The organism is Bacillus sp. FSL K6-0923 (genome assembly GCF_038630825.1).
In the GTDB taxonomy this organism is placed as follows: domain Bacteria; phylum Bacillota; class Bacilli; order Bacillales; family Bacillaceae; genus Bacillus; species Bacillus pumilus.
Genome location: NZ_CP152044.1, coordinates 57672 through 115342, shown reverse-complemented (window position 1 = coordinate 115342; position 57671 = coordinate 57672). Strand labels below are relative to the sequence as shown.

The following is a 57671-nucleotide window of genomic DNA, read 5'->3' as shown; positions in this document are numbered from 1 at the left end:
AACTCAACAATTTCTGCTCCATAGCTCAATTGTTCGTGATACAGAGCAATCAGCTTGCGCACCCACGTGTTTTCTTCATCTGACAGCTGCTCACTTACTTTGCCCGCCTTTTGAAGATGTGGAAGTGTTAACGCAACAACCTGATCAAGATCAAGTGCTTTCACGTATTGGTTATTTACCCATTTTAGTTTATGCATATCGAATAGAGCTGGTGACTTAGAAAGTCGTTTTACATCGAAAATGTCGATGAATTGCTCTTTTGTAAACAGTTCTTCTTCGCCCACTGGAGACCATCCAAGTAGTGCAATGAAGTTGAACAGGGCTTCTGGTAAATAGCCTAAGTTTTTATATTGCTCGATGAATTGAATAATAGATTCATCACGCTTGCTTAATTTCTTGCGGTTCTCGTTCACAATCAGCGTCATATGTCCGAATAGCGGAACATCCCAGCCGAATGCGTTGAAGATCATGATTTGTTTAGGCGTATTCGAAATGTGATCCTCTCCGCGGAGAATGTGAGTCATTTTCATCAAATGATCATCTACTGCTACAGCGAAGTTATAAGTCGGCGTACCATCTTTCTTCACAATGACAAAGTCACCGATGCCGTCTGTCTCAAATGAAATATCGCCTTTGACCATGTCGTCAAATTTGATGATTTCTCCTTTTGGCACTCGGAAGCGGATGCTTGGCTCTCTTCCTTCAGCAATTAGCTTGTCCTCTTCTTCTTTTGATAAATGACTGCATTTACCAGAATATCGAGGCATTTCACTGCGGGCGATTTGTGCTTCACGCTCTTCCTCTAGCTCTTCAGCCGTACAATAGCACTTATACGCTAAGTCCTTCTCTAGCAGCTCATCATAATACTTTTTATAAATATCATTTCGCTCTGATTGTCTGTAAGGACCGTAGCCGCCATCTTTATCAATGCTCTCATCCCAATCAATACCGAGCCATTGCAGGTGGCGCAGCTGGCTTTCTTCTCCGCCCTCTACATTACGCTTTTGATCCGTATCTTCGATTCGAATAATAAATTTGCCGCCTTGACTGCGTGCGAACAAATAGTTGAAAAGAGCCGTTCTAGCATTCCCAATATGTAAATGACCAGTTGGACTCGGTGCATAACGAACACGCACTTCATTTCCCATGAGTTTAACTTCCTTTCATCTGCATCATGTTGTCTGACACCAATTTTTTATAAACGTATTTTATCATCAAATCACATTCTCATCAAAATGAGTTTTACTTTTTCTGAAGAAGCACCGTTGCTTGAGAGGCAATTCCTTCGCCTCTTCCTGTAAATCCGAGTTTCTCCGTCGTTGTTGCTTTCACATTCACCTGTGTGACCTCTGCCTCAAGCGCTTCTGCAATCTTCTCACACATTGGTTGAATGTAAGGTGCCATTTTGGGCTTTTGCGCCATAATGGTGCAATCAATATTCACAAGTGTGTAGCCTTTTTCCTTTACTAGTGCCCACACATGCTGCAGTAATTTAAAAGAATCCGCATCCTTAAACTCAGGATCTGTGTCTGGGAAATGTCTGCCGATATCTCCTTCAGCAATCGCACCTAGGCAAGCATCTGCCACTGTGTGAAGCAGTACATCAGCGTCTGAATGCCCAAGCAGCCCCTTTTCATAAGGGATGGTAACCCCGCCGATAATCAAAGGTCTTCCCTCAGTTAATTGATGTACATCAAAGCCTTGTCCTATTCTCAACATGATCTAGTACCCTCTTTCCGCATCCATAATTGCCTTGGCAACCAATAAATCATCCGGTGTCGTCAGCTTAATATTGGTGTAATCTCCTTGGATAATATACACGTTTTCACCATGTAATTGTTCCACAAGACTGGCGTCGTCTGTTCCAAGGAAACCGGTCCGCTCTGCATATTCATGCGCCTCTTTTAAAATAGAATGACGAAAAGCTTGTGGGGTCTGGACTGCCCACAAGCTCTGACGTTCAATGGTTTGTTCCACTTTGCCTTCTTGAACGCGTTTGATTGTGTCTTTCACTGGTACCGCTACAACTGCGGAGCCTTTTTCAATCGCTGCTTTAACGAGCAAGTCAATCTGTGTATGCTTAATAAAAGGCCTTGCCCCATCATGAACAAGCACGATGTCTGCATCTTTCACAGCCTTTAATCCTTCGTATACACTTTGCTGACGTTCTTCGCCGCCGGTAACAAGTGAAACAGGCGTTTGAAAAGCGTGTACCTTGAGTAGCCTTTCAAAGTCTTGACGCTCCTCTTCATTGATCGCTAGGATCATGCGTTTGCATTGAGCATGAGCGTCAAACACCTTTAGTGTATGAATAATGACCGGCATTCTTTTCAGCTCAATAAAAAGCTTATTGCGGCCGGCCTTCATTCGTTTCCCCTGCCCCGCAGCCGGAATAACTACTTCATAATACATGTTCGTTCTCCCTTTAGAGCGCCTTCTCCAGAAGTTTTGGCTTCGCAAAAATCATTCTTCCAGCAGCAGTCTGCAGCACACTTGTGACGAGCACATCGATGTCTTTTCCAATGTAATTGCGTCCTTCTTCGACCACAATCATCGTACCGTCATCTAAGTAAGCAACACCTTGGTTATGCTCTTTCCCATCTTTAATGACCTGTACCTTCATTTCTTCCCCAGGCAGCACAACCGGTTTCACCGCATTGGCTAGATCATTGATGTTTAACACTGCTACTTTTTGAAGTTCGCATACTTTATTTAAATTAAAATCATTTGTCACAACAACACCTGAAGTTAATTTAGCGAGCTTCACAAGCTTGCTATCAACCTCTTGAATGTCTTCAAAGTCACCTTCGTAAATTTCAACTTTGATATCTAATTCTTTTTGGATACGATTTAAAATATCAAGACCTCTTCGGCCTCTATTTCTCTTTAATACATCAGAAGAGTCTGCAATATGCTGTAATTCCTCGAGCACAAATTGAGGAATGACCATGATGCCTTCTAAGAATCCAGTTTGACAAATATCTGCGATTCTTCCATCAATGATAACACTTGTGTCTAAAATTTTCAGCTTTTTATCTTCTATTTCAGGTTCATCATCAGCTGCTCCTTTTTTCTTGGTGACCTTTGCAGATCGGGAGAACAGCCCCATCATTTCATCCTTCTTCTTAAAGCCTACCTGAAATCCAAGGTATCCTAAAAAGAAAGCCAGGAAAATCGGAATAATGGTACCAAAAATATGATATGGGATATTGTTTAGCGGGATCACGTTTACAATAAGATATGCTAGAATAAGTCCAAATACTAATCCGAAACTTCCAGAAATAAGATCAGGAAGAGGCGCCTTTAAGAGAGAATCCTCGATCCATTTCACCCAATTCACCACATAACCTGTGCACCATTTGCCGATGATAAAGAACACAGCGGCTCCTATTAGTGCTGAAGAGTAAGCATTTGTTATGAAAGGTATGTCCTTTACATTTAACAGCAGAAATAACTCTGGAATGATAAAAATCCCTACAACTGCACCAAAAATGATAAAAAACGCCTGAACGATTCTTTTTAACATACCTTCACCTCCTTTATTTTTCATCTGTCAATCCACCCTCACCTGACATTGATATATGTTTAAGTTTCCTATCATGATCAATAGAAAACAAAAGCATCATTAATATACCCATATTCATCCATTTTTAACCGTGTTGAGAGAAAATTTCTCTTCTTAAAGCTGTCGGTCGATATAATGTTTTTCTTGCAGCCTTTTTAATCCTTTTTTTATCTTTTTCGCTCTTACTTCTCCAATTCCTTCTACTTCATCCAAATCTTGTACATCCGCTTCCATAATTCGATCTAACACACCGAACGCTTCAACCACGTTTTCGACGATTGGCATAGGCAGTCTAGGGATTTTGTGAAGCAGTCTGTAACCTCTTGTGTACACATATTCGTCAATATTTGTAGAAGCTGGATAGCCAAGTAACTTGTACAGAATGGAATCATCTAAAAGCTCAAAGCTAGACATATCTTGGAGCTGTTTAAGCAGAACATATGGATCTTTAATCTTTTCTTTCACGTAATCTTTAATAAATAAAGCCGCTTCCTGCTCCATATCTGTAATCAGTTCATTGACTTGCAGACGAATCAAATGTCCTTCTGTTCCAAGCTCTTTGATATACATATTGATTTCATTTTTGATTCTAAGCACCATTTCGTAACGATGCAGGACGGATAATACATCACCAAAGGTCACAAGCTCTTCAAATTCCAGGGCGCTTAACGCAGAAATGGCATGATCTAAAATGGTTTTATATTTCTCAAGTGTTTGTATGGCTTGATTGGCCTTCGTTAAAATAAAGCCAATATCTTTCAGCGTATAACGACGATTCCCTTGGTATAAGGTAATGACGTTCCTCCGTTCAGAAATCGCAATGATTAAACAGCCTGTCTGCTTCGCTACACGTTCAGCAGTTCGGTGCCTCATGCCCGTTTCCGATGAATGAATGGTTGCATCTGGCATGAGCTGTGTATTCGCATACAAGATCTTTTGACCAGAATCGCTTAAAATAATGGCTCCATCCATCTTCGCCAATTCATATAAGTGTGCTGGGGAGAAGGCAGAATTAATATGAAATCCTCCATCGACAACACTTTTTACCTTGTCGTTATAACCAACAACAATAAGCCCGCCAGTATTGGCCCTCAGGACGTTTTCGATCCCAGCCCGAAGAGGTGTCCCTGGTGCCACAAACTGTACGATATCTAAGAGATCGAGTTCTCTCGCTCCTTTTTTCTCTTTTTCCATTTCTATGATCCCCCTAGTGAAATTCGAAGTGCCTCCGCTACATTTTCTACACCGACTAACTCAATCCCTCTCGGCTTTTTCCATCCATCTATATTCGCCTGAGGAATAAACATTCGCTTAAATCCTAGTTTCGCAGCTTCCTGCACACGCTGTTCAATTCTTGATACTCTTCTGACTTCTCCCGTCAGACCGACCTCTCCTATAAAGCAATCCGCTTGATGCGGCGCTGCGTCTTTAAAGCTGGAGGCAATACTGACCGCAATGGCCAAGTCAATTGCTGGTTCGTCAAGCTTCACACCGCCTGCGACCTTTAAATACGCATCCTGGTTTTGCAGCAGCAGTCCAACACGTTTTTCTAAAACCGCCATGAGCAGTGACACTCGATTATGATCAAGACCAGTGGCCATTCTACGCGGATTTCCGAAGCTTGTTGGTGAAATTAGCGCTTGTATCTCGACAAGAACAGGTCTTGTTCCTTCCATTGAGGCAACAACACACGAACCAGATACACCTGCCGAACGTTCTTCTAAGAAAATTTCGGATGGGTTTAATACTTCCGTGAGCCCTTCCTCTCTCATTTCAAAAATCCCTAGTTCATTCGTTGAACCAAATCGGTTTTTCACTGCACGTAAGATACGAAACGTATGATGACGCTCACCTTCAAAATAAAGAACCGTGTCCACCATATGCTCTAAAAGACGTGGACCTGCGATCGAGCCTTCTTTGGTCACGTGACCAACAATAAAAATTGGAATCCCATTTGTCTTGGCAATCTTCATCAGCTGCGCTGTACATTCTCTCACTTGAGATACAGACCCAGGAGCTGACGTAATATCGCTTTGATAAACAGTTTGAATCGAATCCACCACGACAAAAGCGGGTTTCATCTCTTGTATAGCAGACGTTATATACTCCATATCGGTTTCAGCCAAAACATGTAAAGAGGTGCTTTTTATGCCGAGGCGGTCCGCTCTTAACTTCGTTTGTTTAATGGACTCCTCACCGGATATGTATAATACATTCTGATTTTTGTCTGAGAGCTGTGCTGATACTTGTAATAATAATGTGGACTTCCCAATTCCAGGATCTCCGCCAATGAGAACAAGAGAGCCTTTGACAATTCCACTTCCTAATACTCGGTTAAATTCTTCTAAATTCGTTTTGATTCGGGGTTCATCTGATGTTTCAATTGCAGAAATAGGTGAAGGTTTTTGAATGGTTTGGACAGAATGATTAAAAGCGCTTCGACGGTTTACCGGCTCTTTACGAACGACCTCTTCTGTCATACTGTTCCACGTGCCGCAGCCTGGACATTTCCCCATCCATTTGGCTGATTCATAACCGCACGATTGGCATATAAATTTTGATTTTGTCTTAGCCATAGATTGAAGAATACAACTCCTTATACTGGTCAGAAAATAAGTAAAGGGAGGCATACACCTTACTGGTATGCCTCACACTTTTTTCTTACTATATTAGTTAGTAGCAGCCGTCGTTTTTACGACAATTTCTCCATCTTCCACATCTAATACGATTTGTTGACCTTTTTCAATATTACCCTTTAGAAGCTCCTCAGAAAGTCGATCCTCCACATGCTTTTGAATCGCTCTTCTTAACGGACGCGCACCGTACTCAAGGTCTACACCTTCGTCGGCAATCTTCGCTTTTGCTGCTTCTGTCAATTCAATTGAAAGGTCTTGTTCTTTTAATCGTTTCGTCAATTGATCAGACATGAGAGACACGATCTCTTTTAAATGTTTCTTTTCAAGTGAATGGAAGACAATGATTTCATCAATACGGTTGATGAATTCTGGTCTAAACGCACGTTTCAACTCGCCCATCACTTTGCCCTTCATATCTTTGTAATTTTGACCTTCATCCTGCACGTTAAAGCCAACATATTTATTTCGCTTCAGTTCACTAGCTCCAACGTTGGATGTCATGATCAAAATCGTATTTCTAAAGTCAACGGTACGCCCTTTAGAATCCGTCAGACGACCATCTTCTAATACTTGCAGTAAGATGTTGAATACATCTGGATGCGCCTTTTCAATCTCGTCTAAAAGCACAACAGAATAAGGTTTTCTTCTCACTTTTTCAGTCAGTTGTCCGCCTTCTTCATAGCCAACATAGCCTGGAGGTGACCCAACAAGTCTAGATGTAGAATGTTTCTCCATGTATTCAGACATATCGATACGGATCATCGCTTCTTCATCACCAAAAATAGACTCTGCAAGTGCTCTTGCAAGCTCCGTTTTACCAACCCCTGTTGGGCCTAAGAAGATAAAGGAGCCAATTGGACGTTTTGGATCTTTTAGACCAGCACGCGCACGTCTCACAGCTTTTGCTACAGCGACAACCGCTTCATCCTGCCCGATTACACGAGAATGGAGTAATTGTTCCATATTCAGAAGCTTATCTGTTTCTGTTTGGGCAATTTTTGAAACAGGCACTCCCGTCCAGCTAGAGACAACCATTGCGATATCATCCACTGATACCTCTGAATTCTCCTGACCTTGCTTTTCTTTCCAAGATTTCTTTGTGACTTCTACTTTTTCACGTAAACGCTGCTCTGTATCGCGAAGAGAAGCTGCTTTTTCAAATTCCTGACTTTGAACAGCCGCATCCTTTTCCTTGCGTACTTCATCCAATTTTTGCTCTAGTTCTTTTAGGTTAGGCGGTGTTGTGAAAGAACGTAAGCGGACTTTCGAACCTGCCTCATCAATTAAATCAATCGCCTTATCTGGAAGGAAACGATCAGAAATATAACGGTCAGACAGCTTCACCGCCGCCTCAATCGCTTCATCTGTGATGGACACACGGTGATGTGCCTCATAACGATCTCTAAGACCTCTTAAGATTTGAATACTTTCATCAACGGATGGCTGATCTACTTGAATTGGCTGGAAACGTCGTTCAAGCGCAGCATCCTTTTCAATATATTTACGGTACTCATCTAACGTTGTTGCCCCGATACATTGAAGCTCTCCACGTGCTAAGGATGGTTTGAGAATATTAGATGCGTCAATCGCACCTTCTGCTCCGCCAGCACCAATCAGTGTATGAAGCTCATCAATGAAGAGAATGATATTTCCTGCCTGACGAATTTCGTCCATGACTTTTTTCAAACGATCCTCAAATTCACCACGATATTTCGTTCCTGCTACAACGGTTCCCATATCAAGCGTCATCACTCGTTTATCCCGCAGGATTTCAGGCACTTCATTATGAATAATTTGCTGTGCAAGACCTTCAGCGATGGCTGTTTTACCAACACCGGGCTCACCAATCAGCACAGGGTTGTTTTTTGTTCTTCTGCTTAGGACCTCAATGACACGCTGAATTTCTTTGCTTCGTCCAATGACAGGGTCCAAGCTGTCTTCTTTCGCAATCGCTGTTAAATCTCTTGCCAAGCTATCTAATGTTGGTGTATTTGCATTGCTGTTAGAGCCAGCGGCAGATGCACCTGTTTCATTGCTGCCAAGCAGCTGCAGGACTTGCTGACGTGCTTTATTTAAGCTCACTCCGAGGTTATTTAAAACGCGGGCAGCTACACCCTCTCCCTCGCGAATAAGACCTAATAGAATATGTTCTGTCCCTACATAGGAATGACCTAGCTTTCTTGCTTCATCCATTGAAAGCTCAGTGACCTTCTTCGCTCTAGGCGTATAATGAGGAATAGCTTGAGACACCTCTTGCCCTCTTCCAATCAAGCTTTCGACTTCTTTTTGGATTTTATCTGAAACAAGGCCCAGTGCTTCTAACGCTTTTGCGGCAATACCCTCACCCTCGCGTACAAGACCAAGTAAAATGTGTTCAGTACCAATATTCTTATGGCCTAGGCGAATGGCTTCTTCTTGTGCAAGTGCTAATACCTTTTGAGCTCTTTCAGTGAATCTTCCAAACATCATATCGTTTCATCCTCCTGTCCATTCCTCTGCATTTCTAAACGCAGCCTTTCTCTAATAATCGCTGCTCGTTTTATATCTCGTTCATTTGGCTCCAAAGCTCCTCCAGAATATTGTTGAAGAAAGCCAGGCTGTGTCAAAATCATGAGTTCATTCAGTATATTACTTGAAAGCCCCTTAATGATACCTAAATCAATTCCAAGGCGCACATCTGACAAACACTTAGCTGTTTCCTTTGATTCAATCATCCGACAATTGGACAAAATCCCCAAGGAACGGTACACTCTGTCCTCAAGTTCAATTTTAGATGTTTGATATAACGCTTTTCGTGCAGATCGCTCTTGTTCAATGAGCTGAGCGGTCACACTATTTAAATCATCTACAATATCCTCTTCTGATTGACCAAGTGTCATTTGATTTGAAATTTGAAAGATGTTCCCTATTGCTTCGCTGCCTTCACCATAAATTCCTCTGACTACAAGACCTAATTGATTAATCGCCGGAATAATCCGATTCATTTGTCTTGTGAGGGCTAAAGCTGGTAAATGCATCATGACCGAAGCCCTAATACCTGTACCTACATTCGTTGGACAGCTTGTTAAGTATCCTCGCTTTTCAGAAAACGCATAATCCACTTGCTCTTCAATCCAGTCATCTATCTGGTTAGCCGCTTTTAATGCATTGGCTAGTTGGAAGCCTGGGAATAAGCATTGGATTCGAATATGGTCTTCTTCATTCAGCATCACACTGATTTCCTCATTTTCAGAAAGCAAACAACCGCCAAATCTTGATTCTGCTAAGTTTGGGCTGATCAAATGCTTTTCAACAAGTACTCTCTTTGCTAAAGGCTGCGTTTCATTCATTCGAATTAGAACAAAGTTTCCAATGTCCTTCACTTCCTGGCTAGCAAACTTTTGCTCGAATTGCTGGAGAACAGCTTCAGCCTCTTCCTGAGAAAACTGAGTTGGGAAACGAACATGCTCTAGGTTTCGTGCTAGCCTGATTCGACTGCTTAGAACAATGTCACTTTCTGGTCCTTTTTGTTTCATCCATTGACTTAAAGCGTCTTGAATAAAATGCTGGAGCGACATGTTGTTAATCTCCCTCCCTCTGCTGAGATTGCTCATGCTCTAATGCACGAATTTGATCTCGAACTTCCGCTGCTTTTTCGAACTCTTCTTGTTCAATTAACTGCTTCAGCTCTTGCTGCATCAATTCAAGTTTCCGGCGTACATGAAGACTGCCGGCAATCCGTTTAGGCACTTTTCCATTATGGACTGTATTTCCACTATGGACTTTCCGTAAAACAGGGTTCAAATACTGATCAAATGAACGATAGCATTCTGCACAGCCAAAACGGCCTGTTTTTCTGAATTGTTGAAAGGTTAAGCCACACTTAGGACATTGATCCACTTCTCTCGCTTCTTGAAAAATAGATGATCCCTTATTCGCACTTGTGGTAAAGCTAGGATCAATATTCAATAAACCCGATAATAAGTTGTGAATCGAGAAACCTTGGTTTCCACTCATAGCATATGAATCACTGTTTTCTTTTGCACATTGTTCACATATGTGCATTTCTTGTTTTTCTCCATTTATAACTTTCGTAAAGTGAAAAGTGGCTGGTCTCTCATTGCATTCTTGACAAATCAATCTTTTCACCCGCTTTACTTTAATTTCAAAGCATTTAACATCGCTTTCATCATCCGAGCCCGCAATTCATCACGTTCTGGTAAATCAATGTGCAAAACAGAACGGTCCATGACACTGATCATCATCTTTGCTTCTCTTTCAGATAAAATGTTATTTTCGACAAGACGCATGATGATATGATCAGAGGCAGCCTGTGATAAACGATGATATATTTGGGAAATAATATTGTTCAATAAGTCGACTTCATCATTCATTTTGACTTTAATGATGCGGATATAGCCACCGCCGCCACGCTTACTTTCAACGATGTAGCCTCTCTCGCTCGTAAAGCGTGTATTGATAACATAGTTAATTTGTGAAGGTACGCATTGAAACTTATCTGCAATTTCATTGCGCTTAATTTCTAATATTTCTCGACCATTCTGATCCAAGACTTCTTTCAAGTACTGCTCGATGATATCAGAAATATTTTGTGCCACTCCGCCTCCTCCTCCATTGACTTTGACTATATTTGACTTTAATCTTACTATAAATTTTTTCGGTCGATTTTTCAAGATAATCGCTCAACTAAGAATATTATTTCCACATTTATATGGTGTCAAACCTCTCAAAAACACAAAAAAGACCAGTTCCAAATGGAACTGATCCTTAGACAAGCTTGGCGGCGTCCTACTCTCACAGGGGGAGACCCCCAACTACCATCGGCGCTGAAGAGCTTAACTTCCGTGTTCGGTATGGGAACGGGTGTGACCTCTTCGCTATCGCCACCAAACCTGATGGAGAGAATGTTCTCTCAAAACTAGATAACAATGTTCAAACTTCACATTAGAATATAGGTTAAGTCCTCGATCTATTAGTATCTGTCAGCTCCACGTGTCACCACGCTTCCACCTCAGACCTATCAACCTGATCATCTTTCAGGGATCTTACTTCCTTGCGGAATGGGAAATCTCATCTTGAGGGGGGCTTCATGCTTAGATGCTTTCAGCACTTATCCCGTCCGCACATAGCTACCCAGCGATGCCCTTGGCAGAACAACTGGTACACCAGCGGTGCGTCCATCCCGGTCCTCTCGTACTAAGGACAGCTCCTCTCAAATTTCCTGCGCCCGCGACGGATAGGGACCGAACTGTCTCACGACGTTCTGAACCCAGCTCGCGTACCGCTTTAATGGGCGAACAGCCCAACCCTTGGGACCGACTACAGCCCCAGGATGCGATGAGCCGACATCGAGGTGCCAAACCTCCCCGTCGATGTGGACTCTTGGGGGAGATAAGCCTGTTATCCCCGGGGTAGCTTTTATCCGTTGAGCGATGGCCCTTCCATGCGGAACCACCGGATCACTAAGCCCGACTTTCGTCCCTGCTCGACTTGTAGGTCTCGCAGTCAAGCTCCCTTGTGCCTTTACACTCTGCGAATGATTTCCAACCATTCTGAGGGAACCTTTGGGCGCCTCCGTTACATTTTAGGAGGCGACCGCCCCAGTCAAACTGCCCACCTGACACTGTCTCCCTGCCCGATAAGGGCAGCGGGTTAGAAGGTCAATACAGCCAGGGTAGTATCCCACCGATGCCTCCACCGAAGCTAGCGCTCCGGTTTCCAAGGCTCCTACCTATCCTGTACAAGCTGTACCAACATTCAATATCAGGCTGCAGTAAAGCTCCACGGGGTCTTTCCGTCCTGTCGCGGGTAACCTGCATCTTCACAGGTACTATAATTTCACCGAGTCTCTCGTTGAGACAGTGCCCAGATCGTTGCGCCTTTCGTGCGGGTCGGAACTTACCCGACAAGGAATTTCGCTACCTTAGGACCGTTATAGTTACGGCCGCCGTTTACTGGGGCTTCAATTCGCACCTTCGCTTACGCTAAGCGCTCCTCTTAACCTTCCAGCACCGGGCAGGCGTCAGCCCCTATACTTCGCCTTACGGCTTCGCAGAGACCTGTGTTTTTGCTAAACAGTCGCCTGGGCCTATTCACTGCGGCTTCTCGGGGCTTTAACACCCTAAGAAGCACCCCTTCTCCCGAAGTTACGGGGTCATTTTGCCGAGTTCCTTAACGAGAGTTCTCTCGATCACCTTAGGATTCTCTCCTCGCCTACCTGTGTCGGTTTGCGGTACGGGCACCTCTCACCTCGCTAGAGGCTTTTCTTGGCAGTGTGGAATCAGGAACTTCGCTACTAAATTTCGCTCGCCATCACAGCTCAGCCTTCACGGGAAACGGATTTGCCTATTTCCCAGCCTAACTGCTTGGACGCGGATATCCAATACCGCGCTTACCCTATCCTCCTGCGTCCCCCCATTGCTCAAATGGTGAGGAGGTGGTACAGGAATATCAACCTGTTGTCCATCGCCTACGCCTTTCGGCCTCGGCTTAGGTCCCGACTAACCCTGAGCGGACGAGCCTTCCTCAGGAAACCTTAGGCATTCGGTGGACGGGATTCTCACCCGTCTTTCGCTACTCATACCGGCATTCTCACTTCTAAGCGCTCCACCAGTCCTTCCGGTCTGACTTCACAGCACTTAGAACGCTCTCCTACCACTGTTCGTAAGAACAGTCCGCAGCTTCGGTGATACGTTTAGCCCCGGTACATTTTCGGCGCAGAGTCACTCGACCAGTGAGCTATTACGCACTCTTTAAATGGTGGCTGCTTCTAAGCCAACATCCTGGTTGTCTAAGCAACTCCACATCCTTTTCCACTTAACGTATACTTTGGGACCTTAGCTGGCGGTCTGGGCTGTTTCCCTTTCGACTACGGATCTTATCACTCGCAGTCTGACTCCCAAGGATAAGTCATCGGCATTCGGAGTTTGACTGAATTCGGTAACCCGGTAGGGGCCCCTAGTCCAATCAGTGCTCTACCTCCGAGACTCTTACCTTGAGGCTAGCCCTAAAGCTATTTCGGAGAGAACCAGCTATCTCCAGGTTCGATTGGCATTTCACCCCTACCCACACCTCATCCCCGCACTTTTCAACGTGCGTGGGTTCGGGCCTCCATTCAGTGTTACCTGAACTTCACCCTGGACATGGGTAGATCACCTGGTTTCGGGTCTACGACCACGTACTCATGCGCCCTATTCAGACTCGCTTTCGCTGCGGCTCCGCATCTTCTGCTTAACCTTGCACGGGATCGTAACTCGCCGGTTCATTCTACAAAAGGCACGCCATCACCCTTTAACGGGCTCTGACTACTTGTAGGCACACGGTTTCAGGATCTATTTCACTCCCCTTCCGGGGTGCTTTTCACCTTTCCCTCACGGTACTGGTTCACTATCGGTCACTAGGGAGTATTTAGCCTTGGGAGATGGTCCTCCCGGATTCCGACGGAATTTCACGTGTTCCGCCGTACTCAGGATCCACTCTGGAGAGAACAACATTTCAGTTACAGGGCTGTTACCTTCTTTGGCGGGCCTTTCCAGACCTCTTCGCTTATATCGTTCCTTTGTAACTCCGTATAGAGTGTCCTACAACCCCAAGAGGCAAGCCTCTTGGTTTGGGCTGTTCCCGTTTCGCTCGCCGCTACTCAGGGAATCGCATTTGCTTTCTCTTCCTCCGGGTACTTAGATGTTTCAGTTCCCCGGGTATGCCTTCTCATACTCTATGTATTCAAGTATGGATACTACTCCATTACGAGCAGTGGGTTTCCCCATTCGGAAATCTCCGGATCAAAGCTTGCTTACAGCTCCCCGAAGCATATCGGTGTTCGTCCCGTCCTTCATCGGCTCCTAGTGCCAAGGCATCCACCGTGCGCCCTTTCTAACTTAACCATTTCTTACTTTAGAAAGAATCACTATGTGTGATGAACTTTGCATTGCATTCAATGTGAATGTATTACTTATTGTTATCTAGTTTTCAAAGAACAATCCTGTCTCGCTAGAGACATGTCTTGAAGGAATGATCCTTCAAAACTAAACAAGACGAAAACGCACACTGCTCCATATATCCTTAGAAAGGAGGTGATCCAGCCGCACCTTCCGATACGGCTACCTTGTTACGACTTCACCCCAATCATCTGCCCCACCTTCGGCGGCTGGCTCCATAAAGGTTACCTCACCGACTTCGGGTGTTGCAAACTCTCGTGGTGTGACGGGCGGTGTGTACAAGGCCCGGGAACGTATTCACCGCGGCATGCTGATCCGCGATTACTAGCGATTCCAGCTTCACGCAGTCGAGTTGCAGACTGCGATCCGAACTGAGAACAGATTTATGGGATTGGCTAAACCTTGCGGTCTCGCAGCCCTTTGTTCTGTCCATTGTAGCACGTGTGTAGCCCAGGTCATAAGGGGCATGATGATTTGACGTCATCCCCACCTTCCTCCGGTTTGTCACCGGCAGTCACCTTAGAGTGCCCAACTAAATGCTGGCAACTAAGATCAAGGGTTGCGCTCGTTGCGGGACTTAACCCAACATCTCACGACACGAGCTGACGACAACCATGCACCACCTGTCACTCTGTCCCCGAAGGGAAAGCCCTATCTCTAGGGTTGTCAGAGGATGTCAAGACCTGGTAAGGTTCTTCGCGTTGCTTCGAATTAAACCACATGCTCCACCGCTTGTGCGGGCCCCCGTCAATTCCTTTGAGTTTCAGTCTTGCGACCGTACTCCCCAGGCGGAGTGCTTAATGCGTTAGCTGCAGCACTAAGGGGCGGAAACCCCCTAACACTTAGCACTCATCGTTTACGGCGTGGACTACCAGGGTATCTAATCCTGTTCGCTCCCCACGCTTTCGCTCCTCAGCGTCAGTTACAGACCAGAGAGTCGCCTTCGCCACTGGTGTTCCTCCACATCTCTACGCATTTCACCGCTACACGTGGAATTCCACTCTCCTCTTCTGCACTCAAGTTTCCCAGTTTCCAATGACCCTCCCCGGTTGAGCCGGGGGCTTTCACATCAGACTTAAGAAACCGCCTGCGAGCCCTTTACGCCCAATAATTCCGGACAACGCTTGCCACCTACGTATTACCGCGGCTGCTGGCACGTAGTTAGCCGTGGCTTTCTGGTTAGGTACCGTCAAGGTGCGAGCAGTTACTCTCGCACTTGTTCTTCCCTAACAACAGAGCTTTACGATCCGAAAACCTTCATCACTCACGCGGCGTTGCTCCGTCAGACTTTCGTCCATTGCGGAAGATTCCCTACTGCTGCCTCCCGTAGGAGTCTGGGCCGTGTCTCAGTCCCAGTGTGGCCGATCACCCTCTCAGGTCGGCTACGCATCGTCGCCTTGGTGAGCCATTACCCCACCAACTAGCTAATGCGCCGCGGGTCCATCTGTAAGTGACAGCCGAAACCGTCTTTCATCCTTGAACCATGCGGTTCAAGGAACTATCCGGTATTAGCTCCGGTTTCCCGGAGTTATCCCAGTCTTACAGGCAGGTTACCCACGTGTTACTCACCCGTCCGCCGCTAACATCCGGGAGCAAGCTCCCTTCTGTTCGCTCGACTTGCATGTATTAGGCACGCCGCCAGCGTTCGTCCTGAGCCAGGATCAAACTCTCCGAAAAAGTACAAAACCGAAGTTTTGTTTTTCGTCAGCGTTTGACTGACTACCTATGATATTTCATAGGATTTTTTATAAAAACTCGAATTAACAGGTACGTTTTGTCTTGTTTAGTTTTCAAAGATCATATTGGTGGAGCCTAGCGGGATCGAACCGCTGACCTCCTGCGTGCAAGGCAGGCGCTCTCCCAGCTGAGCTAAGGCCCCATAAAGATGGTCGGGAAGACAGGATTCGAACCTGCGACCCCTTGGTCCCAAACCAAGTGCTCTACCAAGCTGAGCTACTTCCCGATCTTAATGGCGCGCCCGAGAGGAGTCGAACCCCTAACCTTTTGATCCGTAGTCAAACGCTCTATCCAATTGAGCTACGGGCGCTTATTTTATAATGCCGAGGGCCGGACTTGAACCGGCACGGTAGTCACCTACCGCAGGATTTTAAGTCCTGTGTGTCTGCCAATTCCACCACCCCGGCGTGGATGGTATAAGCGGAAGACGGGATTCGAACCCGCGACCCCCACCTTGGCAAGGTGGTGTTCTACCACTGAACTACTTCCGCATTACAGGATTTCTTTATTTTATTTGGCAATGCGGGTGAAGGGACTTGAACCCCCACGTCATAAAGACACTAGATCCTAAGTCTAGCGCGTCTGCCAATTCCGCCACACCCGCATGAAACATGGTGAGCCATGAAGGACTCGAACCTTCGACCCTCTGATTAAAAGTCAGATGCTCTACCAACTGAGCTAATGGCTCGCTTTAAAAGCGACTTGTCTATCTTACCATATGAAAGTGGTGCCGGCAAGAGGACTTGAACCCCCAACCTACTGATTACAAGTCAGTTGCTCTACCAGTTGAGCTACACCGGCTTTATCTATCCTAACATTATGTAAGAATAAATATGGTGGAGGATGACGGGCTCGAACCGCCGACCCTCTGCTTGTAAGGCAGATGCTCTCCCAGCTGAGCTAATCCTCCATATTTTGTTGTCATTTCGAATGTCTCTCGATCCGACAAGTAGTATTATATAACGATAAGATATTGTTTGTAAAGACTTTTTTAAAATAATTTTTGAATTAATTTTAACGCTGTTTTTTTCATCTTTTCGTTAAGGCACCTAAAAAAGTTTACCACTTGTCTCATCATTTTAAAAGTCTTTTTTTCATTTTTTTATGTTTTTTTGTTAAAAAGCGCTCTAATAACGCTTCATTGATGTAAAATGACCCTTTTCATGTTTTTTATATGCTTGTTTTATTCAATATATCTTCTCATACAAATCATCTAGAGAAGGGATTCTTTTATTATTTTATTTTTCTGAGAAATCATTTTCATATAAAAATATCAGTAAATGATGCTGTTCTTTACTATCTTCAATATTAAAGTGTTACTGGAGGTAACAAGTTAGTTGTTGATTCTTTCTTGTTCTTACTTAGAACGGGCGTAAAAATTAACTGAAGGTGCTCTATGCTCTTTGGCAATACTCAGTTATCTATAGTGTATCTCTAACAGTCCTCTTTATCTGTTGGCTGCCAAAGAAAATCTTATTGGCTGCTGTCTATGCTTTTGGTCTTCATCCTAAACGAATTGAACAACCTACCCACACAACAGCTGCGTTGTTCAATGAAAATACCTAAAAGTGAACGGAAGAAAAAATTAGCTGGTCGATGAGGCTTGCTACATCATCACTTCTCACTTTACAAAGCAATTTAATAGAAGTAATTTTTTCAAAAACACAAAAAAGACCAGTTCCAAATGGAACTGATCCTTAGACAAGCTTGGCGGCGTCCTACTCTCACAGGGGGAGACCCCCAACTACCATCGGCGCTGAAGAGCTTAACTTCCGTGTTCGGTATGGGAACGGGTGTGACCTCTTCGCTATCGCCACCAAACCTGATGGAGAGAATGTTCTCTCAAAACTAGATAACAATGTTCAAACTTCACATTAGAATATAGGTTAAGTCCTCGATCTATTAGTATCTGTCAGCTCCACGTGTCACCACGCTTCCACCTCAGACCTATCAACCTGATCATCTTTCAGGGATCTTACTTCCTTGCGGAATGGGAAATCTCATCTTGAGGGGGGCTTCATGCTTAGATGCTTTCAGCACTTATCCCGTCCGCACATAGCTACCCAGCGATGCCCTTGGCAGAACAACTGGTACACCAGCGGTGCGTCCATCCCGGTCCTCTCGTACTAAGGACAGCTCCTCTCAAATTTCCTGCGCCCGCGACGGATAGGGACCGAACTGTCTCACGACGTTCTGAACCCAGCTCGCGTACCGCTTTAATGGGCGAACAGCCCAACCCTTGGGACCGACTACAGCCCCAGGATGCGATGAGCCGACATCGAGGTGCCAAACCTCCCCGTCGATGTGGACTCTTGGGGGAGATAAGCCTGTTATCCCCGGGGTAGCTTTTATCCGTTGAGCGATGGCCCTTCCATGCGGAACCACCGGATCACTAAGCCCGACTTTCGTCCCTGCTCGACTTGTAGGTCTCGCAGTCAAGCTCCCTTGTGCCTTTACACTCTGCGAATGATTTCCAACCATTCTGAGGGAACCTTTGGGCGCCTCCGTTACATTTTAGGAGGCGACCGCCCCAGTCAAACTGCCCACCTGACACTGTCTCCCTGCCCGATAAGGGCAGCGGGTTAGAAGGTCAATACAGCCAGGGTAGTATCCCACCGATGCCTCCACCGAAGCTAGCGCTCCGGTTTCCAAGGCTCCTACCTATCCTGTACAAGCTGTACCAACATTCAATATCAGGCTGCAGTAAAGCTCCACGGGGTCTTTCCGTCCTGTCGCGGGTAACCTGCATCTTCACAGGTACTATAATTTCACCGAGTCTCTCGTTGAGACAGTGCCCAGATCGTTGCGCCTTTCGTGCGGGTCGGAACTTACCCGACAAGGAATTTCGCTACCTTAGGACCGTTATAGTTACGGCCGCCGTTTACTGGGGCTTCAATTCGCACCTTCGCTTACGCTAAGCGCTCCTCTTAACCTTCCAGCACCGGGCAGGCGTCAGCCCCTATACTTCGCCTTACGGCTTCGCAGAGACCTGTGTTTTTGCTAAACAGTCGCCTGGGCCTATTCACTGCGGCTTCTCGGGGCTTTAACACCCTAAGAAGCACCCCTTCTCCCGAAGTTACGGGGTCATTTTGCCGAGTTCCTTAACGAGAGTTCTCTCGATCACCTTAGGATTCTCTCCTCGCCTACCTGTGTCGGTTTGCGGTACGGGCACCTCTCACCTCGCTAGAGGCTTTTCTTGGCAGTGTGGAATCAGGAACTTCGCTACTAAATTTCGCTCGCCATCACAGCTCAGCCTTCACGGGAAACGGATTTGCCTATTTCCCAGCCTAACTGCTTGGACGCGGATATCCAATACCGCGCTTACCCTATCCTCCTGCGTCCCCCCATTGCTCAAATGGTGAGGAGGTGGTACAGGAATATCAACCTGTTGTCCATCGCCTACGCCTTTCGGCCTCGGCTTAGGTCCCGACTAACCCTGAGCGGACGAGCCTTCCTCAGGAAACCTTAGGCATTCGGTGGACGGGATTCTCACCCGTCTTTCGCTACTCATACCGGCATTCTCACTTCTAAGCGCTCCACCAGTCCTTCCGGTCTGACTTCACAGCACTTAGAACGCTCTCCTACCACTGTTCGTAAGAACAGTCCGCAGCTTCGGTGATACGTTTAGCCCCGGTACATTTTCGGCGCAGAGTCACTCGACCAGTGAGCTATTACGCACTCTTTAAATGGTGGCTGCTTCTAAGCCAACATCCTGGTTGTCTAAGCAACTCCACATCCTTTTCCACTTAACGTATACTTTGGGACCTTAGCTGGCGGTCTGGGCTGTTTCCCTTTCGACTACGGATCTTATCACTCGCAGTCTGACTCCCAAGGATAAGTCATCGGCATTCGGAGTTTGACTGAATTCGGTAACCCGGTAGGGGCCCCTAGTCCAATCAGTGCTCTACCTCCGAGACTCTTACCTTGAGGCTAGCCCTAAAGCTATTTCGGAGAGAACCAGCTATCTCCAGGTTCGATTGGCATTTCACCCCTACCCACACCTCATCCCCGCACTTTTCAACGTGCGTGGGTTCGGGCCTCCATTCAGTGTTACCTGAACTTCACCCTGGACATGGGTAGATCACCTGGTTTCGGGTCTACGACCACGTACTCATGCGCCCTATTCAGACTCGCTTTCGCTGCGGCTCCGCATCTTCTGCTTAACCTTGCACGGGATCGTAACTCGCCGGTTCATTCTACAAAAGGCACGCCATCACCCTTTAACGGGCTCTGACTACTTGTAGGCACACGGTTTCAGGATCTATTTCACTCCCCTTCCGGGGTGCTTTTCACCTTTCCCTCACGGTACTGGTTCACTATCGGTCACTAGGGAGTATTTAGCCTTGGGAGATGGTCCTCCCGGATTCCGACGGAATTTCACGTGTTCCGCCGTACTCAGGATCCACTCTGGAGAGAACAACATTTCAGTTACAGGGCTGTTACCTTCTTTGGCGGGCCTTTCCAGACCTCTTCGCTTATATCGTTCCTTTGTAACTCCGTATAGAGTGTCCTACAACCCCAAGAGGCAAGCCTCTTGGTTTGGGCTGTTCCCGTTTCGCTCGCCGCTACTCAGGGAATCGCATTTGCTTTCTCTTCCTCCGGGTACTTAGATGTTTCAGTTCCCCGGGTATGCCTTCTCATACTCTATGTATTCAAGTATGGATACTACTCCATTACGAGCAGTGGGTTTCCCCATTCGGAAATCTCCGGATCAAAGCTTGCTTACAGCTCCCCGAAGCATATCGGTGTTCGTCCCGTCCTTCATCGGCTCCTAGTGCCAAGGCATCCACCGTGCGCCCTTTCTAACTTAACCATTTCTTACTTTAGAAAGAATCACTATGTGTGATGAACTTTGCATTGCATTCAATGTGAATGTATTACTTATTGTTATCTAGTTTTCAAAGAACAATCCTGTCTCGCTAGAGACATGTCTTGAAGGAATGATCCTTCAAAACTAAACAAGACGAAAACGCACGCTGCTCCATATATCCTTAGAAAGGAGGTGATCCAGCCGCACCTTCCGATACGGCTACCTTGTTACGACTTCACCCCAATCATCTGCCCCACCTTCGGCGGCTGGCTCCATAAAGGTTACCTCACCGACTTCGGGTGTTGCAAACTCTCGTGGTGTGACGGGCGGTGTGTACAAGGCCCGGGAACGTATTCACCGCGGCATGCTGATCCGCGATTACTAGCGATTCCAGCTTCACGCAGTCGAGTTGCAGACTGCGATCCGAACTGAGAACAGATTTATGGGATTGGCTAAACCTTGCGGTCTCGCAGCCCTTTGTTCTGTCCATTGTAGCACGTGTGTAGCCCAGGTCATAAGGGGCATGATGATTTGACGTCATCCCCACCTTCCTCCGGTTTGTCACCGGCAGTCACCTTAGAGTGCCCAACTAAATGCTGGCAACTAAGATCAAGGGTTGCGCTCGTTGCGGGACTTAACCCAACATCTCACGACACGAGCTGACGACAACCATGCACCACCTGTCACTCTGTCCCCGAAGGGAAAGCCCTATCTCTAGGGTTGTCAGAGGATGTCAAGACCTGGTAAGGTTCTTCGCGTTGCTTCGAATTAAACCACATGCTCCACCGCTTGTGCGGGCCCCCGTCAATTCCTTTGAGTTTCAGTCTTGCGACCGTACTCCCCAGGCGGAGTGCTTAATGCGTTAGCTGCAGCACTAAGGGGCGGAAACCCCCTAACACTTAGCACTCATCGTTTACGGCGTGGACTACCAGGGTATCTAATCCTGTTCGCTCCCCACGCTTTCGCTCCTCAGCGTCAGTTACAGACCAGAGAGTCGCCTTCGCCACTGGTGTTCCTCCACATCTCTACGCATTTCACCGCTACACGTGGAATTCCACTCTCCTCTTCTGCACTCAAGTTTCCCAGTTTCCAATGACCCTCCCCGGTTGAGCCGGGGGCTTTCACATCAGACTTAAGAAACCGCCTGCGAGCCCTTTACGCCCAATAATTCCGGACAACGCTTGCCACCTACGTATTACCGCGGCTGCTGGCACGTAGTTAGCCGTGGCTTTCTGGTTAGGTACCGTCAAGGTGCGAGCAGTTACTCTCGCACTTGTTCTTCCCTAACAACAGAGCTTTACGATCCGAAAACCTTCATCACTCACGCGGCGTTGCTCCGTCAGACTTTCGTCCATTGCGGAAGATTCCCTACTGCTGCCTCCCGTAGGAGTCTGGGCCGTGTCTCAGTCCCAGTGTGGCCGATCACCCTCTCAGGTCGGCTACGCATCGTCGCCTTGGTGAGCCATTACCCCACCAACTAGCTAATGCGCCGCGGGTCCATCTGTAAGTGACAGCCGAAACCGTCTTTCATCCTTGAACCATGCGGTTCAAGGAACTATCCGGTATTAGCTCCGGTTTCCCGGAGTTATCCCAGTCTTACAGGCAGGTTACCCACGTGTTACTCACCCGTCCGCCGCTAACATCCGGGAGCAAGCTCCCTTCTGTTCGCTCGACTTGCATGTATTAGGCACGCCGCCAGCGTTCGTCCTGAGCCAGGATCAAACTCTCCGAAAAAGTACAAAACCGAAGTTTTGTTTTTCGTCAGCGTTTGACTGACTACCTATGATATTTCATAGGATTTTTTTATAAAAACTCGAATTAACAGGTACGTTTTGTCTTGTTTAGTTTTCAAAGATCATTTTCGTTATCGCTCTTAAGCGACTTTAATATCTTAACATTTTGTATCGGTTAAAGTCAAGAAGTTTTTCAATTTCTTTTTTTAACCTCGCTGCTGTTTTGCGGCAACGAATAATAATATACCACCTTGATTCTTTCCTTGCAATAGTTTTTTTAAAAAAAGTTTCATTTTATGAAAAATAAAAAGCGCCATAGTTATAATGGCGCTTTAATTGATGTATTAGCGGTTTCTCATTTGTGGGAAAAGCAGTACATCTCTGATTGATGGAGAATTTGTTAATAGCATGATTAACCGGTCGATACCGATTCCTAGTCCGCCTGTTGGAGGCATACCATATTCTAATGCTTCAACAAAATCATCATCCATTAGATGCGCTTCATCATTTCCTTCTTCACGTTCTTTTAATTGAGCTTCGAAACGTTCTCTTTGATCGATTGGATCATTTAGCTCTGTGAATGCATTAGCATGTTCACGGCGTACGATAAATAGCTCAAAGCGATCTGTGAAGCGAGGGTCTTCAGGATTTTTCTTAGCTAATGGAGAAATCTCCACTGGGTGTCCGTAAATAAATGTAGGCTGTACCAAAGTTTCCTCAACTTTTTGCTCGAAGAACTCATTGATGATATGACCTACTGTCATGTTTTTCGTAATTTCAATTCCGTGATCAGCTGCATGCTGTTGCGCTTCTTCTACGGACATCTCCTGCCAGAAGTCTACACCAGTTGCTTCTTTGACCGCTTCAACCATATGGAGTCTCTTCCATTCAGGCTTGAGGTCAATTTCATCTTCTCCATATTGAATCGTGGTTGTTCCTAGTACCTCTTCGGCAATATGAGCAATCAGGTTTTCGGTTAGGTTCATGATGTCTTTATAATCTGCGTAAGCTTCGTAAAGCTCGATCATAGTGAATTCTGGGTTATGGCGAGTTGATACACCTTCGTTACGGAATACACGGCCAATCTCGTATACTTTCTCTAGGCCACCGACAATGAGGCGTTTTAAGTGCAGTTCAATCGCAATACGCATATAAAGCGGCATATCCAGTGCATTATGATGAGTAATGAAAGGACGTGCTGATGCACCACCAGGGATGCTGTGCATTGTTGGTGTTTCAACTTCTAGGTATCCTTTAGAATCTAAGTATCTTCTCATAGATTGGATGATCTTGCTTCGCATGATGAACGTCTGCTTACTTTCTGGATTTACAATCAGATCAAGGTAACGCTGACGATAACGTTGTTCAACATCTTTAAGTCCATGATATTTATCAGGAAGCGGGCGAAGTGCTTTTGTGAGAACCTCAAAGCTAGTCGCTTTAATAGAAAGTTCTCCTACATTCGTTTTAAATACTGTTCCTGTTACACCGATAATATCGCCTAGGTCTGAGCTTTTGAATAATTCGTAAGCTTCTTCTCCTACACTATCTTTACGAACGTAGATTTGAATTTGTCCTTCTAAATCTTGTATATGCGCAAAGCCAGCTTTCCCTTTTCCGCGCTTAGTCATCATACGTCCAGCGATTGTCACTTGGGCAGACTTTTCTTCTAAGTCTTCTTTAGAAAACTCATCGTATTCAGCAATAATTTGGGCAGATTGATGAGAACGGTCATATCGTTCACCAAATGGATCAATACCCTCTTCTCTCATTTTATTCATTTTGTCACGTCTGACCTGGAATTGGTCATTTAATTCTTCGTTATTAAGCCCTTCATTACTCATTTATATCACTCCATTAATGTATTTTGCAGAGAAAAGCAGAAAAACTGCCAGTACATGCACTAGCAGTGAGCTACAAAAAGAAAGATAGTCTTATCCTACTTTTATACTTTGAAGCTCTTTTGCCTCGGCTTCGATCGTAAAGTTATCAAGAACTTGTACAAGTTCCGCTCTCGTTTCACTCTGATTGATTTGATTTCTCACGTCCGCATTGCCTCGGACACCTTTTAAGTACCATGCTGCGTGCTTTCTCATTTCTCTGACAGCCACATGCTCGCCTTTTAGATCAATGAGTCTGTCTAAGTGAAGCTTGCACACTGACATCTTCTCACGTACGTTTGGCTCTTCTTTCAGTTCACCCGTTTCTAAATAATGAACCGTTCGATAGATCATCCATGGGTTTCCTAGTGCGGCTCTTCCGATCATGACAGCATCTGCACCCGTTTCATCAAGCATACGTTTTGCATCCTGAGGGGTTTTGACATCTCCATTGCCGATGACTGGAATGGAAACAGATTGTTTGACCTCTTTTATAATATCCCAATTCGCTGTTCCTTCGTACATCTGCACACGTGTCCGTCCGTGAAGCGCAACCGCTTGTCCACCTGCTCGTTCAACAGCACGGGCATTGTCGATAGCGAAGATATGATCTTCGTCCCAGCCCATTCTCATTTTCACTGTAACAGGTTTATCTACAGCATCTACAACAGCAGAGACCATTTCATAAATCTTGTTTGGATCAAGCAGCCATTTCGCTCCTGCATCACATTTCGTAATCTTCGGCACAGGACAGCCCATGTTGATATCAATAATGTCCGCTGTGGTATTCTGGTCTACAAACTTTGCCGCTTCAACGAGAGTGTCTTTTTCTCCTCCAAATATCTGAAGGCTCAAAGGCTTTTCCCGTTCATCAATGTATAGCATACCCATTGTTCTTGCATTGTTGATCAGGATCGCCTTATCACTGACCATTTCAGCGCAGACTAAACCTGCTCCAAACTCTTTCACTGTCAGTCTGAAGGCAGAGTTGCACACACCAGCCATAGGCGCGAGCACCACTTTGTTTTTAATGTCGATATCTCCGATTTTAAACATCATTTCCCCTCCTTCCTTCTTCAAGAATTGGCGAAAGTTCTTCCACCGTTATATTTAAAGCATCTGCTATTTGACCAACCAATTGGTTTGTTGGTAATCGATTGCCACGCTCAATTTCTCCTAAGACAGAGACAGAGATGCCCAGTCTTTTCGCGAACCCTTCCTGAGTATACCCTTTTAGCTTTCGGTATGCACGAATTCTTCTACCCCACATGTCTTTTTCCATATGCTTACACCTTCTTGGTCTGTTACGGCATTTATTTGTACTTCGCCGATTTCTGGGCAAATCTCACTCATCGGAACGAGAACGAATAAACGTTCGTACATTCTAGGATGCGGCACTACAAGCTGTTCTGTTTCAATATTTTCACGATTATAAAGTAAAATGTCAAGGTCAGCCGTTCGCGGTCCCCATCTCACTTCTCTTGTTCTGCCTAACTCTTGCTCGATTTTCTGAGTAAGTGCCAGTAATTCATTTGGACGAAGCGAGGTGGAAATTTTCACAGCCATATTTAAAAAGTCATCTTGGTTTTCGTAACCTACAGGTGTTGTTTCATATATAGATGAGATCGATTCTACTTGAACATCTGGATGTTCGTGCAGTTTTTTCACAGCTTCTTTTAAATAGGTTTCCTTTTTCCCTATGTTCGAACCTAAAGCAATGTATGCGGTATTGTTCATGCGCGCGATCTCGTCATTTCAATGGCAACGGACTGATAGTGTCCTGGAATTGGTGGATCTGGTTTGATTACCTTCACTGTACATTCCTGAACTGTCGGAAAATCCTTTAGCACTTGGCTCGCAATTCTTTCTGTCAGTGTTTCAACGAGGTTGACTGGTTCACCCTCTACTATGCTTTTGCAGATTTGGTAGAGCTCCGCATAATTGATGGTCTGATTGAGGTCATCAGTTTGTCCGGCTTTACTTAAATCAAGTGAAGCTGTTAAATCCACACGGAACCGCTGTCCTAATTTATTTTCTTCTGCAAATACGCCATGGTAGCCGTAAAATTCCATTCCATTTACATATACTTTATCGATGATAAGCGCCTCCCTTATTCAGCATGGCATCCATCATTTTTGCCATTCTTGCGATTTCTTTTACATCATGTACGCGAACCATCGCACTGCCTTTTTGAATCCCAAGACAGACCGTGGCCCCCGTTCCTTCAGTACGTTCTTCCGGTGGCAGGTCTAAGACAGCTCCGATGAATCGTTTTCGAGATGTAGCTAAGAGCAGTGGATACCCAAGGTGACAAAAATGTTCGAGCTCATTCATGACCATCAGGTTGTCCTCTTTATTTTTCGCAAACCCTACACCAGGGTCTAATATGATCATGTCATCACGGACACCGGCTTGTTTCGCAATCTGAACACTTTCTTTCAAATCTGCGATCATATCTGAAATCAAATGTGTGTAATTTCGCTCTGGCCGATTGTGCATTAAAATAATCGGCACATTGTGCTTCGCTGCCACATGCGCCATTTGAGGATCTGCCTTCGCTCCCCATACATCATTAATGATGGAAGCTCCGGCTTTCACTGCTTCATCTGCCACATGGGCTTTATACGTATCAATGGAAATCGGTACATCCAATTCTTTCGTGATCTTTTCAATGACGGGAATGACTCTTGAAAGCTCTTCTTGTTCTGAGACAAATGCCGCTCCTGGGCGAGTCGATTCTCCGCCAATATCAATGATATGTGCCCCGTCCTCTATCAGCTGTGCTGCATGAGCCAGCGCTTTATCCACTTGATTAAACTTTCCTCCATCTGAAAAAGAGTCAGGTGTGACATTTAAAATGCCCATGACCAATGTCTTTTCTTCATAACTAAGGGTGTGGTGCTTGGCTTGTATGACTTTAGGCTGCTTTATCACTTGTTGTGTCATTGTGTCCACCTACTCTTTATAATCTAGACGTTCTTTTGTATATTGTGCTCTCAATTTCGTTGAGAAGATCCGGCTGTTTTGGGGAAAGGAGATTTCCCCTATACTTCTGAAAGGCACAACCCCTTGAACAGAATTGGTCATCCATGCCTCATCAGCTGATAGCAAATGGGAGACTGGGTATCGCCCTACTTTTAGTGAAGCCTCCATCGCTTGGAGTGTTTCGATACAATATCGACGAGTGACCCCATTTAAAATGCCTGTATCAAGTGACGGTGTATAAATCACATCGCCTTTTCGCCAAAATACATTGGAGGTAATGCCTTCTGCCACATCATTTTCTTTTGTTAAAAAGATACCTTCTAACTTCGGGTCATTTCCCACTTCTCTTTTTGCAAGCAGGTTGTTCATATAATGGTGAGACTTGAGGCGCCTCGGACCTTCCGGCGTATTTCTCCTCGTTTGAAGAATGACTCCCTGTTTCTCATCTAAAACAGATTCGGGCCGGAATGGAGAGATCATGACAAACACGACAGACTCTTCATAAGGATCTGCAGAAAATCCATTGCCCCTGCCCGCAGAAACATTGAATCGAATTCTCGCATGGCCACCGGCTATTTCGTTTTTATTTAGTAAGGTATGAATGATGTCGAGTACAAATGGTTTCTCTATTGTGGATTCGATGCAAAGGTCATGCAATGATTGATTGAGCCTTTCAAGGTGCCAATCTAACAGAAAGACTTGTCCTGCCAGGCTGGTAAATGTTTCGAATACACCGATGCCATATAGAAAACCATGATCAAAAGGAGAAAGAGTCGCGTCTTTCTCCTCTATATACTGACCGTTCAGATAAATGATCATGCGTTTACTTCATGCCCCTTTTTACGATAGGTTTCAATGAAATTTTTAAGCATTTCTTTTCCGAAGGACGTCATAATCGATTCAGGATGAAACTGTACACTTTCAATTGGTAGCTCTTTATGGCGAATGGCCATGAGCTCGCCTTCCTTTGTGCTGGCTGTTGCGTCAAAGCACTCCGGCAGCGTTTCATTTTTGACAATTAATGAATGATATCTCGTTGCGACAAGCGGATTTTGGAGTCCAGTGAAGACACCTTTTCCGTCATGTTCAATCTCTGACGTTTTACCATGCATTAAGCGCTCAGCACGAACGACATCCCCTCCAAAGACTTGCGCAATGGATTGATGCCCTAGGCATACACCGAAGATCGGAATACTTCCCGCAAAGTGCTTGATTGCCTCCATACTAATTCCCGCTTCATCAGGACTGCATGGCCCTGGAGAAATCATGAGAAAATCTGGCTTGAGTTCTTCGATTTCTTGAATGGTTACTTGATCATTCCGTTTCACGATCAATTCTTCTCCAAGCTCACCTAAATACTGGACCAGGTTGTACGTAAATGAATCATAATTATCAATCATTACTATCATGCTCTGCTCACCTCTAACTCAAAATAGTCTCTTCTTCGCTCAACTGTAATGCTTTTTTTACTGCATAGGCTTTTTTAATCGATTCTTTATATTCGTGCTTTGGTACAGAATCGATGACGATCCCAGCACCCGACTGCATAAAGGCTTTGCCTTCAGTGCAGTACGCCGTACGAATGACGATGTTAAAGTGCATATCTTGATTAAATCCAAACCAGCCTATAGATCCAGTATAAAGCCCACGCCTTGTTGGCTCAAGCTCTTCTATGATTTCCATTGTTCTTACCTTTGGAGCACCTGTAATTGTGCCGCCTGGGAATACGGCTCTCATGACATCTACTGCATCACAATCATCACGCAGTTCCCCTTGTACGTTGGATACAATGTGCATCACATGTGAATATTTCTCAATCGCCATAAATTCGTTCACTCTTACTGAGCCATAAGTGGACACGCGTCCAAGATCATTTCGCTCAAGATCGACGAGCATCACATGCTCCGCGCGTTCTTTTTCATTTTCAATGAGCTCTTTTGCCAGCGCTTGATCCTCAGCATCGTCCTTGCCTCTTGATCTTGTACCCGCAATCGGTCTTGTTTCTAATTGAGTCCCCTTTTTCTTAATCAGCAGCTCTGGAGATCCACAAACAATTTGGAAATCAGGCGTGTGCAAATAAGACATATAAGGAGATGGATTGACTTGACGTAACGTTTTGTATAAATCATAAGGGTGGGTGTGGAGCTGTTCATCTTGTCTGATGGATAAATTCACTTGGAACACATCACCGCTTGTGATATATTGCTTAATCTTCTCTACTGCTTCTCCAAAGGTCTCTTCAGTAAAAGGTGCTGCTGGTACAAATTCTGCAGAAGATTCATAAACAGGTGATTGTGCTGATTCGATTACAGAGCTTGTCCACTTTTGCTTCAAATCTTCAAGTCTTTGATGAGTGACACTCACAGGTTCCGCTCCCTCTGTGTGAGTAATCAGCCACAACATATTTTCCTTATGATCAAAGACTGCAACATCATTAAACACGAGAAAATAAAGATCAGGTGTTTTCAGGTCATCAATGGACAGCATCTTAAAATGCTCGATATATCTAGCATAATCATAGCTTAAAAATCCAATCGCCCCGCCTTGAAAATCAGGGTATTCCTCATTCGTTTCGGTTTGAAGGGTTTGGAACCAATCCGTAAACGCTCTGAATGGATCGCCTTCTTTAAACAGCACCTCATCTTGATAATGGATGGTTGTCATCCCATCTTTCCCCTTCGCTTTAGCGATTGGGTGAATACCAGCAATGCTGTAGGAACCGCCGCGAGCACTTTCAAGCAGAACATGGTGTGTTTCGCCAGCAGTTAGTTGTTCATATCTTTCCAAGAATGCATCTTTCGTAAAAGGAATTTTGATGCCCATCGGCCTGCGTTGTGTCATGTTATCATCCTTTTTCATTTTCATTAATCTTATTGTAATGCAATCCAATTTATTTAGAAAATAGTATTTGCTTTCCATCTACAGATTTCATAAAAAAACCCCAGCAAATGCTGGGGTAATTGGTTTAATCGAACTGATAAAGAGGTGTGCTGAGGTAACGCTCCCCATTACTTGGGATGATTGCGAGAACCTTTTTCCCTTTACCAAGCTTTTTCGCTGTTTGAAGTGCTGCGTAAATAGCTGCTCCTGAAGAAATACCGCCAAGGATTCCTTCCTCTTTCGCTGCTTTTCTTGCAAGCTCAAATGCATCTTCGTTTTTCACTTGGATAATGCCATCATATACTTCCGTGTTTAAGATGGAAGGAATAAAACCTGCTCCAATCCCTTGGATTTTATGCGGGCCCGGCTTTCCGCCTGATAATACAGGAGAATCTGTCGGCTCTACCGCATAAAGCTGAATCGATGGGATGGCTTCTTTTAGGACTTCGCCAGCACCCGTAATTGTGCCGCCCGTACCAACACCTGCAATAAATGCATCAAGCTCGCCGTCAAACTGTTCAAGAATTTCTTTTCCTGTAGTACGACGGTGAATCTCCGCATTGGCTTCGTTGCTAAATTGCTGAGGCATGAAGTAACCGTGCTCTTCTGCTAATTCTTCTGCCTTTTTGATGGCACCTTTCATTCCTTCTGCACCTGGTGTTAATACAAGCTCTGCACCATAAGCACGTAAAAGGTTACGGCGCTCCTGACTCATTGTGTCTGGCATCACTAGAATGGCGTTAATTCCTTTCGCTGCCGCTACCATTGCTAGACCGATACCTGTGTTTCCGCTTGTTGGTTCGATGAGCGTGTCGCCGGCTTTTAAAGTACCTTTCGCTTCAGCATCTTCGATCATCGCTAACGCAATACGATCTTTCACACTGCTGCCCGGGTTCATATATTCAAGCTTCAAGTAGACATCCGCACTGTCTTCATCTACTAAACGGTTTAATTTAACGACTGGTGTATTTCCTATTAGTTCAAAAACTGAATTTGCAATACGAGCCATCACTAACACCTCTATCTCCGAGTAATTTTATTGTATTAATATTAAATTATCAATTTCGAAAAATTTTGTCAATGCTTTTAGTCCTGCTCGCCATCGTAAAACCATGTGACTTTTGCTTCTTTCCACAGAGTTTTGACATTTGCCTTTTCACCTAGATCTTCCATGGCAATCTGCCTTTTGATCTGATTTTTGACTTCTTCATACGAGAAGGAGCGGCCATCTAATTTTTCTTTCAATTGAATAATGGCATACCCGTTTTTGGTCTCGATCGGTTCTTTTGTCCATTCATCTGGCTGAAGCTTTTGAGCTTCCTGTATGTATAGGGCCGGGATACTTTCTTGTTCTTCCGTCACAAACCCAAGATCTCCGCCATATGGAGACGTGTAGCGGTCAATGGAGCGTTCAGCTGCCACCGCCTCGAAGCTAGATCCGCCTTTCAGATCCTTCAAAACATTTTCAGCTTCACCTTTTGTCTTCACGACGATATGACGAATACGGTATGAATCATCATATTGATATAAGTCCTTGTTTTTTTCATAAAAGGATTTCGCTTCTTTTTCAGAAACGACAGCATCTCTCGTTAAAAGCTGCTCTAATAAAATTTGATAACGAATCTGTTCTGTCCAGTCCTTTTCACTCGTATGTCCATCTTCGTAGAAATTATTAGATACCGCCTTAAGCATCAGCAATTCACGATTGATTTCTTTTGAGGACACCTCAAGCTTGTTTTCTTTCGCAAGCTGATTAACCACTTTCTGATTAATCATTTGCTCAAGTGTTGCCTTTCCATAGCGGTCTTCCATCTTCTTTAACCATTCTTGACGTGTCACCTTCTCTTTTCCAATCGACGCAATTTCTTCACCGCTCTTCCCGTTTGAAGAAGCCTGTGACATTTGCGACTTTGTTAATACATATGCAATGACAACGGCATTGATCATAAGCAACACGAGAATAAATGTCCATACCACTCTTGCTTTCAGTCTCATCTTTCGTCTCCTTTCCATTCTAAAAAGAAAACCCGCTGCTTAGAGCTTAGCGGGTTATTTCTTCACGTAGCTCCTCTAGCTCTTCTTTTGTAAATACATACGTTTCGTTACAAAAATGGCATTGAGCTTCTGCTTGTCCTTCTTGTTCAATCATATCGTCAATTTCGGCTTTCCCTAGGCTGATAATGCCATTAGCAAAACGTTCTTTTGAGCAGTTACAAGAAAATTCGACAGGTACAGTTTCTAAAATTTGAGGTTTTTCTCCGAGTACTTCTTCTAAAATTTCTTCTGGTGTCATCCCTTTTTCAATGAGTTTAGAAATGGGTTCAATGGTTGAGAGCCGCTTTTCTAATCTTTCAATGACAGCATCTTCTGTTCCAGGCAGCAATTGAATGATGAAACCGCCAGCTGCGAGAATCGAGTTATCTGGATTGACGAGAACCCCCACACCTACAGAGGAAGGCACTTGCTCAGAAGAGACAAGATAATAAGTGAAGTCATCTCCAATTTCACCTGAGACGATCTCCGTTTGTCCTGTAAAGTGATCTTTCAGTCCGATATCTTTCACAACACTTAACGTTCCAGATGTCCCGACTGCACGTCTAACATCCAGCTTGCCATGTTCATTTAAGTCAAAGTGGACTTGTGGGTTTGAGACATATCCGCGCACTTGGCCCTTTGCGTTTCCATCAGCAATGATGGCACCGATTGGTCCACCGCCTTCAATTTTGACCGTTAGCTTATTTTCGCCTTTCAGCATAGCACCCATCATGACTGTAGCAGTCATAGTTCTGCCAATCGCTGCTGATGCTGTTGGCCATGTATGGTGTCTTCTTTGTGCTTCATTGATTGTATCTGTTGTGTTTGCAGCATATGCTCGGACTTTTCCGTCATATGCTAACGCTTTAACTAAGTAATCCATTCGATTTTAAACCTCCTATAGTACACCGACACGATTACGTTCATAAATGAGTTGAAGTCCTTTTAATGTTAAGAACGGATCGACAACATCAATGCAATCTGATTCATTTCCAATCAATGTCGACAAACCGCCTGTTGCAATGACTTTCGGTGTTTGTTTCGCTTGCTGCTTCATCCGTTTCACTATTCCCTCGACTTGCCCAACATATCCATAAAGGATGCCGGATTGCATCGCACTGATGGTGTTTTTTCCAACAATGTGTTCTGGACGGACAATTTCAATTCTCGGCAGTTTTGCTGCTCTTGTATATAAAGCCTCTGTTGAGATGGTAATACCAGGTGCAATCGCCCCACCCATGTATTGTTTTTGTTCATTGATATAACAGTAGGTTGTCGCTGTACCGAAATCTACGACAATGAGAGGTGCCCCATAAAGGTGAATCGCCGCTACTGCATTCACAATTCGATCAGCCCCGACTTCCTTTGGATTGTCACACATAATGTTTAATCCAGTCTTCATTCCAGGCCCTACAATTTGGGGAGTTATGTGAAAGTACTTCTCGCACATTCTTTCTAATGCAAACATCATTGGCGGGACAACAGACGAGATGATAATTCCTTCTATTTGGTCAAACATTAGCCCGACATAATCAAATAAAGACCTGATGGCCATACCAAATTCATCTTCTGTTTTATGACGGCTTGTTTCAATTCGCCAATGGTAGTTTAGTTCGCCATTATGATAAACACCTAAAACGGTATTTGTGTTCCCTACATCTATCACGAGTAACAACTTCATCACCACTTTGAATAGTTTCTCAAAAAGAGCATTTTTCGACTTTCTATCATACCATACACGAATTGAGTTCTATTTGTAAACAATTCGAAACCGATCCATTCAGGAATTGAAATAAAAAAAGCTGCCGGTGATCCCGGCAGCTTTCACAGAGGGAGATTAGATCTCCTCATCTTCTTCTTTTTTCTTGATGTTCACTTTCACATCATCATTCTTCTCTTCGTCATCTGCGTATACACGCTCTGGAAGCTTTCCAGTTTCGTAAAGAGATTTAATTTGTTCAGCATCTAATGTTTCAACTTCTAGAAGGGCTTGTGCGATAATTTCTAGCTTATCTTTGTTCTCAGTGAGAATTTGTTTCGCACGTTCATAGCTGTCCTTGATGAAACGCTGAATTTCTTGGTCAATCTCGTAAGCAATGGCTTCACTATAATTCGGCTCGTTGTTAAAATCACGGCCTAGGAACACTTGACCACCTTGTGCTTGACCGAACTGAAGCGGACCAAGCTTATCAGACATACCGAACTCAGTAACCATTTTTCTTGCAATGCCTGTTGCACGCTGGAAGTCGTTGTGAGCGCCTGTGCTTACTTCACCAAACGTAATTTCCTCTGCAACACGACCGCCGAGCAAGCCGACAATTTTATCAAGAAGCTCTGGCTTCGTTTGGAAATAACGGTCTTCTCTTGGAAGCATGACCGCATATCCGCCTGCCTGACCACGAGGAACGATCGTTACTTTATGCACCATGTCCGCTTCGTCTAGGATAAGACCAATGACGGTATGACCTGCTTCATGGTAAGCCACGATATTACGTTCTTTCTTCGAAATGACGCGGCTTTTCTTCGCCGGCCCAGCGATGACACGATCAGTCGCTTCGTCGATATCACGCATATCAATTTTCTTTTTGTTATGACGGGCAGCAACAAGTGCTGCTTCGTTTAGTAAGTTCTCAAGATCTGCTCCAGAGAACCCAGGTGTTCTGCTTGCAATGGCTTTCAAGTTCACTGTATCATCAAGCGGTTTGTTTTTCGCATGAACCTTCAGTACTTCTTCACGGCCAATGACATCTGGGCGGTCAACCGTAATTTGACGGTCAAAGCGTCCCGGACGCAGCAATGCAGGATCTAGGATATCTGCACGGTTCGTCGCAGCGATGATAATAATACCTTCGTTCGCACTAAAACCATCCATTTCAACAAGAAGCTGGTTAAGCGTTTGTTCACGCTCGTCATGACCACCGCCAAGACCGGCTCCACGCTGACGACCCACTGCATCAATCTCATCAATAAAGATCAAGCATGGTGCATTCTTTTTCGCATTTTCGAATAAATCACGTACACGTGATGCACCGACACCGACGAACATCTCGACGAAGTCAGAACCACTGATGCTGAAGAAAGGAACGCCTGCTTCTCCTGCAGATGCTCTCGCAAGTAATGTTTTACCTGTACCTGGAGGTCCTACTAGTAAAACCCCTTTAGGAATTCTTGCGCCAAGCTCCGCAAATTTACGTGGATCCTTCAGGAATTCAACCACTTCTACAAGCTCTTGCTTTTCTTCATCTGCACCGGCAACATCTTTAAATTTCACACGTTTCTTCTCTTCTGTGTAAAGCTTCGCCTTACTTTTACCAAAGTTCATAACACGGCTTCCACCGCCCTGAGCTTGGTTCAATAAGAAGAAGAACAGGATAAAGATGATGATGAACGGAATGATGGTTGTCAAAACTTGCAGCCATCCATTTGTTTCAGGTGCGGGTTCTACTTTTACATCTGTATTCTTCAGTGCACTGTAAATCTGGTCAACACCTTGACCATCTGGAACATGGGTAATGAAGTATTCATCTTTCTTCGCGCCATCTAATTGACCACGAATTTCATAAACCCCTCTTACAGGCTGAATGGAGATACTCTCCACTTTTCCCGCACTTAGATTTTGCGAAAATTTGCTGTAAGACATGTTCTCAGGCTTTTGATTAGGGGATCCTAACCAACTGACTACCCCTATCACAAGTAATAAAATAAGTATATAAAAAATCGTATTACGAAAAACCCGATTCATTCCTTACCTCCTCCCACAGTAAGCACAACTATGTTCAATAGTATCATAGAAAATCATTCCAATACAACCAATAACCTCATGTATACGTATGCTGATTAGCCTTCGTAAACAGATGGTTTTAACACTCCAATATACGGGAGGTTTCGGTAACGTTCAGCGAAATCCAATCCATAGCCGACAACAAATGCATCTGGCACTTCAAATCCAACATAATCTGCTTTGATGTCTGCTTTACGACCGCTTGGTTTATCAAGCAATGTCACAATTTTTATGGAGTTTGCTTTACGGTATCGGAAAAGCTCTACCAGATAGCTCAAAGTTAACCCACTGTCGATGATATCTTCCATAATTAAAATATCTCTTCCTTCAACAGAAGTATCTAGATCTTTAATGATCTTTACTTCTCCTGAAGATACGGTAGATTTTCCGTAGCTAGATACATCCATAAAATCAAGTTCTAAATATGTATCAATGTGTTTGATCAGGTCTGCCATAAATGGAAGAGCCCCTTTCAATACACCAATAGCCAGGGGAAATTTACCATCATAATCGCTGGTTAATGTTGCACCCAGTTCCTTCACTTTTTGCTGGATCTCTTCTTCTGAGATCAAAACCTTTTCAATATCTTGTTTCATGCTTTTGCTTGCCCCCTACAAATTTTCATGCTGTCTATATTGTAATACAATGAGATCGCTGTTTGTCATATCAATTTCTTCAAAAACGGATTTTTTCAGACCTGGGATCCAGATGATTTGATGATCCGAGTCAGTGACGATCGGCCAGCTGTCTCTTTCTGCAAGAGGCACTTTTTTATCAATAAATATATCCTTCACCTTTTTTGATCCATTCATCCCTTTAAGTTTAATTCGATCACCATTTTTTCGTGAGCGAATGATCAAAGGGAAACGAACATGATCTTTTTGAAGCAAGAAAAAATGGTTTCCGTTCCGTGCATCCTCCGGAACATGATTTGATACCACAATAGACTGCCCATTTGGAAGGAAAAGCTTCTCTCCAAGTTCGCCCTTTAAGTGAAGAGCATAAGACTGGTCTAGTACAAGCGATCGTTCAAAGGTAAACATACAGTAATCATAAGACTTGACAGCTTGTAAACCTTTTGGCAAATCTAATGATCCAGACGGTTGTTCGGTATGAGATAACCAGTCCAAAGTCCCTAGAATATGCTGGTTTGAAAACGCTGATTGAGTGTTTTCATAAAGATAGTTTAATATTAGTTGAATGCCTCTTCTTTGTAAAGGCAAAGGCAGGTCAAGCAAAGGCTTCGTTTTGATCTTAATTTGCTTAGGCGATTGATTCGTTATCACTTGGTTCATTTGTTCCTTTGTTAATGCCTGCAAGTATTGCTCATCTTCAGTCAGCATATCACTTACAAACTGAAAGCTTTCATGTACATGAGGTGCCTCTTCTTTTAACACGGGAAGAATGTGTCTTCTTACCCGGTTTCTCAAGTAGTCATCTGTGTGATTGCTTTGATCAATGACATAGGGGATATGTTCTTTTTCACAAGCGGTCAGCACGTCATCCTTGGAATATCCAATGAGCGGCCGAATCAGCCATCCACCTTGATAAGGACGTTTTGCTTGGATACCTGCGAGCCCTATTCCAACTGTCCCTCTCACAAGCCTCATCATCATTGTTTCTACTTGGTCGTCCCCATGATGTGCAAGCGCTATAAATTGAGCGTTGTATTGCTCCATCAATTGACGAAAGAAAGCATATCTGCACTCTCTTGCAGCTGCCTGTTTGTTTAAGTGGTTTTCTTTTGCATATTGGGCAACTTGTATGCGGGCCGATTCAAAAGGAATTTCTTGCTCCTTGCAGTGTGCCTCAACAAATGCCAAATCAGCAAAAGATTCTTCTCCTCTGAACATGTGATCTACATGGGCTGCAATCAGCTGAAAGGAATCTTTGCGACGTTTGTTTAGTTCGTGCAGTAAAAGCATGGAATCTGGTCCGCCAGAAACCCCGACAATGACTGTCGTATTTTCAAGGTAAACATCATGTTTTTTCAAAAATGATTCAATTCTATTCACAACTTCCTCCTCACAAAGAGCAGGTAATTTAAAGATATACATATCCTATCACTTTCAGTAGCTCCAAGCAAAGATGAAGCCTGCTTTTTTACAGGTCTATAGCAGGAACAAAACTACATATGCACAGTAAAGAGCAAGTACACTGCACACGATAAGAATAGTTTCAAAAAGCCCACCCGATTTTTTGCGTACTTGTGTTCTTTTTGCTGCTGCAACTCTCGATCGTGAAGTCACATGTTGATTTTGTTGAACAGCGGGCTTTTGCCCGTTTTTTTTCTGTTGCTTCTTTTCTTTTCTTGAAGCGATCAGCTGTCCTTCTTTCAGCATCGCACTCTTCATAGCCGCCGCTGATTGATATTTACCTTGTAGAGCAGCCTTTAACACCCTCTCATATTGCTTTAATAAAGGATGTCCTTCAATGGCTCTGTAAAGCTGCTTTTCTGGTTCTGCCCCTTTTTTGAATTCTTTCTTATACGCACAATTCACCATTACCATGCTTAAGGCAAATAGATCATAGGATGGCTCTGCCTTTCTTGTGCCGAATCCCCAATAGCCTCGATCAAAAAACTCTGTATATTCCTTGATTGCCCTGCCCGCTTTTGTCGTTCCCCCTACATCAATGCACCGAATCGCGGCCGGGGGACCTGACACGATGAGATTATCTGGCTTCAAGTCACCAAATATCCACCCTTCTTGATGTAAATGAGCCAAATTAGATAAAAGCTGAACCATTAAAACGACGATCCACTCATCACCTTTTTGTTTGACAAATTCCAGCAGTAATGGGCCTCTGACATACTCCATCACATAAAAGGAACGCTTTTGAAGCATGCCGGGATAAATCGCATCATCCATATCATAAAAAGAAGGCCCCATGGTTTTCACAGGAGCCTTAGAAAAGGATTTTAATACATTGACTTCAGATGCAATGAGCATACTGTCATCACTCACTTTAAGGGCTACTTGACCATTTGGCGATTCGGCTAGATAGACAATACCGTTCGCCCCTTTTCCTAGCTCTTTTACAATGCGGTAATGATGGTGATGCCATTTCCCTTGAATCACCGTGCCTAACGGAATGTTAGAAGCCGAATTCATCATGCTCTTCCTTTGCTTCAAGCAGCCCTTTACGCGAACGAACTGATTTGAAATGCTGGAGCGCTTCTCGAAGCGCTGGTCCAGTTGGAGTGATTCCTCCTGTGGTCAGTTTCGGGAAAATAGATGATAGTGAATCGAATCGAGGCGTCCAATTCAACACAATTTCAGCATCTGAGTTTTTCCCGGGAAATATACACATCCCAAACTGATTTTCACCAATTCTTGAATTTAAACTAATGGAAAGATCAATGAGTGCTTCTTTAACGGTCGGCAGCTTCGGTTTCATACTTGCACTTGTATCAACAAGCACAAGTACTTGAAGGTGAACTGTCTCTCCTAACTCATCGACTACTTCCATCACTTCCCCGCGCTTATCAGGCGGAAGCTCTTCTATTTCAGTATCTTTGCCAAGTATTTGCTGCAATTCTTTATTCACAACACCTTGTAAGGTTTGTGTCATCGCTTTTTTTGTGACCATTTGTACCGTTTGAGATAACTGCTGGACGTAGACAACTTGATGAATGCCTCCGCCTGCTAGAGCAATCCCCTCAACTTCTTTCATTGCTTCATGATCGTGTCTGTTTTCCTCCATAATGCCAATGACATTGACTGTAATCCCTTGTTCCTTTGCCAATGAGGCAATCGCAAGTGGATCTTCCCCGTGATTTGAGCAGCCATCTGTAATCAATAAGATTTGGTTTACGTGACCTTTTCGCATCTTCATTCCTCCTGGGATCGTAACTGAATGCTTTATATCCCCATCATCGCCAGAAGAATTTCATATTATACGATATTTCAAGAAATCTCTTGTTTCTCAAGATAGAATGTACCCGTCGGAATGGATGCCCATTTTGGAGTATTGTGATCAAGCCTGATGACAACAACCGTCATATCGTCGTCAATTTGACCCGATCTTGTTCGAATGACCTCTTCCATTAATAAATCAGCAATCTCTTGCGGATCTTCTGTTTTAAAGCTTTTCATTTTGCGCTTCACCCAGAGATCATGATTTTCAATATGCTTTGGTCCTTCGAAAATGCCATCACTCATCATAATCAGCAGATCTCCTGCCTTCATCTGTTCACTCACAACCTCCACTTCAAATTCATCAATAATTCCAATCGGTAAGTTGCTTGCTTGTACCTTCATCACCTGATCACCCCGTTTAATAAAGCTGGGTGTTGAACCAATCTTGAGGAACTTACAGCTCGCATCCTGTAAATCAATAATGGATAAATCTAATGTTGAATAGATTTCATCAGTCGTTCGTAAAGATAAAATACTATTAATGGTTTTGATCGCTACTTTTTCATTGATACCTGATGCCAATATTTTTTCTAACAGCTTAATCGTTTCATTGCTTTCAAAATGAGCCCTTGCTCCATTGCCCATTCCATCACTAATAGCTGCGGCATATTTGCCCGCACCCAGCTCCATCATACTGTAGCTGTCTCCAGACACTAATCCTCCGCCTTTTGCTGCATGCGCTACGCCTGTAGCCACTCGATATGATTTTGCAGAACCAAATACAACGTGGCAATAGCCTGTTGGGTGCTCTGCACACTGCTCTGCTTTGACTAAAATCTGTTCTTCTAAAATATCTGAGAGCATAGGGGCGATGATTTTTTCACATTCACCATGCCCTTGGCAATATGGGATTCTCATTTCAATATCGACATTCCCCTGCTCTAAGCTATAAATTTCTACTTGCTGAATTTCAATTCCAAAGTGTTGAAGTGCTTCTATCATCTGCTCTTCTTGAATAAAATGCTGTTCTCTTTCCCGTTTTATTTCCCGGGAAAAATCCTCCATCACTTGTGAAACGCCCATCAGTTGTTCAGCTACCAGTCGTCTGCTGTCTTGGACCTTTTTCTTCAGGGTCTGATTGGCTTTATAGTAAGCGATCTCCTCTTCAATCAATTCCTCGACATGTTTTGATTTTGAGCAGTGCTGGCTAAATTTCTTCTTCAATTTCCGGTTTTGCTCGTAGGTTTTTTCATCAGATTCATGCATAACTTGTTTCATCAGTTCATAGGTTGTATCAAAGTTCTGCACCCAGCATTTATTTTTCTTATAGCACGTTTGACAGGATCGTTCTGTGATCGTACTTAAAAAAAGATCTACATCCTCTTCCTGTTTCTTTTCTTCAGGAATGGATTCGTAAAATGTCGCAAAACTCTCAGACAGCGCATGAAATACATTAGAAAATTGGTCTACCTTTTTTGCTGTCACATCTCGTACTTTCCGGGCGTATTGCTGCTGTTCCTGTACATGCTCTACCGTACCAGGAATATATTTCGCTACCTTAGAGGTCACTGATTGTGGCGTGAGCAAGAAGAGCGCAACCGCAATCAATGATTCATATAGCGTGGTTATGAGTCCTGCTGATCCTTCTCCGTACAAGGAAATAAGTAAGGAACCCACAATTAAGCCAATGGCTGCTCCTGCTTTCTTCCCCTCTTTCAGCAATCCCCCTAATAAACCTGAAAAGGCAAGAAGACTCATCTGATAAAGGTTTCCGATATTAGCGAGACCAAGAATTAATCCAGTGACGACACCCACTGTACAACCAATACTCGCTCCTCCAATAAAAGCAAAGCTCAGCACTACATATCGTGACAAAATATGTTCTGCCTGCATTCCTTGAAATGTGATCCCGGCCAGACCTGTTAAAACTGAGGCAATCAAAATCATAAAACAAATAATTTCTTCAACCTTTAAGGAGTGTTTGATTTTTCTGACTGTAAAAATCGGCAGGCTTTGAAGGAAAATCAGTGTCAAAATGAAAGCAAGTCCTGCTTCGACACCCGCCATGACGTAATCGTAGCTTTGCACAGCACCTTGCTCTAGGTAAACAAATGCTCCTCTGGTGATCAGCATTGACAGCACAATGACAACCGGCAATGTTTTCACTGGGTCTTTGATGATGAAAGAAACCACCTTGGACATCAGAAGGAATACGATCAGCGACGCAAACACAAACAATGCATTTTGAGGTGATATCGTCATAGCTCCAGCAAGTAAAGCGAGACAAGCGAGCATGGACTTATCTCTTTTGATAAGCAGCATGGAGCCAAAGAAAGGCAGAGCAAACGGCATAATTTCAGATAATATAAAGGCTCGTCCTAATAAAAAACCAAGAACGACATAAATAAACCCTTTATAGAAAAAAAGAGAATGCGTATGATGAAGAAACAGGTTTTTCATCTTTTTTAACCCTGTACTGATTCTTTCAAACCCCGCTCCTGTTAAATCAGTTCTTCTTTCTAGTTTTTCCATCTTTTCATCCCCCACCTGATATTCGTTGCTTGTCATTATAGCGAAGGTGAAAAAGAAATTTTGTCAAAAGAAGTTGTCGTTTCCATAAAACGTTCGACGCTTTATTCGTCAAAGAGGCATACTTTCATGAAAGTCGATGTCTTTCATCAGAATTTTACGAAGACACAAAAAAACAGCTTTCCTAAGGAAGGCTGTTTTCGAAGATGACCCGTACGGGATTCGAACCCGTGTTACCGCCGTGAAAGGGCGGTGTCTTAACCGCTTGACCAACGGGCCTTGCTTTTATGTTCTAATCAAAAGGATAGCGGCGGAGGGGATCGAACCCCCGACCTCACGGGTATGAACCGTACGCTCTAGCCAGCTGAGCTACACCGCCATAATGAAAATGCGCTAAGAAGCACAAGATCTATAATACAAAGGAATCGCTTGTCCGTCAATAGGAAGTTTTAAATTAAATGACGAAATCTCAAAAAATGTCGTATGGATCAAGATAAAAAGCACCTGCGGTCAGCAGGTGCTTTGTTGTGAAAGATATATAGAAAGCAGCAACAAGTTAACCTCTTCTTGCTCCGCGTCCCCCACGTTTTGATTCCGTGTTACGTTTTAAAGATGTTAAGCGGTCTTCACTATCTTTTAAGAATTTGTTCATTTTTTGCTCAAACGATTCCTTCGGACGGAAATCATTTCTGCTCGGTCTTGATTGTTGTTGTTGAGGACGATCTTTTGCTTTTTTAATGGACAAGCCGATTTTACCGTCTTTTTCAACGTTAATCACTTTCACTTCAACTTGTTCACCGACTTTTAAATGCTCATTAATATCTTTTACATAGTTATCGGCTACCTCACTGATATGAACGAGACCAGTTGAACCGCCTGGCAACTCCACAAAAGCTCCAAAATTTGTAATGCCCGTAACTTTCCCTTGTAACTTGCTGCCAACTTCAATCGACATAAAAAAAGTGCTCCTCCTTAGACTTATAAAAAAATCTCATTTGTTCAATTATACATAAACTGAATTTTAAGTGTCAACAAGGCTAATCGCTCTTATTGCCCACATCAAAGATTTTTTCGCCTTTTTTGGACATATAATAGTCCCGTCGTGCCAGTTCGAGTACGTATTCCTTGCTTTTCAGCTTTTTAATTTCATCAGAAATATCTTCCTGCTTTGTTTGTAATTGCTTCAATTCTTTTTCGAGTGCAACCTTCTTCTCTTCTTTTTCCTTTAATGAAGACGATTGCGACCAGAGGGCACTTGTCACCAAGACAGCAAACATGAGCACGATCACACCAAACACGGTAAGCCTTCTTAGGAGTCCACGGCGTTTGCGTTTTAAGCGCTGTGCTTGCTGTTCCATTTGTTTTTGATAATCATTTTGAATTTGTGCGATATTTCTTTTTCTCTTGTTCAAGGTTGAAGGCCTCCTCTCTTACTTTGTCCAGAATTGTTTCCATTTCGTTTTGATGGTACCAGATAATTTCTTGGTCCCTTGTAAAATTCCTGCTCCTTTAGAGAAAAACAATCTCATTGATGTTCGCCATTTTTCGGGAATCCGATGAATGATGGTCACATTAAGTAACCAGATGAGCGGATAACAAACAATGGACAGCACCTTCCACACGAGCCGAAACGTAAAATGAACAAGACGTAAGAGCAAGTGGAGCAAGAACATAATAGCACTTATGATTAAGGTCATCAGCCAGCGGATTGGCTGGAAGACGATGGACTTGACCAGCCGTTTCAAGATGAGAGCGGCTTGATACACACACATCACCATAAACTTGAGAATATTCATATACAGCTGTTTCATCAATGCCTGATACATCGAGAAACCTAGTGCAACAGCTAGAAAGATATAAACCCTGAATTCTCCCTCATTTGTCAGCAGCAGAACATAAAAGAATAAGAGTCCCTGTACCAGCCAAAAAAGGAGATCGTGTATGATCAAAAGCCATTTTGCTGTCTTTTCCCGATTCACAAACAGCTTGTACGTATCAAGCGATGCGCCCAGCCAGATGCCCATCGCTACCATCGAAAGCATCGTATAAAACTGGACTGTCAGCGTCATTTAAACAGCTTGCTAAAAAATCCTTTAGCTTTCTCCCCGTGCTGCTCATCTACATAAATTAAGTCAAAGACACGTCCTTTAATCGACACAACGCCTTTTTCGACGTCTAGGTTTTTCATTTGCAGATTTTCTCCACGGATAGCGAGAATCCCCATGACCGTCTCAAGCAGAAATTCTTCATTATCAAAGCTTTCCACCTGTTTGACGCCGGTAATATCTAAATGCTTTCTGTTTCGCATTGTGATATTGTGTTCCGCTTCTGATGACAGCTTCGTGCCTTGAGGTTGATTATAATATTGATTCATTTATACATCCCCCATATCTCATACTTGCATTGTTACTGCATTGTATGTGACAGGAGGATCATTTAGAACAAGCCCTATTCCGCTGTTTTTTCTTCTTTTAGCACAGTATACATGCCAGCGGCTTCTTCTTTTTTCGTTGTGTCCTTTAACTCGTTCACTTGAACCGTCACTAGTTTTTGACCAAAACGGATTTTAAGCTCGTCTCCTTCTTTCACGTCAGAGCTGGCTTTCGCCTGTGTGCCGTTAATAGAAATTCTGCCTTGATCAGCGACTTCTTTTGCCAATGTTCTTCTTTTTATTAAACGAGACACTTTTAAAAATTTATCTAATCTCATGTTTACTCACCTCTTTCTATACGTTTGGCATCGTTCCATAGATCGTCCATTTCCTCTAGCGTTAAATCCTCTAATGAACGTCCCATGTCCTTTGCTTTTTGTTCGATATGCTGAAAACGTCGCATGAATTTTGTGTTGGCGGAAGCGAGCGCCGTTTCAGGCTCTAGCTGATAGAACCTGCCAATGTTGACGAGAACAAACAAAAGATCTCCAAATTCATCTTTCATCTGCTTCGTTGCACTTTCGTCCGGCTTGTCTGCCACTTCAACGAGAAATTCCTGCTTTTCTTCTTCGTATTTGTTCCAAATATCTTTCACATCTGTCCAATCAAAGCCTACTTTGGCGGCTTTCTTTTGGAGCTTATATGCCTTTGTTAGTGCTGGAAGCGTCGCCGGGATGGATTGCAACATGGAGGCTGCCCGCTCCGGTTTCTCCTGCTGCTTGATTTTTTCCCAGTTGACGACCACCTCTTCTGCTTCAGAAACATTTGTGTCGCCAAACACATGGGGATGTCTACGAATCATTTTTTCTGTGACATGCTGGATGACATCATCAATTGAGAAAAAGCCGTCATCTTCACCGATTTGAGCATGAAGTAACACCTGCAGCATCACATCTCCGAGCTCTTCCACCATATGGTCTGGATCATCTTCATCTATCGCTTCAAGCAGTTCATAGCATTCTTCAATTAAATAGGGTTTCAGTGACTCATTGGTTTGTTTTTGATCCCATGGACAGCCGCCCGGACCTCTTAATGTACGGATGACGTCACGGAAGGTGTCAAATTGTTGATAAAGCAGCTTTTCATCTTGAATCGGAGGTACATAAACACTTGTTAAGTTATTTATCGACACATCTCGATCAAGTTCAAATAAAGGAACGGCAGTAATCTGTTCCAGGCTGCTTCCAGCCGCAGTCACAATATAGACTTCAAAATCGTCTGGAAGCTTTTCCATCAGCGTGAGTTTCACATTCGAAGCGGTGATCTGATCATATACCTGACAAATAAGGACATGCTGGGTCAATTTCAGATCGTCCGCTCTCATATCTCCTGCGTCAACGAATTGGAATCCCTCGATTGGGTCGATCTGCAAAGAGTTAAACGTCGCATCTAAAAAGCTTTGTCCACCTGCAACAGACACCTCAATCCCGCGCTCTTGCTGCTGAGAAACTAATAGCTGGACGGTCTTTTCTGCGACAAATGGGTGACCTGGTACTGCGTACACAATCTCCTTTTCAGCAGCCTCTGTAAATAAAATTTCTGTGATTTCCTGATAGACCGAATCAAACTGATCGTGCTTTTCATAAATCTCATCAAAAAAGGTCAGCGATGGAACCTCCTGCATCAACTCTGCGGTCAGCGGATGGTCCTGCGTTCTCATAAATACTTCTTTCGCCTGCTTCAGCTGCTTGTAAACACCGAGCGTCAGCTGATCCATGTCGCCTGCCCCAAGACCGACGACGGTAATCTTACCTGCCATTTTGATTCCCTCTCATCTGTTTAAAATATAAAATCTTTTCTCCTAATGGAATGAGTCTCCATTCCTCGTCCGTAAATACTTCTAGCTTAAGAATACTATATAAAAAGGCGAAACCACCAATAAAAACTGACGTCAGGCTCTCTAAAACGGAAAAAGGACGTTTTTCAAAGGGAATGACCCAAGAAAACAGCGCCTGATACCCTATTAAGACAATGGCCATGAAAGCGGCTGATAAAAGAATTTTCACTGGGAACAGCTCTCTCAACGAAATCCACCCTTTATGTTTCAAATAAACGGCATTGAGCAGAGCGGCAGCAAGAAAACCGCACACGGTTGACCATGCGGCACCGTAGATGCCAAATAGCGGGACCAGTGCAAGCGTAAGTATCCACTTCACCAGCACACTGAGCAGTACCACAACAGCCGGATACACAGTATGCCCGAGCCCTTGAAGTAAAGCTGCTTGCGTAATCGCAATCGATGTAAATGCGATGGAAATACAGAATATTTGCAGCGCATCGGTTCCTAAATCATTACGAAAAAGCATTGTATTAACTGACGAAAGAATACAAATCAGCCCAACTGCTGAACCAATCCCTAAAACCAACGTGGTTTTAAACGATGTCCGTACTTTTTGCCTGATCACTTCATGCTCTCCATTCCTCATGGCCGCTGATAAAAATGGCACAAGAGAAGTCCCGATGCTAATGGCAAACACTGTCCCTAGCTGTAAAAACGGCTGCCCTCGGTCATACACACCTTTTGCCGCCTTTGCCGCGGCTTCACTCAGTCCCTCACTGCGCAGCAACGCATACAGATGAAAAGCATCAATCATTTGCATCCATAAAATGAGCAGTCCGCTGACACAAATCGTCAATGTATACAGCACCAAACTCTTCAAAACATCCTTTTTCCGAAGTGTCGCCTGCTTGACTGCCATACGTGTAGAAGACTGTTTTCGGTAAGTCAGCCAAAGAAAAAGAAGCAGTATAAGCGAGGTCGCACTTCCCGCTATGGAAGAGAAAACTGCACCCGCCCCTGTTTCATAAAGCGAATAGCCATGCTTGACGAAATAGAAGGATAAAACAAGCAGGACGCCTACCCTGATGAGCTGCTCAACCAATTGAGAAACAGCCGTTGGAAGCATCATACCGTCACTCTGAAAAACGCCTCTCAGCATCACGGTAAGCGGCAGAAATAAAAACACGAAAGCACTCATTTGGATAAGCAGGATCAATTGACTGTCCGCCATAAGGCTCGCAATTCTGCCTGCTCCTATGTAAAGACAAAGAAATAAGACTAGGCTCAGTAAGGTGATATAGACCAAGGATACCCGTGTAATGATCTGTCGATTCTCTTCCCCATGGTCACTTAGAAGCTTGGACACCATGACAGGAAACCCTGTGGTGCCGAGCATGATTGCAATACCAAGGAAGGGGTACACTTGCTGATAAATATAAAACCCAGTGTCTCCTACGATGTTCTGGAACGGAACACGATAAACGGCACTTAATATCTTTGATAACAAGCCTGCGATGGTCAAAATCACCGCACCTTGGAAAAGCCAATGCGGCTGATTCACAGCATTTTTCATGGATGACTCCTTTAAAAATGGATCTACAGTTAAACGCACTCATTATATCATACGTGAATGAAAAGCCGTTTCTTTCTAAGGAGTAGACGGCACATTCCTCGTTTTGTTTCATTCCATATAAAAAACGCCGACAAAATCAAAATGATTTCATCGGCATTCTTTTGTTTTATCAAAATGATATACAATTATTAGACCTAGTGTTCCATTTGACGGGCTAAGAAGCCAGCTGCCGTTTCTGCCGCTTTATGCTCCACTTCCCCCATTGAACGCTCTTTAGAAAATAAGACGACGGCGCCAATCGGATCTCCGTTTGCAACAATAGGTGCAATGGTATAAGCAGATACGTCATCATCAATACCATCGACAAGTTGAATTTCTTTTTTGCTTTCTTCTAATACAGAATTACGCTGGTCCATTGTTCGTTCAAGTAAATCACTGATGGATTTATTTAAGTACTCTTTTTTCGAACTGCCGGATACAGCAATATACGTATCTCGATCACAAATCAGAATGGAATGACCCAAACTGTCGAATAATGCATCAGCATATTCCTTCGCAAAGTCTCCTAGCTCACTAATCGGCGAATATTTCTTCAAAATTACTTCTCCATCGCGGTCGACGAAAATCTCAAGTGGATCTCCTTCCCGGATGCGCAATGTTCTGCGAATCTCCTTCGGAATAACCACTCTACCTAGATCATCGATGCGGCGTACAATTCCAGTTGCTTTCATTCACTGCTGCCTCTCTTTCGTTTGATGATGTGTTGGGTGAATGGAACAAAAGCGTCCACTTTATGCAACATTCACCACTTGACCCTGAGATTAGTATCCGTCACATCAAACGTAATATACACGAGAGACAAACAAATTTTTATGAAGATGGAATGGTTTCCTTTTTCACATCTTGAAGACCTCGTAGCATATTCAGAACGATGTCAAGCCATTCCTCCGTCTTCTTACCTTTCGTCTGGACAGAAATAATTAGCTTGCTGCCTTCCATTCCTAGGCCAATATCACGGCCATATTTACTGCCAAGTGCAAATAATTTTTGACCGTCGATGTCACTGCTTGCTTGCTCTTCAAGGGTGAGTCTGACAATGCCTTTCTCCATCTTGATCAATTCGACACGTTCCTGCACTGCGTATACTTTCATCGTCGCAATTGTGAACAAATCCGCCACTTCTTGCGGATATTCACCGAATCGGTCGATCATTTCATCTTGAAGCTCTTTTCGCTCTTCAATTGATCCAATCGCTCTGAACTGTTTATACATCTCGATCTTTTGCTTTCCATCCGAAATGTAAGTGTCAGGGATATAAGCATCGATTTGTAGATCGATTTCCGGTTCGAATTTATCTTGAGCCGTTGTATCGCCTCTTCTTTCTTCAATGGCTTCTTTCAGCATTTGGGAATAGAGGTCGAATCCAACAGAATCAATGAATCCATGCTGCTGTGCACCAAGTAAATTTCCTGCTCCTCGAATCGTTAAATCACGCATCGCAATTTTAAATCCTGACCCGAGCTCTGTGAATTCTTTAATAGCTTGAAGTCTCTTCTCTGCTACTTCAGACAGAACTTTATCTTTTCGATACGTGAAATAAGCATATGCGACACGATTCGAGCGTCCTACTCGTCCTCTTAGCTGGTACAGCTGAGAAAGCCCCATTTTATCCGCATCGTGAACGATGAGCGTGTTCACATTCGGAATATCGACTCCCGTTTCGATGATGGTGGTACTGACCAATACATCTGATTCACCTTCAAGGAAATTGATCATCACTGATTCCAGCTCGTTCTCACTCATTTTCCCATGTGCATAGCTGACTTTCGCATCTGGAACTAGCATAGAGATTTCATCTGCTTTGCGTTCAATATCCTCGACACGGTTGTACAGGAAGTACACTTGACCACCACGTGCTAGTTCTCGCTCTATCGCTTCTCTGACTAAAGCGCCATTGTACTCGACCACATAGGTTTGAACAGGGAAACGGTTTTCAGGCGGTGTTTCAATAACCGATAAATCCCGTACGCCAAGCATAGACATATGCAGCGTACGCGGAATTGGCGTAGCCGTTAATGTCAGAACATCGATATTGGCTTTCATCTGTTTAATTTTCTCTTTATGCGTCACACCAAAACGCTGCTCTTCATCAATAATCAACAGACCTAAGTCCTTATAGACAATATCTTTCGAAAGCAAACGGTGTGTGCCGATCACCATATCTATCGTTCCATTTTTCAAGCCTTTTAACGTTTCGGTTGTTTCTTTTCTTGTACGGAAACGGCTCAGCTGAGCAATTTTGACAGGATAGTCTTGGAATCGGTCCATAATCGTGTCAAAATGCTGCTGCGCTAAGATGGTTGTCGGCACAAGCAGAGCAACTTGCTTCCCGTCAGCAATTGCTTTGAAGGCGGCTCGAATCGCCACTTCTGTTTTTCCATATCCCACATCTCCACAAAGCAGGCGATCCATAGGACGCTCCCGCTCCATGTCTTGTTTGATTTCATGAATCGAACGGATTTGATCATCTGTTTCCTGGTAAGGGAACGCTGATTCGAACTGGCGCTGCATCTCATGATCAGGCGAGAAGGCATACCCTTTACTTGCCTCACGTTCTGCGTACAGCTTAATGAGATCATCTGCGATGTCCTGTACAGATGACTCCACTTTTTTCTTCACACGTTTCCAATCGCTGCCGCCTAGTTTGTACAGCTTTGGTTCTTTACCTTCTGATCCAACATACTTCTGCACCTGATCAATTTGTTCAACCGGTACATAAAGCTTGTCGCTTCCTTGATAATGAATATTTAAATAATCTTTATGAATGCCGCCGATTTCAAGCGTTTCAATTCCTAAATACTTACCGATCCCGTGGTTAATGTGCACCACATAATCGCCGACTTGAAGCTCGGAATAGCTCTTAATTCGCTCTGCATTGGTCAGCTTTTGCTTACGTGCCTGCTTCTTCACACGTTTTTTGAAGAGCTCGCCTTCTGTGATCACGGCAATTTTCGATAACGGCAGTTCAAAGCCTGTTTGTAGCTCACCTTGTAAAATATACACCTGTCCGCTTACAAGCTCTGCGTCCGGCTTGGCAAGAGCAGCTTCAATGTCATAATCATGTAAGACAGAAGACAATTTGTCTGTACGCTCTTCATCCGCACCTAAGAAGACAACCGTGTATTGTTGTTTTTTGTAGCGTTCAATTTCACTTGCGAGCACATTCATCTGCCCGTGGAAATTCTGCATTTGCTTACTCGATACATTGACGATATTTTGCGGATTTGTCTGCTGGACATGTCTCAGGAACAAGGAGTAGTACAGAATCGACCGCGATTGCTGATTGATTAGTTGTTGGAACGGAAAAGAAAGAGATAAATCATGAAGGATGTTGCCTTCTTCAAGCAGACTAATTGTCCAATCAGCTTCTTCCTGCTCAAGCTGTTCTTCCATCTCCTGAATTCTGCTAATTTCATCTAAAATAATAATCGTATCCTGTGAAGTGTAATCTAGCAAACTAGCAGGTTTTTCATAGAAATAGGACAGGTACTTCGTCATTTCCTGTGTCACGATTCCTTCTAGCAGCTTCTCTCGATCAGCAGAAATATGTTGATGCAGCAATTCTTTTTGCTGGTCTGAGTTGAATTTCTTTAAGCTCTTCGCAAGTCCTTGATCAAGCTGTTCAATGGCTCTCACTCGTTCAGGCCCTCTCACAATCAGCTCTTTTGCGGGACCGATTTTAATCTCTTGAAGTGTTTCTAATGAACGCTGTGTATCCGAGTGGAACGTTCGAATTGAATCTACTTCAGTATCAAACAGCTCAATACGAATTGGATGATCTTCCGTTAACGAATAAATATCAATGATTCCTCCGCGCACACTAAAATCTCCGGGCGCAGCAACCATCGACGTCCGGTCATAACCGATTTGTACAAGTTGTTTTGAAAACGCCTCCAAATCAATTTCTTCACCAAGCTTTAAATGGATCTGACTCTCCTTCCAGAGCTCAACTGGCGGAAGCATTCTACGCACCGCAGCAGCCGGGGTGACGATAATGGGGTTTTCTCCATTCGCCAGCCGGTTCAGAACATCTAGACGCTGAGCTCTAAGCTCAGGGCTGGCAACGGCAATTTCTGAAGCAATGAGTTCATTCACAGGATAAAGAAGGACCGAGCGATCTGACATCACACTGGCAAGATCATCTGTGACCTTCTGCGCTTGATATAAGTTGTGAGTCACAATAAACATCGGCCGCTTAAGTTCGTCTGATATAGCGGCTGTAAATAAAGATCTGACGGAGCCTGATAGTCCGGCGAGCAGTTGTTCTTTTAACCCTTCCTTTAGCCCATTAAAAATGGACTGAAAATCATCACTTTGTTTGATAAATGATTGTATATTTTTCATTTGGCTCCTCCTCCCTGCTTGTTTAAAACAGAAAAACGCTTTGGTCTATTATCTACACCAAAGCTTTTTATTGAATAAAGGTATGATACTGATGGTAATCAGGATTTCTTTCGAGCGCCTCTTGGCAATCCTCACAAATGGTTTGTACATGCAAATCACCATTTTCCCTATAAGAAATCATATCGTTTCTTTCCTCATTTGTTAAGTGATGAAATCCAAGTGCTTCACTTTGAACAGCGGATTCATCTAAACTGCCAACCTTTACACCACAGTGCCGGCAGTAATAATGCAAAGCCATACGTGATCCTCCCCTGCTGAGATTTTATGATCAGTATGTGCTTTGCTTATCATTCTTATACCTTCTTGTTAAAATCATTCATCACTTCTAAAAATGGCTTAGTTAAAGCCGCCTCACAAGCTTCGACAGACGCCTGAATGGCTGATGCAATATCAGGCTGCTCCTCTTCAGAAAAGCGTCCTAGCACGTAATCGACGACCTTCATGCCATTTTGAGGACGTCCAATGCCGATACGGAATCGGTCAAACTCAGGTGACCCTAAATGCTGAATCAACGATTTGATTCCATTATGCCCGCCTGCACTCCCTTTTGTACGAAGGCGGATTCGGCCAGTTGGCAAATCAAGATCATCATAGATGACTTTCAACTGTTCAAGGGGAATATCATAGTAATCCATTAGCGGACGCACGCATTCTCCTGATAAGTTCATATATGTAAGCGGCTTTACAAGTAGAACCTTTTGCCCTGAAACAAATCCCGTTCCAAATTGTCCATGGAACTTTGATTGATTTAAAGGGATGTCCCATTTTTTTGATAATTCATCTATTGTCATAAACCCGACATTATGTCTTGTTTTTTCATATTCTTTTCCAGGATTACCTAATCCAACAAATGCAATCATGAAACCATAAACCTCCTTTGTCACAAAGCACACGCCTAAAAAATGAGCCAATAGGATTGCCTCATGTAAAACGTATGAATTCTTTTCATTCTAGCACAAAAGACGCAACCGCGGGAGGGTTACGTCTCTAAATGACCAGTTATTCTCCATCGTTATCCTTTTCTTTAATGGCCTCAGGTTCTTTTGGTTCCTCTTCGCTATCTGGTTCAGGAACCTCTGATTGCTGAGGCGGTAAAATGGATGCCACGACTTCTTCTGGATCGTTATTCACTTGATATGATGACTGAACAGGCAAATCAGCGACTGTTAGGACATCATTCACTTCTAAGTTTGTAATATCTGCTTCTATATGCTGAGGGATATCTTTTGGCTTCGCTGTAATAGATAGTTCAAATAGTGGCTGCTGAAGCACACCGCCATCTTTAACTCCTTTAGATTCGCCAATCAACTGAACAGGTACATCCGCTTCAATTTCACGCTGCAAATCGACTACTTGGAAATCTGCATGGACAAGCTCATTTTTCAGCGGGTCTGTTTGTAATTCTGTGACCATCACGGATTTTGTTTCACCGTTCACGTCTAACGTAATGATTGTATTTTTCCCTTCATCACGTAAGGTCTTTAATAAATCGATACTGTCTAATGAAACAGCCAGGTTGTCTGTATTTTTTCCGTATATGACACCAGGAACGTGTCCTGAATGACGGATTTTTTGCAGTGTGGAACGTTTGAAGTCAGTTCTTTTATTTGCTTTTAAAGTTGCCATATTCAGCACCATCCTATTTCTTTTTTGTCACTACTCTCATAATTACCCATAACCAAATCATTTTAAACCTATTTGCCAAGAATGATGAAAGCAAAAAGACCCCAAGCTTGATGCCTAGGGCCTTTTTCAATCAGAAAATTAGCTGAAAAGGTAGCTCACAGATTCTTCTTCATGTACACGGATGATGGCTTCTGCAAGCAAAGGCCCAACTGAAAGCGGAATGAATTTTCCAACTTTCTTGTCATCAGTTAAGTGAATACTGTTTGTCACAACTAATTCTTTAATTTTAGAGTTTGTGATACGTTCTACTGCTGGTCCAGACAATACTGGGTGAGTACAGCAAGCATAGACTTCAGCCGCTCCATTTTCCACAAGTGCATTTGCAGCAAGTGTAATGGTACCAGCTGTATCAATGATATCATCGATGAGAATCGCCGTTTTGCCTTCAATGTTACCAATGATGTTCATCACTTCAGCAACGTTTGGCTTTGGACGACGTTTGTCGATAATTGCGATTGGTGCTTTCAGGCGATCTGCCATTTTACGCGCACGTGTTACACCACCGTGATCAGGAGATACAACGACGATATCATTCAAGTTTTTCTGTTCGAAATAGTTTGTTAAGATTGGCACAGCCATTAAATTATCGATTGGAATATCAAAGAAACCTTGGATTTGCGGCGCATGAAGATCAAGTGCAATGACACGTGTAGCACCTGCTGTTTCAAGTAAGTTCGCAAAAAGCTTCGCAGTGATCGGCTCACGAGGTTTTGCCTTACGATCTTGACGTGCATATCCGTAATAAGGGATCACAATATTGACCGTTTTCGCAGAAGCGCGTTTTAGTGCGTCTACCATAATGAGCAACTCCATAATGTGCTCATTGACTGGCGCACTAGTGGATTGAATGACATAACAATCACAGCCGCGGATACTTTCTTCAATATTGATTTGGACTTCACCGTCACTAAAGCGTTTAACAGAGCTCTTTCCTACATCAACTCCGATACGATCGGCAATTTCTTTCGCAAGTTCAGGGTTTGAATTCAAAGAGAATATCTTTAAATTCGCATCAGCATAACGATTAGACATGGTAAACCTCCGGGTATTTGGATTATTTTTTATGAATATTTTTCACATAATCTTCTTTATTGACTTGTCTTGCTCTAGCAATAGACAATGCATCCTGCGGTACATCTTCTGTAACCGTTGAACCAGCTGCAACATATGCCCCTTTTCCGACAGTGACTGGTGCCACGAGATTAGAATTACAGCCAATAAATGCGCCATCTTCAATCTTCGTTAAGAATTTGTTCTTCCCATCATAGTTGACTGTAATTGATCCACAGCCAAGGTTTACATCAGTTCCGACCTCTGCATCTCCAATATAGCTGAGATGAGATGCTTTGCTGCGGTCACCGAAAACCGTTTTCTTGATTTCGACAAAATTCCCGATTTTCACTTCATCGCCAATTTTCGACAACGGGCGAATATGAGCAAACGGCCCAATTGTCACATCGACTCCAACCTCACTATCGCAGACGACAGATTGCTTAATCACTGTGCGGTCTCCGACGATGCTGTCAACAATTTCAGTGTTTGGCCCAATAATGGCGTCTGCACCGATTTTCACATTCCCTTTGATGACCGTCCCAGGATAAATCGTTGTATCTTCACCGATCACTGCATCAGGTGAAATATACGTGTTCTCAGGATCAATCAAGGTCACACCATTCTTCATATGCTGATGATTAATACGTCGCTTCATGAATTGCTCTGCTTGTGATAGAGCGATACGATCATTGACTCCAAGTGTTTCTTCAAAATGCGGTGTTTGATATGCCGCTACCGTTTGCCCTTCATTCTTTAAGATTTCAATGACGTCTGGCAAATAGTACTCACCCTGTGCATTTTCATTCGATACTTGCTCAATCACACGGAAGAGATCTTCATTTGAAAAGCAATAGGTCCCTGTATTAATTTCATTCACTTGACGTTCCGCATCATTCGCATCTTTATGCTCCACAATTTTCACAACAGCACCGGTTTCGTCACGAATAATACGACCATAACCTGCCGGGTCTTCCGCACGTGCTGTTAAAATAGTGACTTTCGCTTGATGTTTTTGATGCTCGCTCAACATAGCTTCCATTGTTTCCGCTGTCAATAATGGCGTATCACCACAAATGACAATGGTTGTTCCCTTTTCCTGCGCAAGGAACGACTTTGCTTGTTTGACGGCATGTGCTGTTCCCAGCTGTTCTTCTTGAAGTGCATATTCACTTCTGTCTCCAAGCTGCTCTTTGACGTTCTCTGCTCCATGACCGACAATCGTCACTAGCTTGGTTAAAGAAAGCTTTAACGCTTCATCTGCCACATGCTCGACCATTGGCTTTCCGCAAACTGGATGAAGTACTTTGTATAGCTTTGACTTCATTCTCGTTCCTTTTCCCGCTGCTAAAATCACTGCGAACCGCTTATCCATTGATTGGCCTCCAATATCCCTATTATCCATAGAAAAATATATCCTAAATAAGGATTGATTTCAAGGATACAAGAGGAAGTGCAATAATTTTCTAATGGATGGGAGACATAAGAAACAAGAGAAAAAACGCAAAAAAGACAGCATTTAAAAGAAAACATCCATTTTCTCTTAAAGCTGCCTTTTTAGGTTCACGTATTATTAAGAAGCTCCAGCTTCTTCATATTCAATTGTCTCTTCCTCTTCGCCTAAGCGATGATACTCATTTAAAACAGCATCTTGGATTTTACCCCGAGTGCTTGAATTAATTGGATGTGCAATGTCGCGAAACTCTCCATCAGGCGTGCGTTTGCTAGGCATTGCAACAAACAAGCCATTGTTTCCATCAATCACACGAATATCATGAACAACAAATTCGTGGTCCAGCGTGATGGATGCAATCGCCCTCATGCGACCATCGGTATTCACGCGGCGTAATCTTACGTCAGTAACTTCCACAGTAGTTCACCACCTTTTCCCAATATAAAAGCATTACTTAGGTATTCAACGATTGTGATGATTCTCCTGCTCTTTTTTTAAACTTTTTTTGAAATATCGGGATATTTATACATTTTTTGTCATCTTCGTGACGACGCTTACATTCTCTTCGTGAAAAAAAGACATCATGATGATGTCTTTTCCTGCATAAGATGAAACCAAACGGCTTTCGTTAAGATTGCCTGTTTACTTTACTAATGCAATCACTTCAATTTCTACGAGTGCATCCTTAGGAAGTCTTGCTACTTCCACACAAGAACGAGCTGGCTTATGTGTATGGAAATACTCACCGTACACTTCATTTACTTCTGCGAATTGTTCCATATCTTTGATAAAAACTGTTGCTTTCACGACTGTCTCAAAGGAAGCACCTGCTGCTTCAAGTACGGCCTTAAGATTACGGAACACTTG

Annotated in this window: 45 protein-coding genes, 11 tRNA genes and 6 rRNA genes (2 of these 62 cut by a window edge); all 62 read right to left on the bottom strand. The window is 43.8% G+C overall.

Annotation, left to right across the window (positions count from 1 at the left end):
* Positions 1 to 1148 carry the 5' portion of a glutamate--tRNA ligase gene (gene gltX / locus MHI16_RS00615; protein WP_058015798.1) on the bottom strand. The gene continues 304 nt to the left of window position 1, outside the view, so only the first 1148 of its 1452 coding nucleotides appear in the window; the start codon lies at positions 1146 to 1148; its stop codon lies beyond the left edge, outside the window.
* A 94-nt stretch (positions 1149 to 1242) separates the two neighbouring features.
* Complete coding sequence (ispF, locus tag MHI16_RS00610) at positions 1243 to 1719, bottom strand: 2-C-methyl-D-erythritol 2,4-cyclodiphosphate synthase (RefSeq protein ID WP_058015797.1); 477 nt, start codon at positions 1717 to 1719, stop codon at positions 1243 to 1245.
* Positions 1720 to 1722: 3 nt separating this feature from the next.
* A complete protein-coding gene (gene ispD, locus MHI16_RS00605) occupies positions 1723 to 2412 on the bottom strand; it encodes a 2-C-methyl-D-erythritol 4-phosphate cytidylyltransferase (protein ID WP_058015796.1) in 690 nt (229 codons plus the stop codon).
* Positions 2413 to 2425: 13 nt separating this feature from the next.
* Complete coding sequence (locus MHI16_RS00600) at positions 2426 to 3526, bottom strand: PIN/TRAM domain-containing protein (RefSeq protein ID WP_058015822.1); 1101 nt, start codon at positions 3524 to 3526, stop codon at positions 2426 to 2428.
* 153 nt (positions 3527 to 3679) lie between these two features.
* Positions 3680 to 4759, bottom strand: a complete 1080-nt coding sequence (disA, locus tag MHI16_RS00595; protein ID WP_012008686.1) for a DNA integrity scanning diadenylate cyclase DisA — start codon at positions 4757 to 4759, stop codon at positions 3680 to 3682.
* A gap of 2 nt (positions 4760 to 4761) precedes the next feature.
* Complete coding sequence (gene radA, locus MHI16_RS00590; RefSeq protein ID WP_058015795.1) at positions 4762 to 6141, bottom strand: DNA repair protein RadA; 1380 nt, start codon at positions 6139 to 6141, stop codon at positions 4762 to 4764.
* A gap of 93 nt (positions 6142 to 6234) precedes the next feature.
* On the bottom strand, positions 6235 to 8670 hold the full coding sequence (gene clpC / locus MHI16_RS00585; RefSeq protein ID WP_003216969.1) for an ATP-dependent protease ATP-binding subunit ClpC: 2436 nt from the start codon (positions 8668 to 8670) through the stop codon (positions 6235 to 6237).
* Entirely contained in the window at positions 8667 to 9758 is a 1092-nt protein-coding gene (locus MHI16_RS00580) for a protein arginine kinase (RefSeq protein ID WP_058015794.1), read from the bottom strand. Before MHI16_RS00580 ends, clpC begins: the two co-directional genes overlap by 4 nt.
* 4 nt (positions 9759 to 9762) lie before the next feature.
* A complete protein-coding gene (locus MHI16_RS00575; RefSeq protein WP_034665655.1) occupies positions 9763 to 10320 on the bottom strand; it encodes a UvrB/UvrC motif-containing protein in 558 nt (185 codons plus the stop codon).
* Positions 10321 to 10334: 14 nt separating this feature from the next.
* The gene (locus MHI16_RS00570) at positions 10335 to 10799 is read right to left on the bottom strand and encodes a CtsR family transcriptional regulator (protein ID WP_003217184.1); all 465 of its coding nucleotides are present in this window, start codon (positions 10797 to 10799) and stop codon (positions 10335 to 10337) included.
* A 177-nt stretch (positions 10800 to 10976) separates the two neighbouring features.
* A 5S ribosomal RNA gene (gene rrf, locus MHI16_RS00565) occupies positions 10977 to 11092 on the bottom strand.
* Between the two features lie 61 nt (positions 11093 to 11153).
* Positions 11154 to 14084, bottom strand: a 23S ribosomal RNA gene (locus MHI16_RS00560).
* A 182-nt stretch (positions 14085 to 14266) separates the two neighbouring features.
* Positions 14267 to 15815: ribosomal RNA gene (locus MHI16_RS00555) — 16S ribosomal RNA — on the bottom strand.
* A 126-nt stretch (positions 15816 to 15941) separates the two neighbouring features.
* A tRNA-Ala gene (locus MHI16_RS00550) sits at positions 15942 to 16017 on the bottom strand.
* Positions 16018 to 16024: 7 nt separating this feature from the next.
* Positions 16025 to 16101, bottom strand: a tRNA-Pro gene (locus MHI16_RS00545).
* Between the two features lie 7 nt (positions 16102 to 16108).
* Positions 16109 to 16185 (bottom strand) — tRNA-Arg (locus MHI16_RS00540).
* Positions 16186 to 16196: 11 nt separating this feature from the next.
* Positions 16197 to 16282, bottom strand: a tRNA-Leu gene (locus tag MHI16_RS00535).
* A gap of 12 nt (positions 16283 to 16294) precedes the next feature.
* Positions 16295 to 16366, bottom strand: a tRNA-Gly gene (locus MHI16_RS00530).
* Positions 16367 to 16396: 30 nt separating this feature from the next.
* Positions 16397 to 16479, bottom strand: a tRNA-Leu gene (locus MHI16_RS00525).
* 8 nt (positions 16480 to 16487) lie between these two features.
* A tRNA-Lys gene (locus MHI16_RS00520) sits at positions 16488 to 16563 on the bottom strand.
* A gap of 37 nt (positions 16564 to 16600) precedes the next feature.
* Positions 16601 to 16676 (bottom strand) — tRNA-Thr (locus MHI16_RS00515).
* A 33-nt stretch (positions 16677 to 16709) separates the two neighbouring features.
* Positions 16710 to 16785 (bottom strand) — tRNA-Val (locus MHI16_RS00510).
* Positions 16786 to 17580: 795 nt separating this feature from the next.
* A 5S ribosomal RNA gene (rrf, locus tag MHI16_RS00505) occupies positions 17581 to 17696 on the bottom strand.
* A 61-nt stretch (positions 17697 to 17757) separates the two neighbouring features.
* Positions 17758 to 20688 (bottom strand): 23S ribosomal RNA (locus tag MHI16_RS00500).
* A gap of 182 nt (positions 20689 to 20870) precedes the next feature.
* Positions 20871 to 22419: ribosomal RNA gene (locus MHI16_RS00495) — 16S ribosomal RNA — on the bottom strand.
* The 16S, 23S and 5S rRNA genes sit together here with 9 tRNA genes alongside, the layout of an rRNA operon.
* Before the next feature lie 343 nt (positions 22420 to 22762).
* Complete coding sequence (gene lysS, locus MHI16_RS00490) at positions 22763 to 24262, bottom strand: lysine--tRNA ligase (RefSeq protein WP_012008682.1); 1500 nt, start codon at positions 24260 to 24262, stop codon at positions 22763 to 22765.
* A gap of 90 nt (positions 24263 to 24352) precedes the next feature.
* Positions 24353 to 25354 carry a tRNA dihydrouridine synthase DusB gene (gene dusB, locus MHI16_RS00485; RefSeq protein ID WP_061406505.1) on the bottom strand — a complete coding sequence of 334 codons (1002 nt, stop codon included), beginning with the start codon at positions 25352 to 25354 and terminating at the stop codon, positions 24353 to 24355.
* Positions 25347 to 25580: a helix-turn-helix transcriptional regulator gene (locus MHI16_RS00480; protein ID WP_034665770.1), complete on the bottom strand. Its 234-nt coding sequence runs from the start codon at positions 25578 to 25580 to the stop codon at positions 25347 to 25349. The genes dusB and MHI16_RS00480 overlap by 8 nt, the downstream gene beginning before the upstream one ends.
* Positions 25532 to 26035 carry a 2-amino-4-hydroxy-6-hydroxymethyldihydropteridine diphosphokinase gene (gene folK, locus MHI16_RS00475; RefSeq protein WP_061406503.1) on the bottom strand — a complete coding sequence of 168 codons (504 nt, stop codon included), beginning with the start codon at positions 26033 to 26035 and terminating at the stop codon, positions 25532 to 25534. Before folK ends, MHI16_RS00480 begins: the two co-directional genes overlap by 49 nt.
* Positions 26032 to 26394, bottom strand: a complete 363-nt coding sequence (folB, locus tag MHI16_RS00470; protein WP_081042369.1) for a dihydroneopterin aldolase — start codon at positions 26392 to 26394, stop codon at positions 26032 to 26034. Before folB ends, folK begins: the two co-directional genes overlap by 4 nt.
* Positions 26387 to 27244: a dihydropteroate synthase gene (folP, locus tag MHI16_RS00465; protein ID WP_058015852.1), complete on the bottom strand. Its 858-nt coding sequence runs from the start codon at positions 27242 to 27244 to the stop codon at positions 26387 to 26389. Before folP ends, folB begins: the two co-directional genes overlap by 8 nt.
* A 9-nt stretch (positions 27245 to 27253) precedes the next feature.
* On the bottom strand, positions 27254 to 28102 hold the full coding sequence (gene pabC, locus MHI16_RS00460) for an aminodeoxychorismate lyase (RefSeq protein WP_058015851.1): 849 nt from the start codon (positions 28100 to 28102) through the stop codon (positions 27254 to 27256).
* Positions 28099 to 28692: an aminodeoxychorismate/anthranilate synthase component II gene (gene pabA, locus MHI16_RS00455; protein ID WP_058015850.1), complete on the bottom strand. Its 594-nt coding sequence runs from the start codon at positions 28690 to 28692 to the stop codon at positions 28099 to 28101. Before pabA ends, pabC begins: the two co-directional genes overlap by 4 nt.
* 13 nt (positions 28693 to 28705) lie before the next feature.
* On the bottom strand, positions 28706 to 30124 hold the full coding sequence (locus MHI16_RS00450; RefSeq protein WP_061406501.1) for an anthranilate synthase component I family protein: 1419 nt from the start codon (positions 30122 to 30124) through the stop codon (positions 28706 to 28708).
* A 124-nt stretch (positions 30125 to 30248) separates the two neighbouring features.
* Positions 30249 to 31172, bottom strand: a complete 924-nt coding sequence (gene cysK / locus MHI16_RS00445) for a cysteine synthase A (protein ID WP_012008673.1) — start codon at positions 31170 to 31172, stop codon at positions 30249 to 30251.
* 77 nt (positions 31173 to 31249) lie between these two features.
* Complete coding sequence (locus tag MHI16_RS00440) at positions 31250 to 32152, bottom strand: peptidyl-prolyl cis-trans isomerase (RefSeq protein ID WP_224925996.1); 903 nt, start codon at positions 32150 to 32152, stop codon at positions 31250 to 31252.
* A gap of 52 nt (positions 32153 to 32204) precedes the next feature.
* Positions 32205 to 33080, bottom strand: coding sequence for an Hsp33 family molecular chaperone HslO (gene hslO / locus MHI16_RS00435; protein ID WP_058015849.1), 876 nt, complete (start codon positions 33078 to 33080; stop codon positions 32205 to 32207).
* A 15-nt stretch (positions 33081 to 33095) separates the two neighbouring features.
* The gene (locus MHI16_RS00430; RefSeq protein ID WP_058015848.1) at positions 33096 to 33872 is read right to left on the bottom strand and encodes a type III pantothenate kinase; all 777 of its coding nucleotides are present in this window, start codon (positions 33870 to 33872) and stop codon (positions 33096 to 33098) included.
* A 162-nt stretch (positions 33873 to 34034) separates the two neighbouring features.
* Positions 34035 to 35939: an ATP-dependent zinc metalloprotease FtsH gene (ftsH, locus tag MHI16_RS00425; protein WP_034620893.1), complete on the bottom strand. Its 1905-nt coding sequence runs from the start codon at positions 35937 to 35939 to the stop codon at positions 34035 to 34037.
* Between the two features lie 95 nt (positions 35940 to 36034).
* Positions 36035 to 36574 (bottom strand): hypoxanthine phosphoribosyltransferase, encoded by a 540-nt coding sequence (hpt, locus tag MHI16_RS00420; RefSeq protein WP_003217950.1) that lies wholly within the window; start codon positions 36572 to 36574, stop codon positions 36035 to 36037.
* Between the two features lie 15 nt (positions 36575 to 36589).
* Entirely contained in the window at positions 36590 to 37993 is a 1404-nt protein-coding gene (gene tilS, locus MHI16_RS00415; protein WP_081106415.1) for a tRNA lysidine(34) synthetase TilS, read from the bottom strand.
* Between the two features lie 96 nt (positions 37994 to 38089).
* Positions 38090 to 39091: a serine/threonine protein kinase gene (locus tag MHI16_RS00410; protein ID WP_081042367.1), complete on the bottom strand. Its 1002-nt coding sequence runs from the start codon at positions 39089 to 39091 to the stop codon at positions 38090 to 38092.
* Positions 39075 to 39809, bottom strand: a complete 735-nt coding sequence (locus tag MHI16_RS00405; RefSeq protein ID WP_003217969.1) for a VWA domain-containing protein — start codon at positions 39807 to 39809, stop codon at positions 39075 to 39077. The genes MHI16_RS00410 and MHI16_RS00405 overlap by 17 nt, the downstream gene beginning before the upstream one ends.
* Positions 39810 to 39886: 77 nt before the next feature.
* Entirely contained in the window at positions 39887 to 42370 is a 2484-nt protein-coding gene (spoIIE, locus tag MHI16_RS00400; RefSeq protein ID WP_058015845.1) for a stage II sporulation protein E, read from the bottom strand.
* Between the two features lie 204 nt (positions 42371 to 42574).
* A tRNA-Glu gene (locus tag MHI16_RS00395) sits at positions 42575 to 42646 on the bottom strand.
* Between the two features lie 26 nt (positions 42647 to 42672).
* Positions 42673 to 42746 (bottom strand) — tRNA-Met (locus MHI16_RS00390).
* A 177-nt stretch (positions 42747 to 42923) separates the two neighbouring features.
* Entirely contained in the window at positions 42924 to 43322 is a 399-nt protein-coding gene (locus MHI16_RS00385) for a S1 domain-containing RNA-binding protein (protein WP_003217901.1), read from the bottom strand.
* A gap of 82 nt (positions 43323 to 43404) precedes the next feature.
* Positions 43405 to 43779 (bottom strand): septum formation initiator family protein, encoded by a 375-nt coding sequence (locus tag MHI16_RS00380; RefSeq protein ID WP_003217952.1) that lies wholly within the window; start codon positions 43777 to 43779, stop codon positions 43405 to 43407.
* 18 nt (positions 43780 to 43797) lie between these two features.
* Positions 43798 to 44436 (bottom strand): spore cortex biosynthesis protein YabQ, encoded by a 639-nt coding sequence (gene yabQ / locus MHI16_RS00375; protein ID WP_061406497.1) that lies wholly within the window; start codon positions 44434 to 44436, stop codon positions 43798 to 43800.
* Positions 44433 to 44741 (bottom strand): sporulation protein YabP, encoded by a 309-nt coding sequence (gene yabP / locus MHI16_RS00370; RefSeq protein WP_003217974.1) that lies wholly within the window; start codon positions 44739 to 44741, stop codon positions 44433 to 44435. The genes yabQ and yabP overlap by 4 nt, the downstream gene beginning before the upstream one ends.
* Before the next feature lie 74 nt (positions 44742 to 44815).
* Positions 44816 to 45076 (bottom strand): RNA-binding S4 domain-containing protein, encoded by a 261-nt coding sequence (locus MHI16_RS00365; protein ID WP_003217975.1) that lies wholly within the window; start codon positions 45074 to 45076, stop codon positions 44816 to 44818.
* 2 nt (positions 45077 to 45078) lie between these two features.
* On the bottom strand, positions 45079 to 46557 hold the full coding sequence (mazG, locus tag MHI16_RS00360; RefSeq protein WP_061406495.1) for a nucleoside triphosphate pyrophosphohydrolase: 1479 nt from the start codon (positions 46555 to 46557) through the stop codon (positions 45079 to 45081).
* Entirely contained in the window at positions 46547 to 48151 is a 1605-nt protein-coding gene (locus MHI16_RS00355; protein WP_058015842.1) for a polysaccharide biosynthesis protein, read from the bottom strand. Before MHI16_RS00355 ends, mazG begins: the two co-directional genes overlap by 11 nt.
* Before the next feature lie 194 nt (positions 48152 to 48345).
* Entirely contained in the window at positions 48346 to 48882 is a 537-nt protein-coding gene (gene spoVT / locus MHI16_RS00350) for a stage V sporulation protein T (protein ID WP_003217990.1), read from the bottom strand.
* A gap of 139 nt (positions 48883 to 49021) precedes the next feature.
* Positions 49022 to 52555, bottom strand: coding sequence for a transcription-repair coupling factor (gene mfd, locus MHI16_RS00345; RefSeq protein WP_058015841.1), 3534 nt, complete (start codon positions 52553 to 52555; stop codon positions 49022 to 49024).
* Between the two features lie 67 nt (positions 52556 to 52622).
* Positions 52623 to 52853, bottom strand: a complete 231-nt coding sequence (locus MHI16_RS00340; protein WP_003217967.1) for an anti-sigma-F factor Fin family protein — start codon at positions 52851 to 52853, stop codon at positions 52623 to 52625.
* Between the two features lie 55 nt (positions 52854 to 52908).
* Positions 52909 to 53475, bottom strand: coding sequence for an aminoacyl-tRNA hydrolase (gene pth / locus MHI16_RS00335; protein ID WP_058015840.1), 567 nt, complete (start codon positions 53473 to 53475; stop codon positions 52909 to 52911).
* Between the two features lie 139 nt (positions 53476 to 53614).
* Complete coding sequence (locus MHI16_RS00330; RefSeq protein WP_012008657.1) at positions 53615 to 54241, bottom strand: 50S ribosomal protein L25/general stress protein Ctc; 627 nt, start codon at positions 54239 to 54241, stop codon at positions 53615 to 53617.
* 138 nt (positions 54242 to 54379) lie between these two features.
* A complete protein-coding gene (locus MHI16_RS00325; RefSeq protein WP_003217907.1) occupies positions 54380 to 55333 on the bottom strand; it encodes a ribose-phosphate diphosphokinase in 954 nt (317 codons plus the stop codon).
* Positions 55334 to 55355: 22 nt separating this feature from the next.
* Positions 55356 to 56726, bottom strand: coding sequence for a bifunctional UDP-N-acetylglucosamine diphosphorylase/glucosamine-1-phosphate N-acetyltransferase GlmU (gene glmU / locus MHI16_RS00320; RefSeq protein WP_058015839.1), 1371 nt, complete (start codon positions 56724 to 56726; stop codon positions 55356 to 55358).
* 198 nt (positions 56727 to 56924) lie between these two features.
* Positions 56925 to 57221 carry a septation regulator SpoVG gene (gene spoVG, locus MHI16_RS00315; protein ID WP_008357439.1) on the bottom strand — a complete coding sequence of 99 codons (297 nt, stop codon included), beginning with the start codon at positions 57219 to 57221 and terminating at the stop codon, positions 56925 to 56927.
* A gap of 225 nt (positions 57222 to 57446) precedes the next feature.
* Positions 57447 to 57671, bottom strand: partial view of a 2-iminobutanoate/2-iminopropanoate deaminase gene (gene ridA / locus MHI16_RS00310; protein ID WP_058015838.1) — the 3' portion only. It continues 153 nt past the right edge of the window; the window shows 225 of its 378 coding nt (coding positions 154-378); its start codon lies off the right edge, out of view; the stop codon is at positions 57447 to 57449.

What these genes read in the sequence shown, in the direction of transcription:
- glmU (WP_058015839.1), bottom strand. Translation starts at nt 56,726, where the DNA reads ATGGATAAGCGGTTCGCAGTGATTTTAGCAGCGGGAAAAGGAACGAGA.
- yabQ (WP_061406497.1), bottom strand. Translation starts at nt 44,436, where the DNA reads ATGACGCTGACAGTCCAGTTTTATACGATGCTTTCGATGGTAGCGATG.
- cysK (WP_012008673.1), bottom strand. Translation starts at nt 31,172, where the DNA reads ATGGCTCGTATTGCAAATTCAGTTTTTGAACTAATAGGAAATACACCA.
- hslO (WP_058015849.1), bottom strand. Translation starts at nt 33,080, where the DNA reads ATGGATTACTTAGTTAAAGCGTTAGCATATGACGGAAAAGTCCGAGCA.
- mfd (WP_058015841.1), bottom strand. Translation starts at nt 52,555, where the DNA reads ATGAAAAATATACAATCATTTATCAAACAAAGTGATGATTTTCAGTCC.
- disA (WP_012008686.1), bottom strand. Translation starts at nt 4,759, where the DNA reads ATGGAAAAAGAGAAAAAAGGAGCGAGAGAACTCGATCTCTTAGATATC.
- MHI16_RS00355 (WP_058015842.1), bottom strand. Translation starts at nt 48,151, where the DNA reads ATGAAAAATGCTGTGAATCAGCCGCATTGGCTTTTCCAAGGTGCGGTG.
- pabA (WP_058015850.1), bottom strand. Translation starts at nt 28,692, where the DNA reads ATGATAGTAATGATTGATAATTATGATTCATTTACGTACAACCTGGTC.
- clpC (WP_003216969.1), bottom strand. Translation starts at nt 8,670, where the DNA reads ATGATGTTTGGAAGATTCACTGAAAGAGCTCAAAAGGTATTAGCACTT.
- yabP (WP_003217974.1), bottom strand. Translation starts at nt 44,741, where the DNA reads ATGAATCAATATTATAATCAACCTCAAGGCACGAAGCTGTCATCAGAA.
- MHI16_RS00450 (WP_061406501.1), bottom strand. Translation starts at nt 30,124, where the DNA reads ATGACACAACGCAGGCCGATGGGCATCAAAATTCCTTTTACGAAAGAT.
- lysS (WP_012008682.1), bottom strand. Translation starts at nt 24,262, where the DNA reads ATGAGTAATGAAGGGCTTAATAACGAAGAATTAAATGACCAATTCCAG.
- pabC (WP_058015851.1), bottom strand. Translation starts at nt 28,102, where the DNA reads ATGATCATTTATCTGAACGGTCAGTATATAGAGGAGAAAGACGCGACT.
- MHI16_RS00580 (WP_058015794.1), bottom strand. Translation starts at nt 9,758, where the DNA reads ATGTCGCTCCAGCATTTTATTCAAGACGCTTTAAGTCAATGGATGAAA.
- MHI16_RS00325 (WP_003217907.1), bottom strand. Translation starts at nt 55,333, where the DNA reads ATGTCTAATCGTTATGCTGATGCGAATTTAAAGATATTCTCTTTGAAT.
- ftsH (WP_034620893.1), bottom strand. Translation starts at nt 35,939, where the DNA reads ATGAATCGGGTTTTTCGTAATACGATTTTTTATATACTTATTTTATTA.
- MHI16_RS00385 (WP_003217901.1), bottom strand. Translation starts at nt 43,322, where the DNA reads ATGTCGATTGAAGTTGGCAGCAAGTTACAAGGGAAAGTTACGGGCATT.
- MHI16_RS00340 (WP_003217967.1), bottom strand. Translation starts at nt 52,853, where the DNA reads ATGGCTTTGCATTATTACTGCCGGCACTGTGGTGTAAAGGTTGGCAGT.
- radA (WP_058015795.1), bottom strand. Translation starts at nt 6,141, where the DNA reads ATGGCTAAGACAAAATCAAAATTTATATGCCAATCGTGCGGTTATGAA.
- MHI16_RS00410 (WP_081042367.1), bottom strand. Translation starts at nt 39,091, where the DNA reads ATGAATTCGGCTTCTAACATTCCGTTAGGCACGGTGATTCAAGGGAAA.
- folP (WP_058015852.1), bottom strand. Translation starts at nt 27,244, where the DNA reads ATGACACAACAAGTGATAAAGCAGCCTAAAGTCATACAAGCCAAGCAC.
- MHI16_RS00600 (WP_058015822.1), bottom strand. Translation starts at nt 3,526, where the DNA reads ATGTTAAAAAGAATCGTTCAGGCGTTTTTTATCATTTTTGGTGCAGTT.
- MHI16_RS00405 (WP_003217969.1), bottom strand. Translation starts at nt 39,809, where the DNA reads ATGCGAAAAGGTCACGTAAACCAAATCTTATTGATTACAGATGGCTGC.
- mazG (WP_061406495.1), bottom strand. Translation starts at nt 46,557, where the DNA reads ATGGCAGGTAAGATTACCGTCGTCGGTCTTGGGGCAGGCGACATGGAT.
- MHI16_RS00330 (WP_012008657.1), bottom strand. Translation starts at nt 54,241, where the DNA reads ATGGCAACTTTAAAAGCAAATAAAAGAACTGACTTCAAACGTTCCACA.
- spoVT (WP_003217990.1), bottom strand. Translation starts at nt 48,882, where the DNA reads ATGAAAGCAACTGGAATTGTACGCCGCATCGATGATCTAGGTAGAGTG.
- MHI16_RS00365 (WP_003217975.1), bottom strand. Translation starts at nt 45,076, where the DNA reads ATGAGATTAGATAAATTTTTAAAAGTGTCTCGTTTAATAAAAAGAAGA.
- MHI16_RS00480 (WP_034665770.1), bottom strand. Translation starts at nt 25,580, where the DNA reads ATGGAAAAAGACATGTGGGGTAGAAGAATTCGTGCATACCGAAAGCTA.
- dusB (WP_061406505.1), bottom strand. Translation starts at nt 25,354, where the DNA reads ATGTTTAAAATCGGAGATATCGACATTAAAAACAAAGTGGTGCTCGCG.
- folK (WP_061406503.1), bottom strand. Translation starts at nt 26,035, where the DNA reads ATGAACAATACCGCATACATTGCTTTAGGTTCGAACATAGGGAAAAAG.
- ispD (WP_058015796.1), bottom strand. Translation starts at nt 2,412, where the DNA reads ATGTATTATGAAGTAGTTATTCCGGCTGCGGGGCAGGGGAAACGAATG.
- spoIIE (WP_058015845.1), bottom strand. Translation starts at nt 42,370, where the DNA reads ATGGAAAAACTAGAAAGAAGAACTGATTTAACAGGAGCGGGGTTTGAA.
- pth (WP_058015840.1), bottom strand. Translation starts at nt 53,475, where the DNA reads ATGATTGCATTTGTTGGATTAGGTAATCCTGGAAAAGAATATGAAAAA.
- hpt (WP_003217950.1), bottom strand. Translation starts at nt 36,574, where the DNA reads ATGAAACAAGATATTGAAAAGGTTTTGATCTCAGAAGAAGAGATCCAG.
- ispF (WP_058015797.1), bottom strand. Translation starts at nt 1,719, where the DNA reads ATGTTGAGAATAGGACAAGGCTTTGATGTACATCAATTAACTGAGGGA.